The following is a 57671-nucleotide window of genomic DNA, read 5'->3' as shown; positions in this document are numbered from 1 at the left end:
AGCGCAGGCACGCGACCTTGGCGCGGACGAACGCCCGGTAGGCCACGTAGTGGTGGCGCAGCGACGGAGGGGCCGGGTCGTCGGCGTATTCGGCGTACCAGGAGACGAAGTGCTCGGCGAGGTGCGGGGAGTCCAGGCGTTCCAGGTCCATGGCCAAGAAAGCGGCGTCGTCGAGCCCGTCGAGTCGTCGTAGCCGGTCGTCGAAGTCCAGGCAGTCCAGCACGCGGGGCCCGTCGTCGAGGCAGAAGATGTCATCGGCCATCAGGTCGCCGTGCCCGTCGACAATGCGTCCTTCGTGGATCCGCGCGGTGAAGAGCGGTTCACGCGACTCCAGGAAGCGCAACGTCAGTCGCTCCACCTCGCCGGCGTCGGAGGCATCGATAGCGCGCCCGTGAAATGGCCGGACCTGGTCGAAGCTCGCGATCCACCGCTCACGCAGGGCGTCCCGGGTTCCCGGGGCGGAGATCTCGGCGCTGCGTGGCGAGGCGGCGTGGACGCGGGCGAGCAGTCGGGCGATCGCCCGCAACGCGTCGTCGACCGGGGCGTGCGCCCGTACCAGATCGGAAAGGCGGCGTTCGGCGGGCATCCGGCGCATGACGACGAGGTGGTCGCAGGGCGTTCCCGGGGGCATGACCACGTCGGCGACGCCCAGGTAGACGTCGGGGGCGAACCGCCGGTTGAGCTCGACCTCGCGGTGACAGGCTCGTTCCCGGCGCTCACGGGTGGAGAAGTCCAGGAAGCCGAGATCCACCGGCTTCTTCAGCTTGTAGGCCCGATCTCCGGCGAAGAAGACCACCCCGGCATGGGTCTCGGCGACGTCCGCCGCCCACGTCTCCATGACCCCACCTCCCGCACTGGCAGCCTGGCGTGGGGAACGCGGCCGTACCAGGGGCGTCGGACGTCCTTCTGCGGCGCGCTGAGTCACACCTCGGTACGCGCTCACGACGGCCGTTGTCATCACGTCTCTGACGAAACGTCGCCTGAGGCTCATCCGGCACCTCCCATGTCGGTCGCGGCCTTGGCTCAGCAGGGAATATCGCCTTCTGGGCCGATGCGTTCGCGGGTCACGCCACCCGGATGAAGGGGAAGCCGACGGCCGGTGGTCTGGTCTGGGCGCAGCCGCACGAAACAGGACGCGGGCATGGGCGACCACGGAGCCAGTGGCGAGTGTTCGAGGCGGTCGACCACCGCGCTGTCGGCGACGACCTGCGCGGTGCCGCTGACCAGGACGCTCCATCCGGTTCGAAGACCCGGTTCCACATCGTCAGCCTCGAACGAGAAGAGACGCCCTTCTCGTGCAGCGGACAGCTTGCCACCCTCCGAGGTGCGGAAGGCGATGTCATCGCCGTCCGTAATGAAATTGACCGGCAGGACGACGACGCGGCCGTCGTCGTCGGCCCACGCGACACGGCCGATCACCACGCTCCGCAGCAGCCTCAAGCAGGTGTCACGGTCAAGGGGCTGAGCTGCGCCGGCATCGTGCGTCATGGGTGTGGCCGCCTATCCAGACGCCGATCTGTCGGCTCGGCGAATGCGGCGTCCAGTGATTCGGCTGGGGACGATACGAAGGAAGAGCTCGCGCTCGCCACCGGGCCAGGGTTCAACACCCGCCTGCGCCAGCGACGCGCGCTCGGCTTCGGAGTCCACGTGGTGGGCGGAGCCTTGGATGAGGACGCTCCAGCCTTCCCGGGCCGCCATGTCGATCTCATCGATCTCGAAGGCCACCAGGTACTCGGCCTCGGAGATCCCGGTTCTCAGATCCTCGTCCATCGGACTGCCGGGTGCCGTGCGGAAGACGATGGCTCCGTCATGGAGCTTGTAGTTGACCGGAAGTACCACCGGCCCGAACCTGCCGGTGTAGGCGATTCGGCCGACGCCGCCCTCTGAGATCAGCCGCAGGCACTCGGTCCCACCCAGTTCCTCGACGGTCCTGGTCTGCGTTTCACGCTCGGGGTCAGGAATTTCGTGTGCTCCGCCGTGCGCGTGATCAGTCATGGGTGATCCCGCCAGTGGTGGGTTCGAGCAAGGTACGGGTCACGACCGGATCGTCCCCGTCACCCGGCGGTGCTAATCGCCAGCGATCAGCGGTTCGAGTCGAAGGTCTGCTTTTCCGTGGGAGAACGCCGCTGAACGGATCAAGGGTCGACGGTGGCTGCTGTAAGAGGGCGTCGCGTGCGTGTACGGCAGTCGCCGGATCCGCGAGAGCCGTGACGATTCACGACCTGACTGCCCGGGTAGCGGCTGGAGCATGACGCCTGGCACCAAGTGCCCATGGGGGACAGGCGATCGGAAACAAGAAATTCGCGGCCGGTCTGTCCTCGGCCGAGGCGGCCGCGCGGCTCGGGCGTGATGGGCCGAATCTGTTGCCCCAGACGCCCCCGACCCGGCTGTGGCGCAGGGTCGCCGCCCAGCTGCGCGATCCGCTGATCGTGGTGTTGCTGGTCGCGGCGGTGTTGACGGCTGCCACCGGCGACTGGACGGACATGGCCGTCATCGTCCTGGTGATCGTGGTGAACACCTCGGTGGGCGTGGGTCAGGAGGTGCGTGCCGACCGGGCGATCACCGCGCTCGCGGAGCTCACCGCGCCGACGGCCCGTGTGGTCCGGGACGGAACACAGCGGTCGGTCCCCGCGGCCGAGGTCGTGGTGGGGGACCTGCTGGTCCTGGCAGAAGGCGACATCGTTCCGGCCGATGCCCGGCTGGTGGAAGCGGTGGCGCTGCTCGTCGATGAGTCCTCACTGACGGGCGAGGCCGTGCCCGTGGACAAAGGGATGGGCGGCGACGGGGTCGTGTCGGCGGGAACGGTCGTGGTGAAGGGCCGCGGCCGGGCGCTCGTCACCGCCATCGGAGCGGCGAGCGCCACCGGGCGGATCGCGTCGATGATGGGCAGAGGTGGTGGCCTGACGCCGTTGCAGCGTCGCCTCGTCGGTATCGGCCGGATGCTGGCGGGTGTCACGGTCGTGCTGTGTCTGGTCGTCCTGGCCCTGGGACTGGCACGGGGGCAGCAGGTGGAGCTGATGGTGGTGACCGCGATCAGCCTGGTCGTGGCCGCGGTCCCCGAATCACTGCCCGCCGTCGTGACGTTGAGCCTGGCTCTGGGTGCCCGCCGGATGGCCGCCCGCAATGCCCTCATCCGCCGGCTTCCGGCCGTCGAGACGCTCGGGTCGGTCACTGTACTGGGCACCGACAAGACCGGGACCCTGACCGAAGGCCGGATGACCGCGCGCCGCGTCTGGACACCCACTGCGGAAGCCGTTATCACCGGTTCCGGGTATGCGCCCGACGGCGATGTTCTGCAGGATGATCGGCGGCTGTGTCCGACCGGCGGCGACGCGGTCACCGATCTGCTGTCCGCGGTGGTGCTCTGCAACGATGCCAGGCTGTCACCGCCGGAGACCGCCGATGGGGAGTGGACGGCGCTGGGCGATCCGACTGAGGCCGCCCTTCTGGTCGCCGCCGCCAAGCTGGGTCTGGACCGCGAGGAACTGCAGGCGCGGCTGTCCCGGTCCGGTGAACGCCCCTTCGACAGCGACCGCAAACGTATGACCACGGTTCACCGACTCCCCGACGGCGGCTTCCGCGTGATCTGTAAGGGAGCGCCCGAGTCGCTTCTGCGACCGCCTGTCCTGGCCGATGACCCGGCGCTCCTCGCCGAGGCCGCCGACCGCGCCGAGGCTTTCGCCCAAGCCGGCTTCCGAGTGCTGGCCGTCGCGCAGGCCGAGCGCGACCCGGCGCCCCGCGCAGATGAGGAGCTGGAACGCGGATTGCGCCTGGTCGGCCTGGTCGCCATCGTGGACCCGCCGCGCCCGGCGGCACCCGCGACCATCGTGGCCTGCCGTCGCGCCGGAATTAAGCCGATTCTCATCACTGGTGACCATCCCGGCACCGCGCGCGCCATCGCCACCGAACTGGGCATCATGGGCGCCGGCGACCGGCTGCTCGACTGCCGGCCCCTCGGCGAATCCGGACCGGCCGCGGGGGATCTGAGCGAGATCACGGTCTTCGCACGGGCCACCCCGCAACACAAGCTCCACATCATCCAGACACTTCGCGAACGTGGTGAGATCGTCGCGATGACCGGTGACGGCGTCAACCACGGCCTGCCGGGAGTCGCTCTGGGCGGCGAGCCCGCGCAGAGCGGCGTCATGACCCGCCCGCCCCGGCCGCCGGCCCAGAGCATCCTCGGAGGTGGCCTGTGGCAGCGCGTGATCCGGATCGCCATCGTCCTGGCGGCCGTCACCTTGGGGGTGGCCGTCTGGGCACATCAGAGCGGTCGGCCCTGGCAGAGCATGGCGTTCTTCGCGCTGGGCGCCACCCAGCTCGGCGTCGCGCTCGGCTCCCGCTCCCGGCTCCGCTCCTGGGCCAATCCCATGCTGCTTGCCGCCGTCGCGTCCGCCTTCGTCCTACAACTGGCGGGCCTGTACCTGCCGCCGCTGCGTGAGATGCTCGGCACCCAGCCGCTCAACGGCCCCGACCTGCTGGTCGTCATCGTCCTTTCCATCCTCGGGTTCGTCGCGGTCCGCCTCGACCGGAAACTGCATCCCGGCGCGCCTGCGGGCGACGCCGACAGTTCAGGAACAGCGAGGGTCATTTCGCCGACCTGTTGACCGCGCGGCTCGGCGGCAGGGAGCGGAGGAATCGCACCTCAGCCGGGCGAGGGGCCGCGAGTACGCATGGTCGCGTCTCGGGGACCTTCGGCCTCTGGCACCCGGCGGCGTCGACCGGTGCGATGAACTCGGGAGGTGTTAACGATGTTGGTCCGCGAGGTGATGACGACGCCTGTGGTGACGGTGCCACGGGAGTGGACGGTGAAGCAGGCGGTCCGTTTGCTGTACGAGCAGGACATCACCGCCGCTCCCGTCGTCGACGAAGCGGGGCAGATGGTCGGGATCGTCAGCGAGATGGATCTCCTGCGCGGGGAGTTCGAGGCGGATCCGCGCGCTTATCTTCGCCCGGCGGCGGAACCGGAGTCGGCGCCGCCGACGGCAGTGGAGGAGGTCATGACCCCGCATGTGCGGACGGTCCGGGAGACCGACGACGTCCTACAACTCGTCGACCTGATGATGACGACCGGGGTGAAGAGCGTTCCCGTCATCCGTGACGACGGCCTCGCCGGCATCGTCAGCCGACGTGACCTGATGGGAATCCTGGCCCACGGAGACGAGCGGATCCGCGACGACGTGCTGACGGCTCTCAAAGAACTGTCCGCCGAGACGGCGGCCGCCCGGGTGGCCGTCCACGATGGCATCGTCGAGCTGGGCGGCGACGGCGACGACAGGACGGCGCGGATCGCCGACGTGATCGCGCGTACCGTTCCCGGCGTCGTGCGTGTCGTCCACCACCAGTGATCGGTCGGCCGGTTCTGTAAGCCGGATTGAAAGAGACGTTGTGACCGATGTGCGACGTGCGGCGCCTTCGGCTACCTGATCCAGGACGGCAGACGCCGCGTCGTCTGGGCACCGGAGTTCTGGGAGTTCCCGGTGTGGGCGGACCGCGCTCACCTGATTGTCCGCCGACGCCGCGGGATGGCGGCGGCCGATCCGGTTCACCGGTGGCGTCGGCGGCCACGCACCGGTCATCGAGACGGCCCAGCAGGCTGCGCGCGGCCGCTGAGGGACCAGACCGCCCCGCGGCTCGGGCCGCGGGGAATCGTGTGGTCCAGGTGGTCCATGAGCGCACCGTGGGTGACCCGTACGAACGGTCACCACGGGGCGGATTCGGCCATGTCGGCGGTGGCGAGTTGCACGAGCCGGCTGCCCAGGTCGATGAGGGCCCGGCCCGCCGCGAGTTCGTCGCCGATCTCCGGGACGGCCCGGTCGCGTGGGTGGCGCCGGGCCTGGCCGTGGCCCTCCAGGACCGTGCCGTTCATCGTCGTCAGTACGGCGCGCACGTGGGTCTCCTTGCCGCTCTCACTGATGTCGATCCGCACACTCCACTGCTTGGTCTCCATGGCGTTCGGCTCCCGTCTCCGTGTGTTGCGGTTCATGCCCCGGGGGAGGGTTGGGGGAGCGGGGCGAGATGATCGATGAACCACTCTCGCGCGAGTTCCGCGACCGTTTCGAGGGCTCCGGGTTCTTCGAACAGGTGCGTTGCGTCAGGGACGACGGCGAGCCGGTTCTCGCAGCGCAACAAGGCCTGGGCCTGGCGGTTGAGTTCGAGAACGACCTCGTCCCGCCCACCGACGATGAGCAGGGTGGGTGCGGACACGTGAGCCAGCCGGGGGCCCGCCAGGTCGGGCCGGCCGCCACGGGAGACGACGGCGGTGACATCCGCGTCCGGTTCGGCGGCGGCCCGCAGCGCGGCGGCGGCCCCGGTGCCGGCACCGAAGTAGCCGACCCCGAGCCCGTCGGCCTCAGGGAGGTCGCGTAGCCAGGCGGCGGTGTCGACCAGGCGGCGGGCCAGCAGTTCGATGTCGAACACATTGGCCCGGTCGACCTCCTCCTTGACGGTGAGCAGGTCGAAAAGCAGGGTGCCGAGCCCGGTCTGGTTCAGCACGGTGGCCACATATCGGTTGCGCGGACTGTGGCGGCTGCTGCCGCTGCCGTGGGCGAACATGACGAACCCACAGGGATCCTCGGGCATGGTCAGGCGGCCGGCCAGCCGCACCGGCCCGGCCTGTATCTCGACCTCCTCAGCCCGCTGCAGATCGGCGTTCGGCGATGCGTGCACGCCCGGAGCGGGCGCGGGGTCGCCCGCCTGCCGCAAACAGGCCGCGACCTGCTCATCGCTGGTCTGGGAGAAGTCGGCGTACCACTGCCCGATCGCCGCGAACCCCGCGGGCGTCTCCAGGCAGATCAGCTCGTCGGCCTCATCCACTAGCACGGCGGTCCAGCCAGGAGGTGCGACCGGGACGGCGAGGACGACGCGTACCGCCCCCTGGGCGCGCGCCACCTGACAGGCGACCCGTGCCGTCGATCCGGTGGCGATGCCGTCATCGACCACGATCACCGCCCGCCCCTCCAGCGGCACCCGAGCCCGGCCTCCGCGATACCGACGCCCGCGCCGTTCCAACTCGGCGCGTTCACGCGCCTCCACCGCGGCCAGTTCATTGGGAGACACATGCGCCGTTCGGACGATGTCCTCGTTGATGATCCGCACGCCGTCCTGGCCGATCGCCCCCATGCCCAGCTCCGGCTGGAACGGCACCCCCAGCTTGCGGACCACGATGACATCCAATGGGGCATCCAACGCGCGGGCCACCTCCGCGGCGACGGGCACGCCTCCTCGTGGAAGACCGACGACCACGAGGTCCCGGCCTCTCAGATGGCGAAGCCGCGCCGCCAGACGTCGACCCGCGTCGATTCGATCGATGAAGACCATGGCTCTGCCCCCTTACGCCCAGACTGCGTAGGGCCAGCCGATGCGTCCAGGGGCGATGGTCCCGTGCCGCCGGGCCGTTCAGACCGGGGTGACGCCGGTGTCAGGCGAGCGCCGGACGCACCCGCACGGAGGTACCCGTAAGACCGGCTCCCGCCCTGGGAACACGCCCCCGGTCATCACCCGTCGCTTCCGACGTCACCGCTGGACCGCCGTACGACGGCCAGCGGTCCCTCGGTGTGGTGCAGGACCGCGTGGCTGACCGAGCCGAGGCGCAGGCCAGGGAACCCACCGCGCCCTCTGGCGCCGACCACGAGGAGTTCGGCCGTGTGCGAGGCCTCGGTGAGGACCGCCGCCGGGCTGCCCTCGATCACCTGTTGGATCACCGATACATCGGGGTACTTGGCGGTCCACCCGGCCAGGGACTCCGAAAGGACTCTGGCACCCTCCTCCTCGATCGTGAACGCGTTGTAGGAGGCCGGCCGCATCTCCACCGGATAGTCGGGGCGGTTCCACGCGTGGATCGCGCGTAGACCGATCGCGCGCATGGCCGCCTCCTCCAACGCGAAGGCGACGGCGTCGACAGAGGCTTCGGAGCCGTCGATCCCGACGACGATCTCCGGCCGCCGGGGCCTGTGATCGGTGTCCGCGGGCACGATGACGACCGGGAAGGGGGCGTGTTCGGCCGCTTGGCGGCTCACCGAGCCGAGCAGCAGCCGGGCGAAGGAACCGGTACCGCGCTGTCCCAGCACGAGCAGCGCGCCGCCGGCCGACTCCTGAAGGAGCGTGCCGGGAACGGGACCGACGCCGAGCCGTCGTTCGATCTCGAGGGACGCGAACGTTCGGGCGCGTTCTTCGGCCACGTCCAGGACTCTCAGCCCAGGGCTCTCCGTGCGTGGGGCCATCGATCCACGGCCGCGATCTGCCGGGATGTCCCCGCGCTCCCATTCGGTCGTGATGTGCACGATGCGCAGCGGTAGCCGTCTGCGCCCGGCCTCGGCCGCGGCCCAGTCCACGGCGTTCAGGGCCTGGCGTGATCCGTCGACGCCGACCACGATGGGTTTCCGCATGACGCCCGCCTTTCCGCCTCGGCCACCGAGCGCCGGTAACGCCTTCTCCGGATCGCCGGATGGCCTTTCTGGCATCGTGCGTTCTCGGCGACCGGCCCGATAGGGGCGATGGTCCCGTCGACTGTCCGACCACCCCGCCCAACGACTCGGTCGCGGGCAGGGTGGATGGTCCATGGAATCACTGGCCGATCTTGACTCCGGGCTGGCCGTACCGGTATTCCAGCGGCCGGCTCATCCTGCGGCCCGGGATGTCGGCCGCGGCGCGGTACTTACCCAGCGGCATGATCGTCCGCCCGAAGCAGGCCTCGAGCAGCATCGCGCCCGCGGTGTACAAGGCCGCCGCCGCGGAGATCACGAACAGCCAACCGGCGATGCGCACCGGCCAGGACGAACCGGCGAAGAAGCCGGCCGCAGTGAACGCCGAACCCACGGCCAACAGGGCGAGCATCACCGTCATGCCGATGTTCTCGGCGATCGCGGCCATCGCACACAGCCCGGTGATCACGCACAGCGCGATGAACCAGAACGCGAACGCCGGGTTGACGGCCCCGATCCTCGGCGCCAACAGGACCGGGAAAGCCCCTGCGGCGACCATCATGAAGATCAGGCCGAAGGCGAGCCAGAACGACCCCCACATCCCGTGTACGGCGGTCGCCAGGCCGTCGCGAGCCCGGTAGGACCACATGCCGGCCAGGAACTGCGCGAGACCGCCCGCGGTCAACACGAACGGGAAGAGAACCAGCGGGGTGAACGCCGTGCCGTACCAACCCGCCATCCACGCGCCGACCATCATCGTCGCCGTCGCGAGCCCGAACAGGCCGAGGATCGACGGCGCGGCGATCGGCTGCAGGAACACACGGCTTCTGTCCTGCCAGAACTCGCGTTCGGCCGCCATCTCGCCCGTCGCCGGGCCGGGCGTCCTGCCGGCCTCCTGCCCTCTGGATTCCGGTCCGGACGGTCTTTCGTAGGCGCCAGGGCCTCTTGATTCCGTCATGACATCCTTCCCCCCGTTCACGGATGCACGATCTCCCCATACCGCAATCGTGCTGGTCGAAACGGCGCTAGATACAGCAAGTGGTGGCAATGCGCCTCAAAAATCCCAATGGCCCCTTCTGTTGCGTCGCGAATATTGCGCGGGTGGCAAGATTTGAGAGCGCGCCCCCTAATGCGAAAAGTTGGGTTCTAAAAATGACAAAGATGGCGGCTGTGTTATCGGGGTCAATCTGCTGATCCCACTTCTTGGGGTGGGTTCCCCGCCCTCCCGGAACCGGTCTGCCGGTCGGCGCAACCGGCCCAGGAGCTGCGGCTCCGGCCGACTGCGCGGTCCCGGCTGCGGTAAATACGTTGCGAGGTTCCTGGTACGGCGGGCATCCTGGGTTGACCGAGCGGCGGCGAGCGCTGCCTGGACCTAAGGAGGGCTGACGGATGGCCATCACTGTGCTGCGGCATGTCCGCGTCAGTCCCACCTCACCGTTCAGGAGCACCTCCGTTGTCTTCCGAGTACGAACTCTCTGATGCCTACTCCGCCCTCGACTCCCGCTGGGCCGATTTCACCGGCGACGAGTCCCAACCAGATCCGGCCGACGCGTACACCTTCCAGTTCCACTCGATCGACGAGGAGCTGGGGCCGGATCAGCGGTGGACCACCTGGCTGGACGTCGAGCGCGGCTCTCGCGGCCCGGAACCACGCCCCTCGTGGGTTGTGACGGAACAGGCTGCGATCGATACCGAGCTCGGCGTCCTCAAAACCGGTAAGGAAGCGGACGTCTTCCTGCTCGAACGGGCCGTCGAAGCCATCGGCGACAACCCGGCGAAGTCCTCGCTGCTGGCCGCGAAGCGGTACCGCACCGAGGAACACCGGTCCTTCCACCGCAGTACGGCGTACGTCGAAGGCCGCCGTACCCGCAACAGCCGGGACAGCCGGGCGATGGCGAAGAAGACCGCGCACGGGCGCAGTGTCGCGGCCGGCCAGTGGGCGTACGCCGAATGGGATGCCCTCAACCGACTCTGGAAGGCCGGCGTTCCGGTGCCGTACCCCGTGCAGGTGGACGGCACCGAGCTGCTGATGGAGTTCATCGACGACGGCGAGGGCGGTGCCGCGCCACGGCTCGCCCAGGTCCGGCCGCCGAAGGAACTGCTCGGTCAGTACTTCGAGCAGCTCCGCGGCGGGATGCGTGAGCTGGCCCGCGTCGGGCTGGCGCACGGCGACCTGTCGCCGTACAACGTCCTCGCCCAGGGAGAGCGGATCGTGATGATCGACCTCCCGCAGGTGGTCGACATCGTCGGCAACCCCAAGGGTATGGACTTCCTGATGCGCGACTGCCACAACATGGCCACCTGGTTCACCAACCGCGGCCTGGAGGTCGACGAGCAGGAACTGTTCGCTGATCTGCTCTCGATGGTGTTCTAGTACTCCAGCCGCATTTGGTGCTCGATGATGCGTTGCCGGCGTTGGTAGTGGCAGCGTCGGGCGGGTTTGGTGGCGGCGCCGCCAGTGTGACCAGTGGATCCGGTGGACGGCGGGGTGCTGGGGCTGGTGGAGGTGGGCGTGCGGGCGGCGGATCTCGTTGACGGTGAGTGGGAGCAACTCGCCGGGTTCGTCGCCGTTCGCGGCCTCAGGTGCTTATCGTCCGGTTGTTTCGGGCCCCAGGTCCTGAGCTCCGTGACGTACACCGTGGTGGGCGGACGAGCCGTGCCGCTGTGCGGATGAGGTTTCGGCAGCGCGGCGGTCTTGCGGCCGATGCCCCACAAGGTGTCGGTGGGCCGGTCGCCGAGGACGTCGTACCAGTTCTCGCCGGTCAGCCGGAAGACACCGGCCGGCTTGCCCAGGCCGGTCGCCACCTTCGCCTGCAGCTTGTTGCGCCCAATCCCGACGGTGCACTCCAGCCCGGTCGCCTCGCGGACGCGCGCGCGGAACGGCAGCCCGGAGTGCACACCGTAGGAACGGGCCTCGTATGAGGCGGTGGCGACCACGCCGCGTCTGGTCGGATCGCCATCACCCCCGACGACGACCGGCCGCCCGCGAAGCTCCGGCCGACGCAGCATCTCCACCGCAGCCAGGAACTGATCAAGATCAACGTGTAGCACCCAGGGAGCCACACCCCATCTTCTCTCCGGTCCTTCATCGGCCGTACGATCGGTGCCGCGCTGCCCTAAGGCTCGGCAGACCGAACAAGACGACATTCCTGGTTCCCACCACGATGGGCGGTGGAGGAGAGGGTCTCACCAGCCGTGTCCGGAGCCGTCGGGCGGCTGCCCTCCTTGGTCGGAAGCGGACGACGCTGCGGGTGAGCGGCCGCTCAGAAAGCCGGACGGCCGGTGCACAGGTGCTGCCACGGCGCGCCGGCCCCCAGCAGGACAGCGTTGCACCCATGACACGCCCACACGCCGTCGGGCAAGACGAGGTTCTGGGTCGCCATGTCGTCACGCGCGCAGGCGATGCGGTAGGCGCGGACGGATCGGCGCACCAGTGATCTGCAGAACCCGGCCATGCGTGACACGTGAGACTCCCGCCCCGGGACGACGTCGAATTGGGGGACCGCGTCGAGCATAGCGAACGGAAAACCGGCCACGACCAGGGACTTCGTCTGTCGGGAGGAGCGCGGGTGCCGCCGCGGCGCTGCCGGCTGCTTCCGGAGCGGCCGGCGATGTCATGGCGGTGGTCTCGACGGGTGGTCTGCAGCCGTCGATTCCCACCACGATCGAATGCCGTGGCACGGCGAATTCCTCCCCCGGTGTGATCGGCCGGATGCCGCGCGGACGGACTGGCACGGCATCGGCCATGATTCGTCTCTTCGACCTCATCGTCGGTCCGCCGGCCGGTATGCCATCAGGGACCTTCGCCTCTCATGCGGAAGGTCGGCTTTTTATGCTGCGCCGGACTGTTCGGCCCTGGCCCGCATGTCGGGATAAGCATGCATTCAAGATGATATTCGGAAGGTTTCGCCCTGACTGAACGAGAGCAGGATTCGAGTAAGGGGACTAAGGGGGGGTCGATCATGACGACCGCGCGTGAGGTCATGCACCACGGCTGCGAGTGTCTGGGGATGAACGAGAATCTGACTGAGGCGGCCCGACGGATGGCTGAGCTGGACGTGGGCGCGATGCCGGTATGCGGCGAGGACGGCCGGTTGAAGGGGATCATCACCGACCGCGACATCGTGGTGAAGGCCATCGCGCAAGGCAGGAACCCGTCCGAGGTCCGGGCGGGAGACCTCATCCACGGCGAGATCTGGTACACCGACGCCAACTCGGACATCGAGGACGTCTTGCATCAGATGGCCGAACACCACATCCGCCGCCTGCCGGTGCTGGAAAGGGAAGAACTGGTCGGCATCATCAGCCAGGCCGATCTAGCGGCGAAGCTGCCCCAGGACAAGGTCGGCGAACTGGTAGGGGCCATCTCCAGCACCTCACACTGACGACGTCTCAGGCAGCTGTGGAGTGGCTCCGAGCGTCGCCGTCCCAGGCCGGCGTCAGGCGTCTGCGGGCGCGATGAGCCCGGGGTGGCCGTCGTAGCGGTGGTAGATCAGGTTGCTGCGGCCGGTCGCTTCGTCAACGAAGAACAGGAACGGCTGCTCGAACGCTTCCAGACGCGTCGTGGCCTGAGTGAGCGCAATTCCATGTCGGCGACGGCTTTATGCGGGGTCTGACGTCTGAGGGCATGGGAGTTGTGCCGGATCACCGTGCGCTCCTCGGGCGTACGCCGGTCGGTGGGCGTGGGGGCTCTGGTGCCGCCACGCGTGCGGGACGACCGCCGGTTCCCGGCCGCGGATCGCTTCCCAGTTACGTGTTCGGGCCGGACGCGAAGCCGGTCGTGCATGAGATCGATCGCCGTTTCCGCGCCAAATGCCCCTGGCGTTGGTTGTCAGCCCAAGGGACACGTCGGGCAGATTGGTCGGGGCATCTAGCTGCAGAGTCCTAGCTCGTTCCCGTGGGTCAGGCCTTGGCACGCTGCTGCTTGAGGCGGAGCTCCTCTTGGCGGACCTTGGTCTGGATGGCCTGCTCGCGTTCTAGCCAGTCGGGGTTTTCGGCCTTCAAGGTTTCGATCTCGGCGGTGGTGAGGGGGCCCGCGATTCCGGCGCGGGCTAGGCCCGAGGCGGAGACGCGGAGCTTGGCGGCGACGACCTGGCGGGGGTGGGGGCCCACGCGGCGCAGGTCGGCGAGCCAAGAGGGCGGATCGGCCTGGAGCGCGTTCAGCTCGTCCCGGGAGACGACGCCCTCCTGGAATTCGGCGGGCGCTGCCGACAGCAGAATCCCCAGCTTCTTGGCCGCGGTCGCCGGCTTCATGGTCTGCGGGGTCTTCGCCTTGGGCGTGCTCATGACGTCAAGGGTAGCCAGCGGGAGGGAGCCGTCTGGACGCGGCTAGGCTGAGCGGGTGACCAAGGGTGAGTTCCGGCTGGCCTACGCGCCGGGGGTGACGCCCGGGAAATGGGCCGGGGTGTGGGCCGAGCGGGTGCGTGAGGTGCCGCTTCGGCTGATCCAGATGCCTGCCGCCGAGACTGTCCCCCTGCTGCGGGACGGCGGCGTGGACGCGGCGTTCGTGCGCCTGCCCGTCGACCGCGAGGCCCTCCACGTGATCCCGCTGTACCTGGAGACGACCGTGGTGGTGGTGCCGAGGGATCACGCGGTGGCCGCGGTCGAGGAGGTGGAGCTTGCCGATCTCGCCGACGAGGATGTGTTCGAGCCGCTCGACGAGGTCTTGGCCTGGGTTGACCGCCCCGGGCAGCCCGCCTTCACCCGTCCCGAGAGCACGGCGGACGCGATCGAGCTGGTGGCGTCGGGGGCCGGAGTCCTACTGCTCCCTCAGTCTCTGGCCCGCCTCCACCACCGCAAAGACCTCACCTACCGCACCGTGACCGACGCCCCCCAGTCCCAAATCGGCCTTGCCTGGCTCGAGGCCGCGACGACCGACCTCATGGAGGAACTGATCGGCATCGTCCGCGGCCGCACCCCCAACAGCTCCCGTGGCCGCACCCCCCAACAACAACCCACCCGTAAGAAGCCCCCGCAAAAGCACTCCACTCCCAAGCCTCGCCGCCGGACGCGCCGCCGGACGTGAAAAGGGGTCATGCTTACCGACGTCGCTTAGGGCCTGTCTCGAAGTCGGGTTTGGGTGGTCTACGGCGGCCGGGCGGCGTGGCGGGTGTTCATCCGCAGCCGGGTGAGGATCCGCCAGTTCTTCAAGTCGGCGAAGCCGCGTTCGACGGGGGCGCGTTGACTGCCGAGAAGTTGGTTGGCCTGCTTCTGGGCGGTGGCCAGGGAGGTGCCCTTGAAGAACCAGACCCCGAGCTTTCACCTGCTGTAGTAAGTCACGCGCCGAGGGCGTGGACGATGAGCTCGGCGACCGCGTCGGGATCGACGTGCTGGCCGGTGAGGTGCTGGAGGCCCTCCTGGTAGAGCAGGACCGTGGCGAACGTGGCGGCGGCGGCCTCGAGGCGTGCGGCGTCGCCGCGGCTGCCGGGCAGGGTGAGTTCGAGGGCGCTGCGGGCGCGGCGTACGACCTCGGCGTTGACCCGCCTGAGGCGCTCACGGGCCGAGCCGTGCGTGTCGGCCTCGCGGAAGAGGATGCGGCGCATGGCCGGCGAGGCCCGCAGCGGAAACCTCCGCGCGAGCCCGGACAACGCATCGGCCGGGTCACCGTGCACGGTCTCGGCGTCGGAGACCTCCTCGACGAACGTTCGCTCGTGGATCAGTGTGGTCAGGACGTCGATCTTCTGCGGGAAGTAGTGGAAGACCAGCCCCTTGGGGACCTTGGCCCGCTTGGCGATCCCCGCGGTGGAGGTGCCGTTGTAACCGGCCTCCGCGAAGAGCTCCTCGGCGGCGTCGAGAATCCGGGTGCGTGTATCGGCGGATACGTCATGTGACCGTCTCATACGCCCTTCCGGTGTTCTTTCGTGGAACCGCCGAAAATGAGTCGCGGCCCCTGGGCGGGTGCGCCCAGGGGCCGTCTCGGGGCCTTGGGTTACGTCGCCGCTGACGTGCTCCGAACCTGGATCGCGTCCCACACGCCGACGATAGTCGCGACACCGCCGGCGATCCATGCCGTCCAGGCCGCGGCGTCCGAACCGGTGAATCCGAAGGCCCACGGCGAGACGAAGATCAGCGCTGCGAAGGCTGTTGTCGTCCACGGCAGCGGGCCCGCCGCCGACAGGAGCGCGTACAGACCCGAGAGCGTGAGCAGGGCGCCGAGCACCATGAGGGGCTGCTTGCCCGCGTCGTCCGCCCACAGGTCGGGGGCGAGAAGTGCGGCGAGTCCGGCCAGAAACGCGACCGCGTTCTGCCAAGTGATTTTACCCATTGGGCCGCCTCCGGGAGATCCGATGTGGAGGTTTTGTCCCTTCAAGGATTCCCTGACTGACCGCCCGGTCAATCGAAACCGGGTGGATATATTATAGAGGTGGGAAAGATAGCTTTGTATGGCTAAATAGTGCTAAGAAACGGTCGGCAGCCGGACCGTGACCGACGGGCAGTCGCTCCAGGGCCGGACCGTGCCTGTGGGTGCCGAATACTGCGTCACCTCACGCGACCTGGGCGTATCCGTGAAGGGGGCCGCCGAGCCTGGATCGATCTGCGGCAACTCGACACCTGGCTCGACCGCGCCGTCATTGCCACATCCATCGCCGACCTGTTCGACTGATTACCCTGGCCTGGCGTGCGAGCGGGGAAATGCGGCCCTGGCGCTGCGACGTCCTATCGTGATTCCTGAGACTTGATCTTGGTGGGTCCGGCAGTTTTAAGGGCGCCGTCGCAGTACTAATAGGTCTTGTAATAGAGCAGCTCGCCGGATTCTCCCGGCGCCGCGCCTTCGCTCGGGACGAACAGCGTGACGAGCATGGCGCGTTGACCGCTTGGTGTCTTCAGCGCCGTCAGCGTGGGATTCGCGAACGCCGTGCTGCCGCCGTCGGTTTGGATGGTGGTGCGGTCGGCGTTGCCGGTCTGGTAGTCGTACAGGAAGACCCGCCAGGAGCCGAAGTCTCCCTTGGTGTACTGACCTTCGATCAGCCCGAAGCTGTAGCCGAGGAAGACGGTCTGGTCGCGGTCGCCGATGTTCCCGCCCACGCCCCAGTAAAGCAGGGCGTTGTCGAAGTTCGGTTGTGCCGAGGTCGTCCAGGAGCCGAAGTTCGTGAGCGTTCCCCGCTGCTGACGGTCCCGGTCGCAGTTCCACCAGTAATGCCCGCCGACGTCGATGGTCGAGTGGTCGATGTCCGGTGACAGCTTGATCGAGTAGAGGTTCGGCGTACCTTCCGCGCAGGACGACAGCTGCCGCGGCGCGTCGTACGAGCGGGAGACCTTGCCGGCGAGCAGGTCGGTGCGACTGGCGAAATAACGGAAGGCGAGATGGTTGTTGCCGCCGCCCGGATTCTCTTGCTCCCAGGCGAGGACGAAACCGCCGTTGGAGGCCTGCGCGATGGTCGGCTGCGAGGCCGGGCCGGTGTTACTACCGGCGAGCTCGCGTACCCAGTGCCAGGTCAGCAGGTCGCTCGACGTCGCGAGGTTGACCCGGAAATGGCCGTCGGTGAACATGAAGTGCGAGACGGCCAGATAACCACCGGTGTTGTCCTGGATGACCTTGACTGTGTCCATTGTGTGGCCGGCGTCGTCGTGCAGCGCATAGCGCTTTCCGTCCGCCTGGGTGACGTTCTCCACGATCGTACGAAGCTGCGCGCGGGTCGGGTCGGACGGCGCTCCGGACGCCTGGGCCGGAGCGGGCAGCAACGCGGCGACTAGGACCAGGCCAGCGGCGAGTTTGGCGAGCACGGCGACCCTCCTCATGAAAACCACAGCCGAAGCACGGTATCCCGTTTCGCGCTGACGCGGTTGGCCTAATTAGGCCGGGTGTAGCTCCTTGAGGCTTTTTCGTCCTGGGTCTATTCGAGGCAGTTGCTGGTCCTCAGCTGAGGCGCATCTTCGACTCGAGTCGTGCGTCGGCTTCCGATGTCGCGACCGGCTGCCCGGGATCTTTGAGGACCATGACCTCGTCGGTCCGGAAGACGAGGCGCTTCAGGAGATGGCCCGCTCGATGCGGCAGAACGGCACTCGTGGCCGTCGGGGCTCGTGCAGCCTCACAGCCGGGATCTCAGCACGTCGACCTCGCAGCCTGGCGAGGACGGGTCGAAGCCGTGCTCGACCAGCCAGCGGACCGCCAGCAGGCTTCGCAGCGACCACCATGCGCGGATCACGTCGAGGTCGACGTCGGTGCCGTAGCCGGCGACGACGTCGCCAAGGTGCTCCTCGTGTCCGAGCGTCAAGGTGGCGAGGTCGAACAGGGCATCGCCCTGGCTCGCCTCGGACCAGTCGATCACGCCGGTGATCTCGTCAACGTCGACGAACATGTGGGTGATCTGCAGGTCGCCGTGCGTGAACACCGGTGTCCACGGCCGGAGCGCTGCCTCGGCAACCTGGCGGTTGCGCGTGACCAGGTCGGCGGGAAGGATGCCGTTCGTGACGAGCCACTCGCATTCGCCGTCGAGGTGCGATGCGATCTCGTCGAGGCTCCGACCGGGCCATGGCGGCAGCGGCGCGTCGTGCAGCATCCGTGCGGCGGCACCCGCCGCGGCCCACGCCGCCGACGACGCGGTCGACGGCTCGCCGAGGCGGCCGAGTGCCGTCCCGGGGAGGGCGGCGAGCGCGAGCACGGGCGGCTTCCGCCACAGGACCTCCGGAGTCGGGATCGGCGCCATGGCCATCGCCTCGACTTCGACGTCGGTGCGCGTCTGATCAGCGTCGATCTTCAGGAACACGTCACCGACGCGCAGGGTCGCGCGCTCGTGATGGGCAACGACGACCTCGACCTCTTCCACGTCGGCGATTATCGCGGGGATGACCATCGACGTCACCGGGTTTATCGCGTGCGACTACGCGGCTGACCGTGTCCCGCTGCCCGGCGGCCTCGTGCACGCCACCGGCCGCTGACGGATCGAGCGCTGAACGACCAGATCATCTTCCTGCATCCGTGTAGTGGTGTGGCCGTACCGCCGGTGCCGAGTAAGCCGCTGCGGATCGTTACGCCGACCGAGTTCGCACCGATCGTTGCGGCGTTGCCGGACGAGCAGTGGCGAGTGAGCGGATTAAGAGGGGGATCACCAGCGGTTGTGGTGGATCGCGGCCTCCAGGGGGCGGCGGTGGCGCCAGCCGTGCCGTTCGAGATCCGGCACGGTTTCCAGATGGGTGACCGGCCCTACACACAGCCAGGCGACGGGCCGGATCCCGGTCGGAATACCGAGCAACTGACGCAGGTGCGGTTCGCGGTAGAAGGACACCCAGCCGACGCCCAGGTTCTCGGCGGTGGCGGACAGCCATAGGTTCTGGATGGCCAGGCAGACCGAGTACAGTCCCGCGTCGGCAATGGCGTGTCGGCCCAAGACCGCGGGGCTGCCCCGGTCGGGATCGTAGGTGACCACGATCGACAGGCTGCTCTCCAGTACACCGTCGATCTTTATCCGGGCGAAACGGTCGGCGGCGGCCGTGGTGAGGGTGGCGGCGAACGTGGTGCGTTCGTGCTGGACGTGGTCATGGAAGGCGCGCCGGACGGCCGGGTCCTCCACGATGATGAAGTCCCAGGGTTGGGAGAGCCCGACACTGGGCGCGGCGTGCGCAGCCGCCAAGATCCGGTGGAGGACGTCTTCTGGTATCGGCGCGCCGGTGAACTGGGCGCGCACGTCACGGCGACGGTAGACCACGTCGTAGATGCCGGCGTTCATGGGCAGGCTCCCGCTGCGTCAGGCCACCTTGGCGGTGGCCGGTGGAGCGAGGCCGGTCTTCGGACTTCCGGATCGATGCCTGACCATCCGCCTTCCCGGCCTGGCGGCCAGTGGCTGCGCGTGCGCGCGTGGACGGCGGCTCCCCGGTTACCGCGGCGGGCCCGTGCCGGAATTTCACCGGCTTCCCGATTCTCCCCTCGTAGGGGCACCTCGCGTCATTCCATGCCGGCCGCGAGCGTATCAATCCCCGCCGACCCCGACACTCGCGGCCATCGCACTCACGATGAACCGGACCTACACCCGGCGTGGATGGCGTGTCGCCATCCGCCGGACCGTACAACCACAACGTGGGTACCTCATGACCCAGGGTTGCGCCGGCTCGCGGCCGGAGATTCGTGTGCCGATGCGCGAGGTGCGTCTCACTACCTGAACGGGCAGGTCGGCCAACGGGTAGGCGAGGCGGGGCCCCTCAAAGCCGGCGTCGGCCACCACCCAGATATCAGGGTCACCCGGGCACCAGTGACCGGCCGCGATGAGATGCTCGGCGACCGCGTCACGGTCGACCCACCGGACGGCGGTACCCCACCACCGCGATCAGCGACGCCCGCGGCAACACCACCGAAGTCCGCCAATACATGGCCGACCATCCCTCCGGTGACTACGACGCGACCGCCTACTCGCAGGAATGACCGCGACCATCACCGACGCCGCACCCACAGGGCGTCGACGTGTCGGTCCTCAGCCTGAACCCACCAGGCGTCCAGCTCTGGTCCGACGCCGCCACGGCGACGTCGCCAGCACGAGAGACGAACGATGCGCTCGCCGACATCATGGCCGGGCAACCTGGCACGATTCGCCGCACTCGCTGCCGTCGCGCCCCGGAATCCCGAGGCGGCGGCCGAGGAAACTCGCCGCAACACCGATCCGCGGACTGTGTTGACCGCCGCGCTGGCGGCGCCGAGCAGCGCGAAGCCGCCGGGCGTACTCGGACAAGGTCGGTCGTATTCGCCCAAAAACGGAACCGTCCGTTGGTGAACCCGAGCACGGTGGGATTCGTATGCCTTACCGAGGGGTCGGCCTACCGCCGATACCGCCTGCGTACGGGGCGAGGGGTCGACCTTGGACCGCCGCGCCGTCGCGTGGAGGAGGTGCACCGACGACCGGCCATCTCTCTCGCCGCGACCGAATCCGTCACCGGAGGTAGATCGTGACCCGCCGGATGATGCCGGACCGGGGACCGACCGGGCCGGAGCCCTGGACAACGCCGACCGAGCCACGCTGGAGCATCTCGACGAAGCGTTGCGCCGGCATGTGCCCTCAGGGGGAGGGACGGCCGGCAGCACCTGGCCGGCGCGCCGCTGGACGCGGCGCCGCCCGCGATCGATTTCAGACTTAAGGAGAGCGATCTTGTCTTCGCAGTCAGGACCCGGCGAACGCGTGGAGTCGCTCGGTATCCGCCGGCCGGTGGAGCTGCCCAAGGCGGACATCGAGGAGGCCGGAGACCTGGCGCCGGCCGCCGGCGCCGAGCCGGCCCATGAGGGCGACCGGTCCGCCACCGAGGAGAAGAAGGCCGGCGAGACCCAAGAGCGGCCGAAGGACACACCGTCGGCGGCGAAGGAGCAGGAGGACGCCGCCCCGGACACGGACGTCGCGGTGGCGACCGCCCCGCAGATCGGTGCGGTGAGCGCCGACGAGATGCCGCCGGACCGGCCGAAGAAACCCGTGCTGGCCGCGGTCGCGATCGGCGGGGCCGTCCTGCTCGCGGTCCCGATCCTGCTGATCGGCACGGGCTCGCGCCACGCCAAGAAACACCCCGCCTCGGCGGCGGCCGACAGGGTGCTGTCCGGCAACGGCCAGCAACCTCCGCCGGGTGCGTACACCTCCACGGCCCCGTCGGCCACCCCGACCTCGACACCCTCCGCACACGCGACGCACAAACCGGCGGCCATCAAGAGCGCCGAGCCCAAGGCCTCCGCCAAACCTTCACCTCGCGCCCATGCGGCCCATAAGGGCGGTCCCTCGAGTAAAGCGGCCCGCAAGGGCGTTCCGGCGAGTGAGAAGCCGATGTCGGGCGGGAATCCGTGGGCACTCGAAGTGCATGCGTCATACGACCTCAACCCGGGTAAGACCCTGCGCACGAACCGCCTCGCGTTGACCATGCAGACGGGCGGCGACCTCGTGCTGCGCGACACGAGCGGCGAGATCATCTGGTCCACCGGGACGCATCACGCCGGTGCGTACGCCGAGTTTCAGACCGACGGCAATCTGGTCGTCTACGTCAACGGCAGACAGGCGGTCTGGGCGTCGGGAACGTCCGGCCACGATGGCGCCACGCTGGTGCTCCAGGCCGACGACAACATGGTGATCTACAACGGCCACAATGCGACATGGGCGACCAATACCAACAGGTGACTCCGCGACCGAGCGATGCCGTTCGCGGAAACCTCGTGCCGCTCGGAAACCCGGTTTCGCGTCGTGACCTGGGTTTTTGCTGCGGGATCAGTGTTGTGGCTGGCACCATCTCGAGGTGCTGTTGTCGCTGGTCTACCCGTGGTCAGGTCTCTGCTCGGCTTGTTGAGGATGCCGGTCCGTTCCGATGTGTCCAAAGACGTCGAGCTGCTGGTGTTCCGCCATGAGAACCGGGTGCTGCGTCGGCAGTTGGGCGGCCGGCCGCGGTGGGACCACGCCGACCGGCTCTGGCTTGCGGCGTTGTCGCGGCTGGCGAACCGCTGCCGGTGGTCGGACGTCTTTCCGGTCATCCCGGCCACGATCCTGCGCTGGCACCGTAACCTGGTCTCCCGCAAATGGACCTACACCGACCGGCGCCGACCAGGACGACCGGCCACCGGCGCGCCGATCAAACGCTGATCTGCCGGATGGCGCGGGAGAACCCGGTGTGGGGGCACCGGAGGATCCAAGGTGAGCCGGCCCGCCTGGGGCACACGATCGCCGCATCCACGGTGTGGGAGATCCTGCGGGCGGCCGGTGCAGATCGCGCTGATCTCCTGATCGGGGTGAAGGTAGCCACTGGTGGCGTGCGCGGTTTTAGTGCGGATCCTCGAGAACTCGCTTGAGCCTTGTGAGATCGGCGGCCACGAGGCCCTCGTCGCGCGCGAATTCTTGATCGCTCATACCCGGAAGTCGACGCAGCGTGAAAACCACCTCACAACCGTCTCCGTCCGGTATCACCCGCATCGGGTTGTAGACGATCTCCCCAGAGGGCCACGTCACCTCATGGTCGAGGACACCGTACTCATTGCGCGGAGCGAAGGACAGACCGACCCGGCCCTCCGAGGTCTCGACGAACCACCGTCCATCGACCTTCTCGACGGCGCTTCCGAGGCCAGGGGCCCATACCGGCAGGTTGATCGGATCCGAGGCGTAGTCGTAAACCTCATCCGCAGGCCGGGCGATCGACTCGCTGATGTGCCTAGATGCTGAAGCCATAACGCGACCATGCCAGGTGCCACCGACATCCTGATCGCGGCAACCGGCGACCGTGCTCCACTAGGTGATCATCTACACAGAGGTGGGGCCAATTCTCACTCGCCGAGTTCCCCTCCAAGATCGCTAAGTGGGGCCAACTCAAGCTCGTATCCGGGGCCAGGTGTCGTTAGTTGAATCAGTCGGTGGTTTTGCCGGTGAAGGAGCCGGTGGTGAGCTGCCCGGCGAAGGGCCAGGTCGAGTTCTTGGCGACGTTGTTTCGGCACGCACAGCGTCAGCCAGGTCACGGCGATGATGGTCGCGCTGGAGCCTTCGTCTGGTTCATGTCGCCGATCGTCTCCCACAGCCGCAGCGCCCGCCCGCGGTGCTGGCGCGCCAGGTCGTAGACGCCGGCGGCGGCATCCAGGTCGCCGATCAGTTGCCAGCACGCGGCCTCGTCCTGACGGTCGCCGTGCCGGTGGAACAGGTCCGCCGCGCGCTCCAACGCCCGGCTCGCCCGGTCCCGGTCGTGCTGACCGGCGTACACGCGGCCGACTTCCAGCAGCGTGTACGCGACGCACCGCTCGTCGGCCAGTTTCTCGAAGGTGGCCAACGCCTGCCACAGGCAGCGCAGCGCCTCGTCCGGATCACCGCGCCGATCGTGCAGCCGGCTGAACCGCCGCAGCACGACCGCCACCCGATGCCCGTCGTCGAGCGCCCTGGCCTGGCGCAAGGCCTCGCCGAACCAGGACTCCGCCTCGTCGAGTTCGCCCTGCATGAGCCGCATCACGGCCATCGAACAGGACAGCTGCGCTTCGAGGTGCCGGTCGCCCTCACCGACCGCGATGGCCAGCGCCTGCTCGACACGCTCGACGGCTTCGTCGTCACGGCCCTGTACCCGGCTGACCGTGCCCAGCATCGCCACCGACAACGCCTCGCCGCGCTTGTCCCCGCCGTCCTGGCACAGCCCGACGGAGGACTCCAGGGCACGGGTCGCCCCGTCGAACTCGTCTCGGTAGATGTGCAGCTGGCCAAGACCGCGCAGCAGCACCGATGCGCCGCGCACGTTGCCAGCGGCCTCGGCCGCGTCCAACGCGAGCCGGTGCCCGTGCTCCCAGTCCTGATACAGGCACCGGTGGTCGTAGTAGGTCACCGGGCCGGCCGCCAGCTCCCAGGCCAACTCGTCCAGTCCCCAGTCCACGGCCAGTTTCACCGCGCCGAGCAGGGTGTCGCGTTCCGCGTCGAACCAGCCGACGGGGTCGGCCATCAGCCGGTCCACGACCGCGTTGGGCAGCGACAGGCGCGGCGCCGAACCGGGCTCGCCGACCAGCAGCCCGGCCGGCAGCCGATCGGTGCCGCGCCCGGCCAGATCGAGCCAGGCTGACAGCACCCGGACAATCGCGTCCCGCTTGTCCGTCGTCGGCAGCTGGGCGGCGATCTCCACTGCACAGGTCCTGATCAGGTCGTGCAGCCGGTAGCGCGGCTGGCCGATGGCGTCGGTGGCGGTGAGCCGCACCAGGCTGGCGTCGACGAGGGTGTCCAGCACCTCCTCGGCGTCCGAGCGGTCCAGCAGCGGGCCGACCACCCAGCCGGGCAAGGTGTAGGCGCCGAGCAGACCCAGCAGGCTCAGCGCGCGCACCGCGTCGGCCGGCAGCAGCCGCAAGCTCAGTTCGACGCTGGCTCGCACGCTGAGATCCCCGATCCTCAGCTCGGCCAGCCGCCGGGACTCATCCTCGATCCGTTCGCGCAGCACCCGCAGCGACCAGGCCGGGCGCCCGGTGAGTTTGGCGCCGGCGATCCGGATCGCCAGCGGCAGGTTGCCGCAGCAGTCGAGGATCGCGTCGGCCTCCGCCGGTTCCCGCTCGACCCGCCGCCGCCCGACGATGCCGGTGAACAACTCCCGCGCCTCTGCCGGGCTCAGCACGTCCAGGTCGATGTGCCGGGCGCCGGGAAGTTGCGTCAGCAGAGTGCGGCTGGTGATCAACACGGCACAGCCGTCGGCCCCGGGCAGCAACGGCAGCACTTGATCGGCGTGACCGGCATCGTCCAGCACCACGAGCATCCGGCGGTCCACCAGCAACGAACGGTAGAGCGCGGCCCGTTCAGACAGGCCGTCCGGGATCGCGCTGCCGGCGATCGAAAGTGCACGCAGCGCCTCGGCCAGCATCAGCGCCGGGTCTCGCGGCTCGTCCGATGTCGCGGCGAGGTTGAGGTAGAGCTGGCCGTCGGGGAAGGTGGCGCTCGCCAGCCGCGCGGCGTGCGTCACCAGACAGGACTTGCCGACACCGGGACCGCCCACGATGACGGCCACCGGGGCCCGGTTCGGCGCCGACCCGTCGAGCAATCGGGCGACCTCGGCCAGCGCGTCGGCTCGACCCACGAAGTCAGGTACATCGAGCGGCAGTTGGCGCACCGGCATCGCCATAACCGGTTCGGTGGCCGCCGTGCCAGGACTTTCCGGTCGTGTGTCCGAGGGACCGCTCACTGGGACAGGGACCGCCAGGGCGGGATCGGCGGCCAGGATGCGCAGATGCAACGCCTGGATCGGCGGGGTGGGGTCGACGCCGAGTTCGCCGGCCAGTGTCCGGCGCAGCCGCTCGTACACCTGCAGCGCCTCGCCTTGTCGCCGGGACCGGTAGAGGGCGACCATCAAGTGTTCTGCGACTTGCTCGTCGTAGGGGTGCTCGCGTAACAGGGCGGTCAGTTCCTCGATGACCTCACGATGACGCCCCAGGTCGAGTTCGATGCTCAGGCACAGTTTGTGCGTGGCCGCGCGCTTCTCGTTCAGCCGTGCCGCATCGAGCTCCAGGACCCGGCTGGAGATGTCGACCAGGGCGTTACCGCGCCAGCAGGTCAGCGCGCGCCGCAGCGCGACAGCTGTCTCGAACGGGGCCTTGTGCCGTTCGGCGAGGTGCCGCTCGTGGTCGAACTCCAGCAGGTCGAGCTGATCCGGGGTCAGATGGATCTGGTAGCCGCCGCGCCGCGTGCTGATCAAGGAGCGGGGTGCTCCGCACGCGGCGAGGTTGCGGCGCAGCCCGGAGAGAGCGTCCTGGACCTGACGGACCGCGGTGGCGGGTGCTTTCCCGTCCCACATCACGGCGACGAGCCGTTCGGTGGCGACGAGGTTGTTGGCGTCGACCAGAAGCGCGGCCAGCATCTTGGCCTGCCGCGGTCCGTCGAGCCGGACCTCGCGCCCGGTGATCTGGGCGTGTAACGGCCCCAGCACGCCGAATCTCATAGTCCCCCCGGCACTTGACGATCAGCGCCGATCCCCCGGCCGACCTCGCACAAGGACGAATCTAGGACGGCCGACGGACCCGTGTCCATAGCGTCACCGTAGCGGGGCTCACCCAAGACCAGTGGGCAGGCAATGCGTGCGGAGCGTGCCTTCGGATTCCGCGCTTGAGGCGACCAGGGGGAGGTGGCCAGACCCAAGTGATGAGCATGCCAAGCGAACGGGAGTGACCGCCGCGTGGATCCAGGTGTTTCGGTACCGCCGACCTCAAGCCGGGCCCGCGAACGCACGGTTACCGGTCACTACGGTGCGGTCTACAAAACAGACGCCAGATTCGCGTCGGCCTCTATTCCTCTCCAACCCTTTACTGGATTCAGATGAAACCCAGCACAGCTTCCAACGTAAGTGCGACCCCCGCCAGCTCGTTCGCAAGCCCCGCCTGGATGGCGGAAGTTCAAGAAGAAGCTCTCCATGGTGCTTGCGGCCGCGGCTCTGGTCACCGGAGTAGGGGTGCTGGGCGCGGCGCCGGCGCAGGCTGCGTCTTGCGGCTCCGACCGGGCAATGGCCAGCGTCCCACCATGCTCGACAGTTCCAGTCGCCACTGAATACATCCCCTGAATTGAGGTTCCTTATGCTCTTCCGCCGACTCACTGCCGCCGCAGCCGCTTCCTGCGCCGCGGCCGCCGCGCTCGCCGTCATCGGTCCCGCTCTCCCAGCCAAGGCCGCAGCATGCTCCAATCCCGTCCCGCTTGGGCCCGCAACTCCCATCAACCTCCATAACGGGTCCGGCACCTGGACCTACGGATACCTCTACGTCGGCTGGTACGCAAACTGCCAAAGCGCCTATGCCGAAGTCGACTGGCGATCCGGCTGGCAGAACGCGGTCACTGGAAGCGTCTACCTGAACTGGAACGCTCCCGGCCACAACAGTGCGGAGGGCGAGGTGCCCTACCCCAACGGCGGCATCATTTCCTGGAAGTCCGCCAACCTCTACCAAGGTCCCGGCAACCCCTACTCCGCTGGTCGCTCCTTCACCGCCGCCATCAAGGTCACTTTTCACGGCGATCCAAACGGGTGGAGTTGCGGACCGATCGTCCTTACCGGCAACACGCACGACTTCTCCAATGGTGGTAACAGCGGTGTCGGAGACGGCACCTGCAATGCCTCGGGTATCTAGCGCCTCGCCCTAAACAGGGTGTCGGAAAGAGCGGTGCCATGGACTACAGACGTCGCCTGATGTACGGGATAACAGACGGTTATCCCGTACATCGTGACCGGGGGTCTCCGCGTGTGACCTTCCCATGTGTGTGGCTGTGCGGACGGCGACTTCGCCTATAGGATCTCGTCTTCTTGTCCAGGCGGATGTCGTTGACCTGCTGATGTGTGCGGTTTCTCAGCGGTTTGGCCATCCGGGACCGGTCCCGGATGGCCTTACCTATCGTCGCGGTGTGCTACGCGCGGGCGAACAACTCGGCCGACAGTGCCCGAAGCTGCGGCGGCGGGGACACGGAAGCTGGTACTACGCCCTGGACATCCCCGCCGGGCTGAGTACCGGCCGTCGCCGGCATCAACGTCAACAGGTGTTCAGCCTCTCCCCGGCACTGAAAATCATCCACTCGCAGGGCGGCGATCCGGCGGCCCGACCTCGTTCGGAAGGACTGAGACTCCATGGCATTGTCTTCGCTCCGCGGCGGTACGACGCTTGCGCGTGCCGTCACGCTCTGCGGCATCGCCGCGGCCGCGACCGGCCTCCTGGCCACCAGTGCCTCCGCAGACACCGTCTGCGCCTTCTTCACCTCGTCCCAATCTGATTGGTACGCCTGGAACAACACCACCTGGGGATCTTGGGTCCTGAGTAAGGGGCCCAGTTACAACAGCATTTACATCAAGTTCCAGTCCGACGGAAACCTGGTGGTGTATCGGCAACGTGACAACGCGGTGATGTGGGCGTCGGGCACCTGGGGCCGCAACGTCACCGACCTGGACTGGTCGGTGAGCGCCGGCGGAATCCTGCTCAAGCGCGCTGACGGGTCGGTGGTCTGCCAGATCGGCGAGGGCGCCTCCACCGGCCGTGCCCAGGTCCAGGAGGACGGCAACTTCGTCTTCTACAACGACGTCAGCGAGGCCACCTGGTCGATCTGGGGGACGCCCTACACCACCAACTACTGCAACGTCAGCCACTAGTAAAGGCAGACGTGCGCTCGGGGCGTCTGAGGGGCCGAACAAGAGAACGCCCCGTACTCCCAATGCAGGTCGACGCCTCCCCTTCGTAGCAGATGACCGGCAACCGGTGGCCACATCCCGAGACCGCCCATGCGCGGCCTGGCTTCACCGTCGCCTCATAACTTCATGAAGGGAAGATCTATGTTCACCCTCCCGCGTTCCACATCCGCGATGAAAGCCGCGCTCGCCGCCACCATCGTGGCCGGAACCCTGCTCGTCACCGGTGGCGTGGCGAACGCTGCCACCTACTTCGGGCCGGCTCAAGCATGCCGCGGCGCTACGCCCCCCGGCCTCTACCCCGAGGACGTCCAACTCGACCCGTGCTTCGACTCCACCGAGGAGCACGGCCGCTGGTTCTTCACCGGGGCCGGGTTCTCTTCCCCGTACACCGACATCGACGTCTACACCCAGGTCGGCTGGAAGCCACGCGGCGCGGACGGCAATCCCGTCCCCGGCGAACCCTACTGGGGCGGAAGGGTCGTCTTCTGGGGCGATGTCACGGGCATCCACACCCCCATCTACGACGTCAACGAGAACGACGGCATAGGCATTAGCCCAGGCTACTGCTTCTACAACAAGATCTGGTTCACCGATAACGGAAAAAGCTACGGCCCCGCCGAATCCCCCGGTGACTGCTTCTAAGCCGCGCCCCGGCGAACGCCGGCACTGCCGATACAACGGGGAGACCGCAGAGTACATCACGCCCACCAGCCCCTGTTAGCACGACTCAACCTCGGGATTTTAGCCGCGAATCAGAATTCGACCGTGAGAAGGAGAAGCTGAATGAAGCACAAACTCCAGACGGCGGCCGTGGCGGTCCTCGCCGCTGCGGTAGCAGTCGCGGCACCATCAGCGGCGAAGGCCGACATCATCATCACTCAAGACTGCCGTGGCTGGTACCCCACCGGGCATGCGGGAGTGCTTCTGAACCCATGCGTGGAGGCCGACGCCAACGACCTCGGGCAGGGCTGGTACTTGAAGCCGTATGCGTACGTGACCTCGCCTTCGACAGACGTGCGCGTCTACATCCAGACGGGCACGTCCGCCAACCGGACTTCACCGATCACCTGGGAATCCGCGACCACCCAGTCAGCGGTGTTCGGGCCCAACGAATACAACCAGAAGTGGGAGGCCAACGAGCAGATCTACGACTACTTCCAGGGCTGCAATTGGACCCGGGTCTGGGCGACCGACGGCAGCGCCACCTTTGCTTGGGACATCGAGAGCCCGCCTGCCTGCTACGGCGTCTGACCAAGTACCCATAGCATCGTCACCGCCCGCCTCATGGCCGCCGCCGGAGAGCCCACCACCCAGGCCCGCGACGACATCATCGACTTCTCGCTTGAGCGGCTCACCGAAACCAGCAGAGGCCTACCAGCAACCAGCCGCCACCTGATACCGGCCTCAACGCAGAGCCGGCGTGTCAGCGGGGGCCGGCCCGGTCGGACGGGGCGACTGAGGCGACCGCGTAGTCGACGCTCCCTGTCGGTGGCACCCACAAGATCCATATCCGCAACGTCCCCCCGGCCCCATTCAGCGACTCCACGGTCTTGGCACGCCACACCCTCGACCGGACCAGCGGTTACGAACCCCACTGGGTCACCGACCAGGGCGCCCCACGCAGCTGAACACTCGCCGGCACCACCACGCCGGCTCGAACCGGCCGGACGCCACCAACTCCGCGACCACAAACCCGCAGCACATCTGACCGGAACGGAACCGCAATGAACTCTCGCCTCCGACTCCAACTCGCCGCTACCGTCATCGCCACGACCGCCGCCGGCCTCGCCGTGGTGACCACGTCGGCGGCCAACGCCGAAACCGGCTGCAAGTCCGGATCGGTCGTCTCCGGCCCGGCACACGGCTGGTACCTGCAGATCTGCAAGACCCCCTACAACGGAACCACCGACAAGTTCTCCTGGACTGCCCGCAACACCGACTCCGGCGCGGCAGCCGCGACCGTCTCCTACACAGTCCAGTGCACAGGTGGCACCTCGGGCTTCGCAGCCGTCGCCCCGCCCGGCCCGGCGAGCTGGGGCGGCTGGTACTCGCCTGCCTGCGCCTTCCACGCCGAGCTGAACGTGGGCGGCGCACCCGGCCCCGGCGGAGCCCCCATCATCCTCAACCTGTCCGCCGACTAAGCGCAGCATGAGTGCCGGATGGGTGTAGCTCTTCTGCAGTGACCGGTTGAACTGGGCGTTTGCCGTTGCGGCTGTTCGCATGATCAACATCGTGAGGATCCCAGCAAACGGACCCACCGAAGCCGGGGCGGGACTGTCCGGATCTGTGTGAGCGGGCCGGTGATCGCCTTTAGTGGAGGGTATTCAGGAGCGGTCCGCACTGTCGAGTACCGCGCACAATCGCTCGAGCGCGCCCGCGAAGGCGTGCTCGGGCGGTGTGCCGTAGCCGACGACCAGCGCCGGACCCGCGCCGCTGCCGAACAACGCCATCCCGGCCAGCGCCAGCCCCTGTCGTTCCGCGCGAGCAACCAACTCGTCCTCGCCCGGCCCGTCCGCAGGCAGTTCCAGGACCGCGTGCAGCCCGGCGGCGATTCCGGACACCCGCACGCGCGGGGCACACCGGGCCACCGCCGCGACCAGCCGGTCCCGGCGCCGCCGGTAGTGCACGCGCATCCGCCGCACATGCCGGTCGTACGCACCCGAGACGATCAGCTGGGCAAGGGTCAACTGGTCTAGGACGGGGGAGTAGCGATCGGCGAGCCGCTTCTCACGTACGACCGGTTCCAGCAGGTGGGGCGGTAGCACCAGCCAGCCCAGCCGCAGCCCCGGCGCCAGGCTCTTGCTCGTCGTTCCCGCATAGACGACGTGCCTCGGGGCAAGGCCCTGTACAGCGCCCACCGGGTGCCGGTCGTAGCGAAACTCACCGTCGTAGTCGTCCTCCACGATCACCGCGCCGCGCTCGCGGGCCCACGCCACGGCAACCGTCCGCCGCGCGGGCGGCAGTGTCACACCGGTCGGGAACTGGTGCGACGGCGTGCACAGCAGTGCGTCCTCGTCCGTCAGGCGGTCGACACGAACGCCGTCGGCGTCGAGCGGCAGCCGTACGGTCTCCAGCCCGGCGTTGCGCAGAATCGTCCGGGTGTCCGGGAAACCGAGCGTCTCCATCGCGATCCGTCGCCCGCCGATCCCGCACAGCGCTCGCCCCAGCAGACCGGTGGCCTGGACGAATCCCGAGCACACCATGATCAGCCCCGGTTCGGTGCGCACCCCGCGTACCCGCGCCAGGTAGCCGGCCAGTGCCTCGCGCAGCTCGGGCCGGCCGCGTGGATCGGTGTGGCCGAGGGCGTCGTGAGGCGCGGCGGCCAGCGCATCGCGGCTCGCGGCAAGCCAAGCGTCACGCGGGAACGACGACAGATCCGGCAAGCCGGGCCGAAGATCGTACGGGTGGCTCTGGCCGTACTCCGACTCCGCGAACCCCGCCGACGCAGTGACCACGGGAGCGGCCGCGGCGGGCGTCGGCTCGGCGAACGTTTCCCGCGCCACCCGGGTCCCCGACCCCTGACGTGCCGTCAACCAGCCTTCGGCGACCAGCTGCCCGTACGCGTCGGCGACCGTGTTCCGCGCGACCCCCAGATCCTGTGCGAGCGCCCGCGACGACGGCAGCCGGGTTCCCGGCGCCAGCCGCCCGTCCCGTACCGCCCGGCGCAGCGCCTCTTCCAGACCGGCTCGTACACCCACACCCGAACCAAAATCCAGATGCAGGTCCATTCCATGATTGGCCCACTGAGTCACCCTCCCAGTGGACCACACATTGGAGCCACTTACTGCCTAGGCTCGACACCAGGACGGCTGAGACCAGGAACGATGCCCTGCCGGCGTCCTGCAGTCGACGCTGCTCCAGGTTTTGGATTCCGGCCCGTGCCTCTTGATCGGCCGGATCGAGCGAAAGGGATTGACCATGAAGGCATGCGGAGTGTCCGGCGCCGATGGGGAGGTCGTCCTGTTGGAGTTGCCCGAGCCGCCGTCTCCGGGTCCCGGTCAGATCCTGCTGGGGGTCGAGGCGGCCGGGGTCGGACCGTGGGATCAGCTGCTGAACGGTGCCGGCTGGGATGTGGGGCTGCGCCCTCCGGCGGCGCTGGGAGTGGAGGGTGTGGGCCGGGTGCTGGCCGTCGGCGCCGATGTCCATGAGTTCGCCGTCGGCGACCGGGTGCTCGCGCACGAGGCTCCGCTGCCCGGTGGAAGCGGCTTTTGGGCCGAACGTGTCCTGATCACCACCGCTCACGCAGCGGCTTGCCCGCCCGAACTGGATCCTGTGCTGGCGGGGGCACTGCCGGTCATTGGCCTCACCGCGTTGCAGGCCCTGGAGATGCTGGGGCTTGGTCGAGGGCAGCGGCTCTTGGTCACCAACGGAGGCGGAGCCACCGGTTCCCTGGCCATTCAACTCGCCGCGGCCATGGGCGTCGAGGTGACCGCGACCGCATCCGCTTCCGCTGCCGACCGCCTGCGCGGCCTCGGAGCGGCGGAGGTCATCGACTACCACGCCCCGAACTGGTCGGCTCAGGTACGCGGCGGGTTCGACGGCGCGCTGATCGCCGCCATCGGCACGGCAGAAGCCGCCCTGCCCCTGGTGCGAGACGGTGGGCGACTGTGCTCCCTGACCTCGGACGCACCTGCGGAGGAGCGGGGCATCACCAGCACGGACCTGTACGTCCGCGCCGACGCCGCACAGCTCGCCCAGCTGGTCAAGCAGGTCAGCGAAGGGACCTTGCAGCTGACGCCGGAGGTTCACCCGCTGCGGGAGGGACCGGCCGTGTTCACCCGCGTGGCCACCGGACGGGCCGGCGGCAGGAAGCTCCTGCTCATCCCCTGAACAGGCTGGCACGGCCACCGCCGGACGCCGCCACATCCGGCCCAGACGCCGGTTCACCGGCACGCTGGACACGGGCACGGTCACGTACAAGGGCCGTGCCCACCAGGGCCGGGACGCTGAGGTGATCGCGCTGATTCCAGCGGCACCGCACACCTCACGCCGCGTATTGGACAGACTTGCCAGGGAGTGATGCTGTGGAGACGCAGACAAGTAGGTTGCAGGCCGGCACCAAGCACGGACTACAGAGTTCGGACGTGTCGCCGTCCGTCTCCGAGACCTCGGCCGGGATCGAACTCGGACGTTCACGGCGCGGCTGGCGCGGCCGGACCCGCGAGTGGAGGCTTGTGGAGGGTCTGCTGCGGGCGGCGCAGAGCGGCCGTGGCGGAGTGTTGCTGGTCGAGGGACGGTCGGGTATTGGCAAAAGCCGGTTGCTCGCCGAGGCGATCGACGCCGCGGCGGCGCGGGGGTTCACGATCGCCCGGGGCGCGGCGGACGAGTCGGCCCAGCTCGCGCCGCTGAAGCCGCTCATATCGGCGTTCGGCGAGTCCGCTCGCACGCTGCTGGCGTCCCGGGAGCTGCTGTTCTCGGACTCGCGGCTGTGGCTGGTGGACGAGTTGCAGGACCGCCTGGAGGCGTGGGCCGCACGTGGTCCGTGCCTGGTCGCGTTCGATGATCTGCAGTGGGCCGATCCGACGACCTTGTTCGCGCTGCGCTCGCTGGTGCCAGAGCTCGCCTCATATCCGCTCGTATGGATCCTGGTCCGAACCGCCGGCGCCGCCGAGTCGGGCGCCGACCGGCTCTATGAGGTCCTGGAACGCGACGGCGCCACGCTGATCGAGCTGGGTCCACTGGGCGACGATGCCGTCGCCGAGATCGTCACCGACGAGTTCGGTGCGGCGCCCGACCCCGAGTTGCTCGCGCTGGCGGCCGGCGCGGCGGGCAACCCGTTCCTGCTCGTCGAGTGGCTCAAGGGGCTCCGCGACGAAGCAGCGGTCGAGATCACTGACGGACACCTGGATCTGGTCTCGCGACAGCTGCCGCGCCGCGTACAGGAGATCGCGCGCAGCCGCCTGGGCAGATTGTCCCCACCCACCCGCCATCTTCTGCAGGTCGCGGCCGTCCTGGGGCACTCTTTCTCCGCGGACGATCTGGCGGACGTGCTCGGCGAGCAGCCCAGCCGCCTGCTGTCGGCGCTCGAGGAGGCCCAAGCCGCGGGAGCCGTGGTGCCGTGCGAGGACCGGTTGGCCTTTCGGCATGATCTGCTGTGGCGGGCCGTGGCCGAGACGATCACCGTGTCGGTGCGCCAGGCACTGCACCGTCAGGTCGGGGAAATACTGCTGAAGCGTGGCGGATCGGCCATTCCCGCCGTCACCCACCTGCTGTGTAGCGCCCAACCGGAGGACACGGCAGCGCTCGCCGGCCTCGACCGAGCGGCACACGAGCTGCTGCCGACCTCCGCCCAGAGCGCGGCCGACGTGGCCATCCGGGCGCTTGAGCTCACGGCGCTCACCGCCCCCGAGCGATTCGACCGTACGGGGACCGCCCTCTACTCCCTCGCCACCGCCGGACGCCTGGCCGAGGCGACGAAGCTGGCCCGTACCGCACTGGGCCGGACCTGGCCGCCGGAGCAGGTCGCCCACCTTTACTACGAGTTGGCCTATCTGCTGATGCTGGCCGGCCGGCCCGGGGAGGCGGTGGCCGAGGCGGAGAGGGCACTCGCCCAAGCGGGTCTGCCCGCCGAGCTGCGCGGCCTCGCCGAGCAGGTGTCATTCCAGGGGATGTTCGCCGCCCGCGCGTTCCGGCGAGGGCGAGATCGGGCGCAGGCCGTGGTGACCGCCGAGGAGCGCCACACCCCTCCCGCCATCGTCGGGGCCCACATTCTGCTCGCCGGGGTCGATTGGACGGCGGGACGGGCCGCAGACGCGATCGGCCACCTCCGCACAGCGATTCGTGTCGCCGGGGACGGGCCGATCCAGGCTCGGCACGCCCACCCGCGCCTGATCCTGGTCAACGCGCTCTCCAGCATGCGGCGGCTCGAAGAGGCCGAAGCGGCCCTGGAAAGCGCCGCGGAGGAGATCACAGCGCTCGGCCACACCGCATACGCCGCCGTCCCCGCGATCTTCCGTGCCAAGCAACGGATCGCCGAGGGCCGGCTCGACGACGCCGCGACCGAGGCCCAGGCCGGGCTGGCAATCGCCGACCAACTGGGCATGCACGCATTCGATCTGGTGGGGATCGCCGTGCTCGCCATCGTCGCAGCCCGCCGCGGCGACATCGACACCGCCGTCAAGTACGCCGAGCAGTACAGGTCGCTACGTCAGGAAGGCCACTGGAGCGACTGGGCCATGGCACTGGTCGCCGAGGCCCAAGGCGGCCCCGAGAAGGCGATCGAGCTGTACAACGCCCCGTACACCGATCCGGCCGAACGGACCTGGCTGCTCATGTTCGAACCCGCCGCCGCGGCCTGGCTCACCCGGACCGCGCTCGCCGTGGGCAGCCGCTCCGACGCCGAGACCATTGTGGCCGCGGCCGGACATCTCGCCGATGGCAACCCCGAGTTCCCCACCCTCGCCGCCTCGGAAGCTCATGCACGCGGCATCCTTCACCGCGACCCGGCCGCCCTGGCCCACGCGGTCGCCACCCACGTGGGATCGTGGGAACGCGCCTCCGCCGCCGAAGACCTCGGCGCCCTGCGCGCTCATGAGCACGGCGGCTCCGACCAAGATGCGATCTCCTCCCTGGACCAGGCACTCGAGGGCTACCAGCGAACCGGCGCACTCCGCGACGCCGCCCGCGTGCGCGCCCGGCTACGCGACCTCGGCGTCAGACGCCGACACTGGACCCAGGCCGAACGCCCGCTCTCCGGATGGGAGAGCCTCACCGAGACCGAAGGTACGGTCGCCGCCCTCGTCGCCCAAGGACTCACCAACCCCCAGGTCGCCCGCCAGATGTTCATCTCGCCGCAAACCGTCAAGTTCCACCTTCGCCAGGTCTTCCGCAAACTCGGCATCGCCTCCCGCGTCGAACTCGCCCGCCTCACCGCCGAGCGCACCCCCGACGCGTAACGGGCTCGCCCACGCCGACGGGGCAACAGAATTGCCGGAGGCGCGCATACCCGGCGAGGGTGAGGGTACCGGCGCGAAGTTTGAGAACGGCACGAGGAGTTCGGCGGTACGGGAGGCCTCAGTGAGAACTGCCGCGGGCGAGCCCTCGAAAACTTGCTCGATGATCGGAACGTCGGGGTACTCGGCCGTCCATCCAGCCAGGGATTCCGACAGGAGCCCGGCGCCTTCCTCCTCGATCGTCAGCGTGTTGTAGCAGACCGGTCGCATCTCCGTCGGGTAGTCGGGCCGGTTCCAGACGTGGACGGCGCGCAGACCCACCGCGCGCAGGGCTGCCTCCTCCATCGCGAAGCCCACGGCGTCGACGGCGGCTTCGGAACCGTCGATCCCGACGATGATTTCCGGCCTGCGGGGCCGGGTGTCGCCGTCCGCAGGCATGATGACGACGGGGCAGGGGCATGTTCGGTCGCTTGGCGGCTCACCGAGCCGAGCAGAAGGCGGGTGAAGGCGCCGGTGCCGCGCCGGCCCAGCATGAGTAGCGTGGCGTCGGCCGCCTCTTGGAGGAGAGCGCCGGGAATGGGGCCGACGCCGAGTCGGCGTTCGAGCTCGACGGAGGCGAACGTACGGGCGCGTTCCTCGGCGACATCGAGGACGCGCAGCCCGGGGCTCTCCAGCTTCGGCGTCTGCGATCCGGGGCGGGTGAACGCCGGGATATCGCCGCGCTCCCAGCCGGTCGTGATGTGGACGATACGCAGGGGGAGCCGTCTGCGCCCGGCTTCAGCGGCCGCCCAGTCCACGGCGTCAAGGGCCTGGGATGATCCGTCGACGCCGACCACGATGGGTTTTCTCATAGTGCCCCCTTCCTCCGCGCGCCCGATCTCTTATGGGAGCCGGGCCTTGCGGGCTCGCCCCTTCTGGCACCGTGTGTTCCTGCTTACGAGCGAGATAGAGGCGATGGTCCCTGCCGGCGGAAACGTCGCTCCGCAGGTCCCTTACCGTCCGGATCCCGCCTCGACGGACCGGAGCATCATCGGCGAGCGCCGGAGATTTTCGCCGGCCGCTGCCGGGCATCACCGCTATGGGCCGTACGGCTTCGTCCACCCCGGGCCGGGCTGGATGCTCGCCCGTCCGGGCGAACGCGAACGTAGGTGACGTGACCGCAGACTCTTCTCCCGATGATCTCCTCCGGGCCGTCCGGGCGGCGGGCATCCGCGATGAGCGCGTCATCGAGGCCGTGCGTGTGACGCCCCGAGCGGACTTCGTGCCCGCCGATCACGCGGCGGCGGCCTACTTCGACATGCCCATCGGGATCGGGCACGGGCAGGTGACCACGCAGCCCTCCCTGTCGGCGCGGATGATCGAGGGCCTTGGCCTGGAAGGCGATGAGTACGTGATGGAGATCGGCACCGGCTTCGGTTTCCAGACCGCGCTGCTGGCCCGCCTGGCCGCCGACGTCGTGAGCATCGAGCGGTGGCCGGACCTGGCTCGGCAGGCCCGACAGAACCTCGCCCGGCAAGGCATCAACAACGTCGACGTGCTCGTTGGGGACGGCAGCGGCGGCGTGCCCGATCGCGCTCCCTACGATGCCATCGTCGTGTCGGCCGCATTCCCCGAAGTCCCCGCGCCGCTGGTCGAACAGCTCCGGCTCGACGGACGGCTGGTGCAACCCATCGGCCCCGGCGGGCAGGAGAATGTCGTGTTGTTCCAGCGCGTCGCGACCGGTTTGGATCCCCAGAGAGTTCTGACGCCGGCCAGCTTCGTCCGTCTTCACGGCCGGTACGGCTTTCCCGCCTGACCGACGGCACATCGTGGGGCATCTGATCACCCACGCAATAGATGTCCTTCTGCGATAGGACCATCGGCCCTGGCCGCACCGGGTTCCGTCGACAGAACCTAAGGCTTGAGGGGCAGAGCCATGGTGTCCGTTGAACGTATCGAGGCGGGACGGCAGGTGGCCGTCATGACCGTGATCCCCTTCTGCCATGCCCGCCGAGAAAGCCGTCCAGGGCCTGAAAGCCATGAGCGAACGGCATGGCACCGAACACGACCGTACCCGCCGCTGAAGCAGGCTCGAATGAAGCAGGTGAACATGATGGAGACCAAGCAGTGGAGTGTGCAGATCGGTATCACCGAGAGTGGCAAGGACACCCGTGTCCGCGCCGTGCTCACCACGATGAACGGCACGACCCTCGAGGGGCTCGGCCACGCCCGGCGCCACCCGCGTGACCGGGTCGTGCCGGAGATCGGTGACGAACTGGCCGCGGGCCGGGCGCTCATCGACCTGGGCAGCAGGCTCGTCCAGCTTGCCACCGCCGACATCGCCGAATCTGTCACCCAGTGAGCGATCACAGAGGTCCTCTAATGCGATCCAGGGGAACTCGCGTGGCAGCGAGCACGACGAGCGGGCCGTTCACGGACCTTGGTCCTGGACGTTGCGCTTGCCGAAAACCTCATCCGCCCGGGTGGGAGCAGCTGATGCGGATCGCGACAGCGGCTGCAGGAGTTGGTTCCTGCCCGACGGTCGCGCCCACCACGGCATGATGATCGGCTGTGCTGCTTCGACTGGCCTATCTCGGTGTGACGAACGCGTTCGCGTTACTGCGACTTCTTCGAGACCATCACCATTACCGGCGCTCGCATGTACGTGCTGGCGGTCATCGAGCACGCCAACCGGCGAATCCTGATCTTGGGCGCCACCGCCCACCCACCACCTGTTGGGTAGCTCAAGTCGCGAAGAACCTCGTGCTCCACGCTCTACGCGAGTTCGAGGCGTTCTACAACTCACACCGCCCTCACCAAGGACTCGCCAACACCCGGCCACTGCACGCGCTGCCCTCACCGATCCGCGAGCCGGACGCCACCACCCACCTCGACATACACCGACGCGACCGCCTCGGCGGCATCCTCCACGAGTACCAACACGCCGCCTGACCTGTGCGGATGAGATTTTCGGCAAGCACAGCGTCGCTCCGCGAGCCCGCGCGGGCTGCCGGCTTTGAGGTCGTCCCGGCGGTCGAGGTCTTCACGACCGTCCGGCCTGACTGGCAGAAGGTGCCGGACATCGTCGTCGTGCCACGTGACGTCGCCGAGACGAAGCCCCGGGCATACGAAGCCGAAGACGTCGCCCTCGTCGTCGAGGTCGCCGACACTCGGCAGGCTCGGACGCGTGACGCGGGGGAGAAGCGCGAGGCGCGAAGCCTTCGGCCTCGTCGATGCCCCCGCTTCCCCGGGCGAGGCATTGACGTCGGCGAGGTTCCTGGACATACTGAACTAGTCGTTCAGTTTAGTTTGGAGAGCAAGACATGCCTGCATTGACCACCGCAGCATCTGGATCGTTCACGATCGGTGCCGACCTGACGGTGAACCGTCTGGGGTTCGGCTCGATGCGCCTGACCGGCAAGGGTGTATGGGGCGAGCCGAAGGACCCGGACGAGGCGCTGCGCGTGCTGCGCCGTTGAGTTGGGAGTGAACTTCATCGACACGGCCGACAGCTACGGACCGTTCGTGGCCGAGCAGCTCATCAAGAAGGCGCTGCACCCGTACCGGGACGACCTCGTCATCGCCACGAAGGCCGGACTGACCCGGCAGGGCCCGGACCTCTGGACCCCGTCGGAGGCGCTTGCGGCTGCGGTCTGAAGCCGTACTGCCCCCATTCCTCTTCATCACTGTGGAAGGGACCTTCACCGTGTGGTCCACCAAAGAACCCGGGGCGGGAGGGGACGGCATCCTCTCCCACCCCACCGGGCCCCGCAGCGACCGCATCCATGCCCAGGTACTCGCCGCCACCCAGGAACTCCTCGACGAGGGCGGTCTGCCGGCGGCGACCGTCGACGCGATCGCGCAGCGCTCCGGGGTGAGCAAGGCCACGATCTACAAACACTGGCCGTCCCGAACCGCGGTGGCCGCCAAGGCATTCGGTCACATGATGGCCGAAGAGTTGCCACTTCCAGACACCGGCAACAGCCGGGACGACCTGACCGAGCAGGTCCGGCGCGTCTCCACGTTCTACGCTAGTCCGCGCGGAGAGGTCTTCGCGCAGCTTCTCGCCGCCTGCGTCGACGATCCGGCCGCCGCTCCCTACTTCCGCGTGTACTTCCTCGCCGGACGGCGGGAGGCCGTCACGACCCTGTGGCAACGCGCCGTCGACCGCGGTGACGCCTCGCCCGACACCGACGTGGACGACGTCATCGACATCCTCTTCGGGCCACTCATCTTCCGCAGGCTCACCGGCCACTACGACCTCACGGACGAGCACGCCGAGAAGCTCGCGCGCACTGCGCTCGACGGGCTTATGCGCTCCACCGTCTGACACTTCCGATTCCAACGGAGAGACACATGTCCCGCACGTTTCTCATCACCGGCGTGAGCAGCGGCCTCGGCCGCGCCTTCGCCACCGCCGCCCTCGAGGCCGGCCATACCGTCATCGGCACCGTTCGGAACCCGGACCAGGTCGCCGCCTTCGAGCAGTTCGCTCCGGGCCGCGCTCACGCCCGCGTGCTAGACGTCACCGACACCGACGCCATCGCGCCGACCGTCGCAGCGGTCGAGGGCAAGGTGGGCCCCATCGACGTACTCGTCAACAACGCTGGCTACGGCGTCGAGGGCACCTTCGAGGAAACCCCGCCCGACACCTTCCGCCACCAGTTCGACGTCAACGTCTTCGGCGTCATCGCGGTCACCCAAGCCGTTCTGCCCCGCATGCGCGAGCGCCGTGCCGGGCACATCCTGTTCGTGACCTCCATGGGCGGTCTGCGCGCGTTCCCCGGCCTGGCCGCCTATCACGGCTCCAAGTTCGCCGTCGAGGGCATTGCGGCCACGCTCGCCCAAGAGGTCGCACCATTCGGCGTTCACGTCACGGCGATCGAGCCCGGCTCCTTCCGCACCGACTGGGCCGGCCGCTCCATGCACCGCGTAGAAAGCACCATCGCCGACTACGACCCGATCTTCGTTCCGATCCGCGAACGCCGCCTCGACATGCGCGGTCAGCAGCTCGGCGATCCCGCCCAAGCCGGCCGCGCCCTGCTCGCCATCGTGGAGGCCGAAAAGCCGCCGACCCACCTCATCCTCGGCAGCGACGCCCTCCGCCTCGTCGCCGACGCCCGCTCCGCCTTCGACGCGGAGACAGCCGCCTGGAACGAACTGTCGAAGTCCACCGACTACCTCGACGGGGAACAGATCGCGTGAGAGCCGCTGGGCGACTCTGACGCGTAGCCGACAGTCCAACACAGATTCCCAACAAATCACGTCGAGGATTCCGCGAACCTGCGCGCTTTCGGCTGCTGCACCACGCGCACCTGGTCGTGACCAAAGGCCGCACACCGCATCCTGCCTGCCCATTGCAGGACCCGGACTGCCTGGGTTTCCACCTATATGTCGTCTGATCCGTTTATCGTCGACTGGCATGAGCCGTTGCTGTACCAATACCGTGCCTCGGCCCGTGTCGAGCGCCCTGCCGAGCAGTACGACGCCACCCTGGTCACCCGGGCGGCGTCGCTGCTCACCTCGGCAGGCTGGCAGGTCACCGACGAGGTGACGGATGCGCGCAGTGACACGGAGCTGATCACCGTTATCGCGGGGAGGATGCCCCAGCAGTGGCGTCGGCCGGCACGAAACCGGACTCCGGGAGGTGGGCGCAGTCACCGGCGAGAACGGTCGATCTTCACCCGGTCATCCTGGCCGATGGCGAGCCAGGCGGGAAGGACAACCCGTTCCTCGGCCGACGGCCTCACAGCCACTCGTTGATGCCCGCGATGAGGATCGTCGCCCCGTAGCGGACGGCGAGCTTGTCGTACCGGGTGGCTACCGCTCGGTGGCGCTTGAGGCGATTGATGCCGCACTCGACCGCATGGCGCTCGCGGTGGTCGGCCTTGTCGAACTTCGGCGGCCGACCGCCGCGGGAGCCGAGCTTCCTGCGGTTGGCCAGCTGGTCCACCTTGTTTGGGATGGTGCAGCGGATCCCGCGTTTACGCAGGTAGGCGCGGTTCTTGCGGGAGGCGTACGCCTTATCGGAACGGACCCGCTGTGGCCGGGTGCGCGGCCGGCCCGCCCCGGGCGGGGCACGCGGATACGGCGTCCCGCTGCCAGCGGCGGAACAGGTCGTACGACCGGCCCCAGGGCCCGTACTAGTCGGGCATGTCCCGCCAGGGGATGCCGGTACGGACCCGGAAGCGTATGCCGTCGATCAGCTGCCGCCGAGTCCATATCGGCGACCGTCCCGGCTTCTTACCCTTGGGCAACAGCGGCTCCAGTACCGCCCATTGCTCGTCCGTCAGATCTCCACGCGACACGAATCAAGATCACCCACTATCGATGTACGCCCTGGCTAGGCGAAACGTGAGCTGGGCACCGGCCCGGGAGAGCGGACCTGGTCGCGCGGGCCGGTCAACCAGGTGTCGCGGGCTCGGGTGGCGAACGCAGCCAGCACCTCGTCCGGGTCGGCCGGCGTGCCGCCGTCGCCCGCGTCCGGGCCTCCGGCGGCGGTGCAGATCGCGTCGGCGAGCTCGGCGGCGGGCCGCTCGTCCGCCGGCAGCCGCTCCGGCTCGTGTGCCTGGGTCACCCGCATGCGAGCCGCCCACGGGGCGACGACGCTCCGCACCAGCAGCGTGGAGACGTCGGCGGTGACGGCAGGCGGGTTGGTCCAGCAGGTCGCGTGCTCGTAGAGCACCTCACCCGGTGCCCGGTCGCGGAGCCTGCGGCGCAGCTCTGGGTCAGTGCCGTCCAGGTCGTAGGCGACGACCAACACGTCGGGCGTGCCCGGGCGGTACGGCTGCGTGGGCACGCCCAGCACCTGCGCTGCGGCCAGGCCGAGGATCCGGCTGTCGCGGTCGGGAAGCAGGGCGACCGAGCTCGGACGACGTCCAGTTGCGGTCAGGGCGACGCGCAGCCGCTCCAGGCCGTGGCGGCAGGAGTCGAAGGTGTCCTGCAGATAGGCCCAGCGTCCGGTCATGCCCTGCTGGAACCCGTACGACGACAGGGTGGTGAGCAGACCACCGGTCAACGTGTAGTGCCAGCCGCGCAGGTCGCCGCGGTCGACCGGCGGCACCGCCGCGGCGCGCGCGAGGATCCGGCGGATCCGGTCGGCCGTCGGCGCCCACGACTCGTCGGGGTCGGACAGGCCGGCGAAGACCTCCCGGGCCTGCTCCAACCGGCCCGCGAACAGGGCGTTATAGACCAGCAGATAGCGGTCCGGCCAGTCGACCGTGAGCCCGTCGTGCTCCTGGAGCAGCTCCACGGCCTCGGCGTGCCGCCCCTGGTCCTCCAGCGCGACGGCCAGCTCCACCAGCACCCGCCGCCCGGGCTGGTGGACCATCGCCCGGCACAGCGCCGGCACCGCCAGCGCGGACACCCCGCGCTCGACACATGCATAGCCGAAGTCGTAGAGCTGCCGCGCCCCTTCGGGATCGGCGACCAGCGCGGCCGCCGCCTGTGCCAGGTCGTCGAAGCCGGACGCGGAGGCCAACTCGCGGACCAGCGGCGCAAGCTCGGCAGGCGGCAGGGCGTCGGCGGCGCGCCGCAGGATGCGCAGCGCACCCTGGACGTCGCCGGCCCGGTAGAGCTCCCAAGCGTGGGGGAGCGGGGACGGTTCGATGGTCATGGGTCCTCCCGAGGACGGACGGCGGTCAGCCACGACCCGCCGAAGGGATGCCGGACGGCGGCGGGGCTGTGCGACGCCTGAGGACCCGTGCTCGATTGGCCGCTTCGCGGCAGCCGGCAGCGCGTTCACCGGACGGGGCGGAGGCCGCCCTTCCGGTCGTGGTCTCGGTCGTACATGCGTGTGATCATGACGGATCGTCACTCCGCTCGGCAATCGACTTTCCGCCCGCCTGTAGGTGCCGGAAACTCGGCCGCCAGTCGTGACTTGGTATTTCCTGTTCGGTGGGCGGGCGGTGTTCGCGACGAGCAGGATCGAGGCTTGTGGCGTTACGACTCCTCTATCTGATCTTCGTCCGTGTACTCGGCCGGCTTGCGCTGCTGGCGCGGTCGGATGCTTCCAAAGAGGCGGAGATCCACGTGCCGCGGCACCAACTGGCGGTGTTGCGTCGTCAGGTCGCACGTCTTCGGCCGTCCTGGGCCGATCGGGCGGTGATCGCCGCGCTGGCACGACTGCTATCCAGGTCCCGGCGGATCGGCTTGTTCGTCACACCTGGGTGCCCTACGGCTTCACGGGAACTGGCTCGCCGATCCCAGGGATTGAGGCTCTGCGGGTAACGTCGGCGGCGAAGAGGTCAGGCCGGCTGGACGCCGGGGCGGCGGTCCTCCACTACGAAGCTCGCCCGGGTCGAGACGGGGGCCCCCGGCGTGGTGACGTACGGGAGCACCTGGAAGTCGCTGTGCCAGCGCTCGCGGTTGACGTTCACCCGGACGTAGCCGCGCTGCGCGTTGTAGAACTTCATGTGCGGGTTGGCCGCCAGGAAGGTCCGCCCGGTGTCGTCGATGTCGGTCCCGTTGCCGCCACTGGTCACCGAGGTGCCGACGAACTCGCTGGCGACCGTCGGCGAGTCCGGCTCGTCGAAGTTCCGCTTGAGGTCCGCGGCGTAGTTCTGGTGCCGGTCGCCGGTGATAACGACCAGGTTGCGGACATCGCGCTCCTGGACGGCTGCCAGGATCGTGTTGCGGTCGGCCACGTAGCCGTCCCACGGGTCGACCCACACGTCCTTGCCCGGTCCCGGGTCCCAGTCGGTCTCCAGCATCGGCACCTGGTTGCCGAGGATCTGCCAGCGGGCGCGGGAGGAGCTGAAGCCGTCGAGCAGCCACTTCTTCTGGTCGGCGCCGAGGATGGTGCGGCCTGTGTCGAAGCGCTCCGGGCAGTCCGCGGTCCGGCCGGTCCCGTTGCCGTACGAGCAGGCCTGGATGTCGCGGGAGTTCCGCGTGTCGATCATGGTGAACTCGGCCAGCCGCCCGAAGGCCAGCCTGCGGTGCAGGCGGATGTTCGGACCGGAGGGCAGCTGGGTGCGCCGGAGCGGGAGGTTCTCGTAGAACGACTGGAACGCCGCCGCCTTGCGCGCGGCGAACCAGGCCGGGTCGGGGTTGGGGTTGCGTCCCATGAGGACCGTGTCCCCGGCCCAGTCGTTGCACACCTCGTGGTCGTCGAGGGTGTGGATGAAGGGGAAGCGGGCGTGCGCCTTCTGAAGCGGCTCCTCGAGCTTGTAGAAGGAGTACTGGAGCCTATAGCGGGTCAGGTCGATGGCCTCGGTGCGGACCTGCTCAGGTACGGTCACGCCGCGCTTGTTGTTGGTCAGCTCGTACTCGTAGATGTAGTCGCCGAGGTGCACGACCAGGTCGAGGTCGTCGGCCGCGATGTGGTCGTACGCCGTGAAGTAACCGTCCTGCCAGGCCTGGCAGGAGGCGAAGGCGAAGTCGAGCCGGCGTGGGTTCGACCCGGCCGCGGGGAACGTCTTGGTCCTGCCGACCGGCGAGATCTCCCCGCCCGCGCGGAACCGATAGAAGTACTCCCGGCCCGGGTCCAACCCGTGGATCTCGGGGTGCACCGAGTGTGCGAGCTCCGGCGTGGCCACCGCCGCACCGCGCCGCACGATGTGGCGGAAACGCTCGTCGGTGGCCACCTCGTACTCGACCTTCACCCGCTTGTCCGGCATCCCCCCCTTGCCGTCGGCCGCCAGCGGATCCGGCGCGAGCCGCGTCCACAGCACGAAGCCGTCCGGCGCGGGATCGCCCGAGGCCACTCCGAGCGTGAAGGGATTCCCCTCCTTGACCGTGAACGCGTTCGCGCTCTCCCCACCGAGAACCCCCGTACCCAGCACGACCGCCGCAGCCCCGGCACCGCCCAGCCCCAGGAATCGGCGTCGTGACACCGAACCGACATGCGAAGACATCTGTCCTCCCGCCTCGTAGCAAATGGCGACAGCAAACCGCATGTACGGGGCGTGAGTCCATAATCACCGAGTGAAGGTAACGGATCACAGGGTGAAGATCACAGGCACGAGGGTTAAATCGAGCTCTATCGCTGTTAGAAAATGTTTCGATCACATGAAGTTCACATAAAGTGAGCGGGTCAAGCCTGTTGGTGCCGGAAACTCGGTCGCCGGCCGTGGCCTGGGGTTTCCTGTTCGGTGGGCGGGCGATGCTCGAGACGAGCAGGATCGATGCTCGTCGCGCTGCGACTGCGCTATCTCATTTTCGTCCGTCTACTCGGCTGGCTTGCCCTGCTGGCGCGGTCGGATGCCGCTAAACAGGCGGAGATCTTGGTGTTGCGGATGGCTGCGGAGAACCCCGGGTGGGGCTACCCGAGGCTCGCCGGGGAACTGGCCCATCTTGGCCGACGGATCGCACCCTCGACGGCGTGGGCGATCTTGAAGAAGGCCGGGATCGACCCGGCACCTTGCAGGTCGGGGTCGGCCTGGGGAGAGTTCCTGCGCGCCCAGCCTGAAGGAATTCTCGCGTGTGATTTCTTTCATGCCGAGACGGTCACGCTCACCCGGCTGTATTGCTTGGCGGTCGTTGAGCACGCCACCCGCCGGGTGCACGTCCTGGGCGTCACCGCGAATCCGACGGCCGGCTGGGTTGCCCAGCAGGCCAGGAACTTGATGATGGATCTGGGGGAGCGGGCCGGTTCATTCAAGTTCCTGATCCGTGACCGGGATAGCAAGTTCACCGCGCTGTTGATGAGGTCATCTTTGGCCGTTTGTGATCGGGCGAGTAGCGTGATCCAGCCGAATAGCCGTAAGACGATCGAGTACAGCAGCCGCAGAGCCATCCTGCGATCCTGCCGGAGCCGAGCCACAAACCGCGGCGAAACTCCAGATCAAGCCCTGTGGCACAATATTCGGCACCCACGGGCTGACCAGCAGGTCTTCTTCGGACCTCTGCAGTGACCGACGTGGCTCGCCGACTATGTCTGTGTAGTGGTCCATGCTGCGACCTGCGCTCGGTTATGCACGTCGAGCCGTACGAAAATCTGTGCCAGGTGGTTTTCCACGGTCCGCTGTGAAATGTTCAACTCTTTGGCGATCTGTCTGTTACTGAGGCCTTGGGCGATAAGTTGTGCAATTTGCTGTTGACGCCTAGTGAGTGCGTCGAGCGTGACGGGGGCACCGGGGAGGTGATCGCTCTGACAGCCTGGCGGCCGGTTGATGTCCGAGAGTGCCAGCGTGTAGATTTCCGCGGCTCGCAGCTTGTTCCCCTCGTGCAGGGCTCCGGTGCATGCCTCGCCGCCGAGAGTTGCTCGTATGCGCGATACCGAGTGTTCGCGTTCCCGTTGGAAGGGGCCAGGGCCTCTGATCACGACGCCGGTGCTCTGCTGGATCCCCGCCACCGCACCGAGGAGTTTGGCCGCGGGAAGGGCGTGGCCCTGCGCGGCCCATTCCCATGCGATGGCTTCCACGCACATGTTGGCGCCCATAGGCTGGTCGCCCATGTCGATCATCAGCTGGAGAGCCTGTTGGAGCAGGGGGATGGCGAGGTCGGGATCGGCGTGTGATGCCCGCCCTTGAGCCCACAGCGCCCAGCTGATCGACCAGGCTCCACCGTGGGCCTGTGCATCGTTCAGGCACTCGGCGGCGGCCTGATCGGCGATGTGGCCGGGGGCGAGGAAGCCCGCCGCGACCGCCAGCCAGATCCGGGCCCGGAATGCCGCGGCCCGCGCGTTCTTGGCGTCGAACGCGTCACAGGCCTGTGTCAGTGGTGCCAGGCAGCCGGAGTCGCTGTGCGCCAGAAACAGGTGCATGCCCTCCATGAACGAGACGATCGGCAGGTCGTCGGCGGTGGCCTCCAGCCGCCGGGCCTGGTCGAGGCACTCCTGCCGATGTGTGTCGGCCCGGTCCTGGTCGCCCTGCCACAGGCGCATCAGGGTGAGCATGGCCAGCGCGTCGACCCGGTCCGGTGAGGGTGCCGGTGTCATGCGGGTGAGAAAGATCTCGAGCCAGGCGCACATCTCGTCCAGGAACGCGGCGAAGAACGAGAAGCCGAGCTGGGTGATGTCGGCGGCGATACGCAGTCCGGTTCCGGCCCGCTCTGGGGAATCACAAAAGGACAGCGCCGACCGGATATTGGGGATCTCTCGCCGTACCTGGTGAAATGTGGTCAGCCCTGACGGGCCGTAAGGCCGCTCGACGGCTTCGGCGGCCAGCCGGGCCATGAGCGCGCAGTGCCGCTCGCGTGTCATTTCCTCCTCGCCGAAGGCTTGGAGTTGGCGCAACCCGTATTCGCGCATCGGCGGCAACTGCCGGAAGCGGCCAGCTGAGTCCGCGATGAGCACCGATTGCCGTACCAGTCCGGTGAGCAGGTCCACCACCAAGGGGGTCGCCACTATCCCGTCCGGGTCACCGCAGACCTGTTCGGCCATCGCGAGATCGAATCCGCCGGAGAACACGCTCAATCGGGCCCACAACCGCTGCTCGCCCGCAGAGCACACCCGGTAGGACCACTCAAGTACATCCCAGAGCGCCCTGTGCCGCGGTGACACCCCGCGGCCCACGCCTTTCAACAGCCGGCCGCCGTCCAGCCGCTGCATGATCGTGTCCGGAGACAGTCCCCCGCCCAGCCGGGCCGCGATGAGTTCCAACACCAGCGGCAGGCCACCGGACCAGCGAACAAGGTCCAGGACGGTGTCACAATAATGATCATCGGCGATCGGGCGGCCGGCCGCGCGTGCGCGATCCAGCAGTAGGACCACGGCGTCCGAGAGCGCTGCCTGCTCCCGGTCGGCGCCAGGCGGCGGTATCGCCAGCGGCGCCACCCGAAGCACGTGCTCGCCGGCGATCTCGAGCGGGCGCCTGCTGGTCGCGATGACCGTCAGCTCTGGCGCGTCGGCCAGCAAGGCGGACACCACATCTCCGGCGGCCTCCCACACATGCTCGCAGTTGTCCAATACCAGCAACACTCGCTTGTCACGCAGATATTCGATCAACCGGTCGTGAGCGAGCTGGCCCGGATGAGCGCCGAGGTCGAGCGTGCTGACCAGCCAGTGCTCCACCGCTTCGGCGCCGCTGTGCTCGGCGAGGTCCGCGATGGCGACCGCGTCGTAGTCGGCCTCGACACGACGGACCAGTTCCAACGCCATCCGGGTCTTACCGACCCCGCCAGGCCCGACCACGGTAGTCAAGCGGGCGACCTTTAGTAACCGCCACGCCTCGTCCATTGACTCGCCGCGCCCAACAAAGCTGGTTAGTGCGGCAAGAATCACCGGCCGTATCGGACTCACGACTTTCCCCAGCGCAGGCGAGCCACATCAAGTATCCACTGTCGCACCAGGCTCATCCTGGCCCAGAGTACAACATGAGTGTACCTAGGTACAGACACACACGAACCCTGCGGGGAACCCTCATATGCATCCACCGATGATTGCGCAATCGTAAGGGACCTGACGCCATCACGGCGCCGGAAGATGGAGCGATTCTTCGAACAAGTGGGACGGGAAGATTTCGTCGAGGACGCACGCCCGCATGGTCAGGTGTTTTCGTGAGATGGCCAACCAGCCGGCATCGCATTTCATCTGGTGTGGAGCCGACATGGAGCTGGAGTGGACGGCACCGCGAGGGTCCTGGCGGCGCCGAGAAGACCTGTCCGAAATGTTCGTTCGATACCTTTTGCTTCGTCGGTAATCAGCAATCAGCGCGGACTTGAAGGAGTAGTTCAGTGTCCTCTGGAAACACGGCGAGAAAGCTTGTTCTCCGCGGCTTCATTGCGGCCGGTTCGGCGGCAATGGCCGTGACCGCGATGAGCGGCCCGGCGCACGCCACCAGCTGGCAGAAGGTCAACAACGGTCAGTTGGTGTACCTGAAGGACGGTAAGTGCAAGACCGCGGGTATGATCCACAATATCTACCCCACCGCGGCGACCGCCTACTCGCAGCTGCAAAAAGGCAAGTGCTGGCACTGGGTGAAGTTGTGGGTCGTCCAGCCCAAGACCGGCACGTGGAAGGAGCTCTTCTGGCAGGGATCGGGAAGGACCAATTTCGTGTCAAAGCCGCCCGCCTACGGCCCGATCCGGAACAACAAGGGATGGTACGGCTACCGAGCCGAGCTCGGTTTGTGCGGTTCCAAGGGCCACTGTGTCACGAAGCACATTCAGGTGCCGCATTGGGGCAAATGACCCGATGACCACCCGATGGCCACCCGGCGAGCCCGGCCGCGCCTGCTGCGCCACTGGCTGGTCGCCATTGCTCGTCGGCGTGCAGCAAACGGATCGCGGCAGGGAGGACTTCCCGGCTCCGTTGGAGTCCTTCGGGCCTTGGCCGGCGACAGTGACCAGACCCTGGCTGATCATCGGTAGGGGGTGGGTGGACAGGCGGGAGGTGTTGACCGCCTGGACGCCCACCAGCACGCGGTCGCCGACGATGTCGAACGGTGCGGGATCGTGACGCCGGGCACCTTGTCGGCCTGGCACCGTCGGCTGGTCACCAAGCACTGGACTCACCCGAACCCGGCCGGGCGTCCGCCGATCCCGGACGAACCGCGGAACCTGGTGGTCCGGCTGGCCCGCGAGAACCCGCGATGGAGGCACCGGCGCATCCGAGGTGAACTGCTCGGCCTCGGCCATCGGATCGGCGAAGGCACCATCCACCGGATCCTGGCCGCCGCCTGCCTGGGCGCAGCGCCGCGCCGGGCCTCACCGACTTGGCGGCAGTTCTTGATCGCCCAAGCCGCCGGCATCTCGGCGTGCGACTTCATGCACGTTGACACTGTGCTCCTCAAGAGCCTGTACGTCTTGTTCGTCATGGAGATCCAGACCCGTCGCATCCACATCTCGGGTCTAACTTCCAACCCGACCGGTCCGTGGACCACACAGCAGGCCCGGAACCTACTGATGGACCTGGGCGAACGCGCCAACACCTTCAGGTTTCTCATCCGGAACCGCGACGGAAAGTTCTCCCGCCCGTTCGATGAGGTGTTCGCCGCCAGGCCCGTTCTCTCCGCCCGCCGTCGCACGATCCCAGCGAAGTCATCGACATGACCGCCCGGATCCACCGCCGAAAGACCGTCACCGGGCTGATCAGCGAGTACCGAAGAGCTGCCTGATCGCCCGGCGAACGCCCAGCTCAGCACCAGCATTCACGGTTTTGGCACCGCACAGGCCCCGGCAAGGTGCTTCCGCCTGGCTTGCGCGGCATGCACCTGGCATCATAACTTTTCGATATATCGACTCGATATATCGAGCTGGCGGGTCGCCACATGATCTGCCGCCGAGACGGAGGCAGTCTGATGTCCAGCGCACAGTTGTACGACACCATCGGCGCTACCTACACCGTGACGCGGCGCACCGAACCGCGGATCGCCGAGCAGATCTGGACCGCGCTCGGCGATGCGCAGACCGTGCTGAACGTCGGGGCCGGCACCGGCTCCTACGAACCTCCCCGCCTCGACGTGACTGCGGTAGAGCCGTCGGCGGTCATGCGGGCGCAGCGCCCCGCAGACGCGGCGCCGTGCGTCGATGCCACCGCGGAGAGCCTCCCGTTCGAGGACCAGTCCTTCGACGCCGCGATGGCTTTCGCGACCATCGAACACTGGCAGGACCCGATCGCGGGCCTGCGCGAAATGCAGCGCGTCGCCCGCCGCGTGGTCGTGTTCGCCTACGACGCCAGTGGCCCTGATCCCTTCTGGCTGAATCGTGATTACCTGCCCGAGTTCGCCAGCCTCTGGGCTGGCCGGCCTTCGCTGCCCGAGCTGGCCGGCGCGATCGGAGCTCGGACCGAGCCGGTGCTCGTTCCGTGGGACTGCGCTGACGGCTTCTACCACGCCTTTTGGCGCCGGCCCGAGGCATACCTGGACGAGCATGTCCGCCGCGGCATGTCGATCTGGGTCAGGGTCGGCCCGGACGCCGAGCAGCGGGCAGTGCACAGCCTCCGGGATGACCTCGGATCCGGCCGGTGGGCCAGGCGCAACCGCGACCTCGCCGGCCTCGACGCGGCAGAGCTCGGCCTGCGCCTGCTCATCGCCTGATCCCGCCACAGTGCCGGGTCGCGGACATGTGATCCCCTCACCGCCGCAGCCGACAGGAAGCAGCTCCCGATCATGCGCATCGAGTCACCGAGAAGCCAGCCCGATGGCAGTTGGACGGTCGCGATCCACGGCGCTGCTGCGTCAGTGCTGGTGAAGGCGTTCGACCCCGACCCACACCTGAAGGAAACGGCGGTGTTGTGGAGCCCAACAAGCACCGACCTCCACGAAGCTTGAGGAGGCAGGCCCTCCGTCGCGGACGCGCCCGAGCCGCTCCGACCTGCCCCGACACGGACTCTGTCTGCCCGGAGGCCAGATAGGTCGTTCTCGACGGTGTCCTTGGATTGCTCGGTCTGCTGCCGGGGGAGGGCGGCTCGACCCACAGGTAGCGGTCGCCCGGGCGACGGTCGAGCCCCCGAGATGCAGTCCCAGAAGGCTTCCTCAGGCCGAAACCAGCAACCCGTCCCCGCGGCCGGACTCACGCCGAACACGCCCCAACTCGCCTGAACGCCCTTGCCGCGATTCCCGGGGCGACGCCGGTCCGCGAAACGGCGGCACCCAGCAACCGGGCGGCCTAGGCAGAACGTAGGCACAGGGCGGGCGCAGGCATCTGCCAATCGATCGCCTATGAAGTGCCCAAGCCGATGTGGCCCCCGGTCGGCCACGGCCGACGATCCCGTCCCGAAGAAGCCGCGCATACGCTTCACCAAGCGTCTGGCCTGCAGCTTTCCAAATGTCTCTATTTGTACGCGCGCCGCCACCTGCAGCTTCAAAGCTGCGGATTAAAAGTCCACAGAGCTGCCCAGATGGCTATACCGCACCATGTTCCGCACTGCCGGTACGTGCCGTTTGGTCCGCGTTCGCGTCCCAACTCCGGCGGATCAGCCCGATGCCGTATCGGGTGCTACCGGACTGTGCCGCGACATACGAGCAAACGACGAGCAAACAGCAGGACCGTGCCAGCGTGATCGGCAGCGATGGCGACACCCTAATCCCTGCCTACGCGAGCGCACCTTCGCGCGAGCGCGCTTCTCTCGTACATAGTCCCCTGGACGCGACCGATGACAGTCAGCCTGCGCTGGACCCACCTGCGCACGACCGACCCGAGAGTCGACCTTCGCCACGGTCGGCACAGCATCAAGATCACCTAGGGTCCCTCCTCATGGGCAGCCGGCCTGCCACGGCGTTCAAGCTCGTCGCGTCCGCGAATCACCTATCCTTCAGCTACCGATCGACCTCCACACCTCGCCGACCCGGCGAGCACGGCGAATGATGCAGTCAGTCCGAGCGCTTCCCTAGTATTCGCCGGAGCAGGGCCAACGGGCCTTCGTCGGGAACAGCTTCCGCCTCGTCTTCCGAAGCCGCGCCGCCAGTAGCGATGGACAGGACCTTCGGGACGTCATCCTTGTTCACCTTGTCGAGAGCTTGGCGGGCCAAGCGATACCGAAGCACCTCGCGCAACCCATAGGCGCCAAGGCCGCCCAACCCAACCATGAGCAGAGCCCACCACGGAGCGCCTGCATATACGGCCGGGACGGAAAGGGCTCCGTACCTACCCCAACGCACAGGACATCACCCGCCGATCAGGCCGACCGGGCCAGCGAGTGATCTTGCTAGGCATCGGGTACCCTCCCAAACATGTAGGGCCGACTAACACGCGTCTCTGTTTATTTACCTGCTGAGAGACCCAGGGTTGCCGCCAGACCGCAGCACTCTGGAGTTCCCAGGGCGCCTCAGCGCCTCCAACCTCTGGAGACCGGAGCGCATCCCAACTTTTCTCGAGCATGAAAAAGACGGTACCAGGGAGAGCTAACACGTGTCATGTTTTTTCGCCGAAGGCGCGACATGTCTGGCAAGCCGCTGGTCTGCTAGACAGATCCGTGCAGGTGACAGCCGAACTTCCCACCGACACCGCAAGGAGGCCTGATGGTCGGCCGCACAGGACTGCTCGCCGGCTTGAGGGAACAGGTGGCCACACTGGAAGCCGATCTCCGGGCCCAGGCCACGTTGGACGAGGGTCGTGAGCAGCAGGCACGCGCGTGGTGGACCGTCGCCAGGTCGTCCCTGCGAACTGAAGCCCCCTATGGGGCCTGGCTGGATGAACAAGTTACGCAGGCCGCCGTTGCCTGGGTGCTAGGAACGGTGTTCCTGCGGTTCTCCGAAGACAACGGACTGCTTCCGCAACCCTTCATCGCTGGCCCTGGGAAACGACTGATACGTGCACAGGAGCGTCAGGCGAGCTTCTTCAAGGGGAATCCTTGGGCAAGCGAGCGTGACTGGATCCTCCAGGGATTCGCCGAGTTGTCCAGGCCTACCCTTGCGGCCGATCTATTGGGTTCCCAGAACCCGATCCACTCATTCACACCATCGCGGGAAGCTGCAGCGAACCTTATCGACTTTTGGCGTCGGTCAGGCGACGGACAGGACGTCGCTTACGACTTCACCGATCCAAGCTGGGACACATCTTTCCTCGAAGACCTCTATCACGGCCTATCGGAGCCTTCCAGGAAGACCTACGCCCTCCTGCAGACACCAACCTTTATAACCGAGTTCATCCTCGACCACACACTCAACTCAGCGATCGATGAGTTCGGTCTCGACGGGTTGCGATTCATCGATCCGGTGTGCGGTTCAGGAACGTTCGTTCTCGGAGCGTTCCACCGTCTGCTTGAACACTGGCGACAACGGGAACCAGATGGCGATCCATGGGAGTTGATCAGCAATGTGCTGAGCTCGGTACATGGCGTTGATAAGAACCCATATGCGGTCGCGATCACCCGGTTCCGCCTTATCGTCGCGGCGGTGCGCGCCTCAGGACAATACCGGCTGGTTGACGCTCCGGACGTACGACCGATTATCGCAACCGGCGACTCCCTGCTGCGCGGCCGTGACGCGCCGGGGGACCAGAGTCTGCGGCTTGAAGCCAGAGGGCAGGGTCATGTCCCTGGAGAAGATATCGATGCCTTTGCGCTAGGCGACGTAGATCTTCTCGGCTCTGGCAGCTACCACGTCGTTGTCGGAAACCCACCCTACCTTGCGGTCAAGGATAGGGCCGAGGATCGTGCTTACCGTGCTGCCTATCCCGTCTGTGTTGGGTCCTATGCGCTAACCATTCCCTTCATAGTCCGCTTCTTTGATCTGGCGATCCGTCAGAGTGAGCACGCGGCTGGGTTCGTCGGCTTGTTGTCATCTAATAGCTTTATGAAGCGAGAGTTCGGCCGGAAGCTAATTGAAGAGTTCCTGCCAGCGTTCGATCTCACACACCTAGTTGATACATCCGGTGCCTACATCCCTGGTCACGGCACCCCAACCGTGATTCTGCTCGGCAGGGGAAGGCGCCCGAAGCCGGGCGATTGTGTCCGCGCGATCGTGGGTCTTCGCGGCGAGCCAGAGATCCCGGACAACCCTGCACAGGGGCGGGTATGGCAGTCGATCCTAACTCGGTTCGGCAGAACCGCTTCATACGAGGATGACTGGACTCAGGAGGCTTACTTCGAGCGCGCAAGTTTGTCTTCCTTTCCATGGAACCTCAGCGACGATTCAACAAGAGCAATACTGCGTCGTATGGAGCGAGGTGAGCGGCTCGGTAGCGGGGTGGCTCGCATCGGATACTTCGCCAACACGGGATCGGACGACCTCTTCACTGCTCCGGCAGCCTCGTTCCGCCGAATCCGAGCTGAGGCCGACTCGCTCATCCCGGTGATCACTGGCTCTGCGGTCCGTGACTGGACGGCAACCGCTGAGGCAGAAGGTTTCTTCATCCCCGGGGCCGGCAAGGAGGGCTGGCGCCCCATAGAAGATTTCCCGCACCAGTTGAAGCGCCTGTGGCCCTACCGGACAACCCTTGGGAACCGACCGAACTATTCTCGGCGCTCATTTTTTCAGGACCAGCGTGCATGGTATGAATGGCATCACGTCACCGAGAGCCCCCACGCTCATCCGTGGTCTATCGTTTTCTCCTGGGTGAGTACTCATAACCACTTTGCCGTACTCCGGGAACACGCAGCACCGTTGCACTCGGCACCGGTTATCCGTTTGCCGAAGACCGCCTCAGACACGGACGTGCTACAGCTGACGGCCCTGCTCAACAGCTCAACTGTTTGCTTCTGGCTCAAGCAGTACAGCAATAGCAAGGGACAGCCGAGGGCTGATCAGACCGGGAGTGGCGAGCCCTGGACCGAGTTCTATGAATTCACCGGAGGTCGGCTCACTGACTTGCCACTGCCTCCCGGACGATGGTCAGGCGACCGGTGGTCCGTCTACGCCGAGAGGCTTGATCGGCTTGCACAAGAAGTGGTTTCGGCTGCCCCGAAATCACTCTTGGCTGGACCTGAAGCACTATCCGCAATCGACTTTGGAAGCGCCGAATCACGTTGGGAGGCATTGCGTGGTCGGTTGGTCGCTCTCCAGGAGGAGCTTGATTGGGAGGTGTACGGACGTTACGGCCTGCTCGATCAACCCGACGAGGTTCTTGCATCCGCTGACATGATTCCCGAGATTAGGGTGGGCGAACGGGCATTTGAGATTGTCCTCGCACGGCGCATCGCCCGGCGACTGACCAACAGCACCTGGTTCGAGCGACACCACGCGATACCCTCGGTGGAGGTACCGGCGCACTGGCCAGGGGCGTACAAACAAGTCGTCGAGAAGAGAATTGAGCTTATCGAAAAGCAGCAGACCATAGCACTAATCGAGCAGCCTAAGTACAAGCGCCGCTGGGCGGACGTTGGCTGGCATCAACACCTCCATAGTGCACTTCGCGAGTGGCTGCTGGATCGATGCGAGACGGCAGAACTCTGGTACTCCGAAGAGGACGGAAAGCCACGCCCGTTGACCATTAGCGCACTGGCTGACCGACTGGTCCTTGACGAGGACTTCGTTTCCGCGGCGGCTACCTATGCTCCGGGCAAAGATCTAACCGAAATGCTGCATGAACTTCTCGCAGGCGAACATGTGCCCTACCTAGCCGCCATGAGATTCAAGGCATCTGGGATCCGCAAGAGGTCGGCGTGGGAGGAGGTCTGGCGCCTCCAACGGATGGAAGATGAACTCCGCCGCAGGAACCAAGGTTCACACGCGGACAGCATCCGCGACACCATCCCCACACCACCGAACTACTCTTCTGCGGATTTCCTGAGGCCAAGCTTCTGGCGCAACCGAGGCAAACATGACATACCCAACGAGCGCTTCGTGTCCTACCCGGATGCCACCGATAACAGGAGACTGCTCATCGGATGGGCTGGCTGGAGCCCCGTTGAGCGAGCGTATGCCCTGATCCCACTGATCGAAGGCCTGCCAGTCACGGGACGCCTCGAACGGGCGATCCCGCTACTGGCTGGACTGCAGGAACTCCTCCCTTGGATTCGACAATGGCATGTCGACATGCCTCCTGCGCACGCGGAAACTCCAGCCGACCTGTTCGAGGTCTTCTTGGCGAGCAAGCTAGCGGCATACGGTCTTTCGCCTGACGACCTCAAGGCTTGGCGGCCACCCCAGCCAAAGAGAGGACGCCCCCGTAAGCATCCGTAGTCCTACCCTCGGAGAAGATCCGGATGGCCCGAACAAAAGAGCTGCTGGGAATCAGGCCTGGTCGTGCGCTGGCCGGCAGAGGATCTTCAGCCAGACGCATCCGAGGCTACCTGCGCTGCCGCCGGATCGGGTTATGTGATCGCTGAACGCGACGGCCAGGGCACGACCACCGCTGCAAGGCTCACGTGATGGCTGGCTTGCACCCTGGACGCGGTTTTCACGAACGCTGCTACATCAAGCTCAAGCAGTGCCGCGCCATCTGGACCGCCCCGGCGAAGTTGGAGGCCGGATTGCTCGGTTCTCACCCGGCCAGGGGTGTAGCCCCGCGTGACCGGTGGAACGCTTCCTCGTACTCGCGCGGGGGAATGTTCCCGCAGTAAGAATGT

At 67.6% G+C, this 57671-nt stretch carries 50 protein-coding genes, 4 pseudogenes and 1 riboswitch (1 of these 55 running past the window's edge); of the genes and pseudogenes, 28 read left to right on the top strand and 26 right to left on the bottom strand.

Going from position 1 to position 57671, the window contains the following annotated elements; genetic code table 11:
* The 3 genes from ABEA24_RS24600 to ABEA24_RS24590 all read right to left on the bottom strand — a co-directional run.
* Positions 1 to 838, bottom strand: the 5' portion of a protein-coding gene (locus ABEA24_RS24600; protein ID WP_345433392.1) for a bifunctional aminoglycoside phosphotransferase/ATP-binding protein. The gene continues 650 nt to the left of window position 1, outside the view; only the first 838 of its 1488 coding nucleotides appear in the window; it begins with the start codon at positions 836 to 838; its stop codon lies off the left edge, out of view.
* A gap of 185 nt (positions 839 to 1023) precedes the next feature.
* Positions 1024 to 1488 (bottom strand): pyridoxamine 5'-phosphate oxidase family protein, encoded by a 465-nt coding sequence (locus tag ABEA24_RS24595; protein ID WP_345433391.1) that lies wholly within the window; start codon positions 1486 to 1488, stop codon positions 1024 to 1026.
* 12 nt (positions 1489 to 1500) lie between these two features.
* The gene (locus ABEA24_RS24590; protein WP_345433390.1) at positions 1501 to 1995 is read right to left on the bottom strand and encodes a pyridoxamine 5'-phosphate oxidase family protein; all 495 of its coding nucleotides are present in this window, start codon (positions 1993 to 1995) and stop codon (positions 1501 to 1503) included.
* A gap of 260 nt (positions 1996 to 2255) precedes the next feature.
* Here ABEA24_RS24590 and ABEA24_RS24585 point away from each other — a divergent pair, with 260 nt between their 5' ends.
* The gene (locus ABEA24_RS24585; RefSeq protein ID WP_345433767.1) at positions 2256 to 4607 is read left to right on the top strand and encodes a cation-translocating P-type ATPase; all 2352 of its coding nucleotides are present in this window, start codon (positions 2256 to 2258) and stop codon (positions 4605 to 4607) included.
* Positions 4608 to 4751: 144 nt separating this feature from the next.
* A complete protein-coding gene (locus tag ABEA24_RS24580) occupies positions 4752 to 5348 on the top strand; it encodes a CBS domain-containing protein (RefSeq protein WP_345433389.1) in 597 nt (198 codons plus the stop codon).
* A gap of 353 nt (positions 5349 to 5701) precedes the next feature.
* Here the strand turns inward: ABEA24_RS24580 and ABEA24_RS24575 are convergent, their stop codons facing one another.
* The 4 genes from ABEA24_RS24575 to ABEA24_RS24560 all read right to left on the bottom strand — a co-directional run bounded on the left by ABEA24_RS24575 (position 5702) and on the right by ABEA24_RS24560 (position 9471).
* A complete protein-coding gene (locus ABEA24_RS24575) occupies positions 5702 to 5986 on the bottom strand; it encodes a DUF1876 domain-containing protein (RefSeq protein ID WP_345433388.1) in 285 nt (94 codons plus the stop codon).
* Positions 5983 to 7320 (bottom strand): phosphoribosyltransferase family protein, encoded by a 1338-nt coding sequence (locus ABEA24_RS24570; RefSeq protein ID WP_345433387.1) that lies wholly within the window; start codon positions 7318 to 7320, stop codon positions 5983 to 5985. Before ABEA24_RS24570 ends, ABEA24_RS24575 begins: the two co-directional genes overlap by 4 nt.
* A gap of 176 nt (positions 7321 to 7496) precedes the next feature.
* Positions 7497 to 8387, bottom strand: a complete 891-nt coding sequence (locus tag ABEA24_RS24565) for a universal stress protein (RefSeq protein ID WP_345433386.1) — start codon at positions 8385 to 8387, stop codon at positions 7497 to 7499.
* Positions 8388 to 8565: 178 nt separating this feature from the next.
* A complete protein-coding gene (locus tag ABEA24_RS24560; RefSeq protein WP_345433385.1) occupies positions 8566 to 9471 on the bottom strand; it encodes an acetate uptake transporter family protein in 906 nt (301 codons plus the stop codon).
* 405 nt (positions 9472 to 9876) lie between these two features.
* Here ABEA24_RS24560 and ABEA24_RS24555 point away from each other — a divergent pair, with 405 nt between their 5' ends.
* A complete protein-coding gene (locus tag ABEA24_RS24555; RefSeq protein WP_345433384.1) occupies positions 9877 to 10797 on the top strand; it encodes a serine protein kinase RIO in 921 nt (306 codons plus the stop codon).
* On the opposite strand, the gene ABEA24_RS24550 is transcribed toward ABEA24_RS24555, so the two are convergent.
* A complete protein-coding gene (locus ABEA24_RS24550) occupies positions 10794 to 11432 on the bottom strand; it encodes a Y-family DNA polymerase (protein WP_345433766.1) in 639 nt (212 codons plus the stop codon). The genes ABEA24_RS24555 and ABEA24_RS24550 overlap by 4 nt on opposite strands.
* A gap of 254 nt (positions 11433 to 11686) precedes the next feature.
* The gene (locus ABEA24_RS24545; RefSeq protein WP_345433383.1) at positions 11687 to 11887 is read right to left on the bottom strand and encodes a hypothetical protein; all 201 of its coding nucleotides are present in this window, start codon (positions 11885 to 11887) and stop codon (positions 11687 to 11689) included.
* 498 nt (positions 11888 to 12385) lie between these two features.
* Here ABEA24_RS24545 and ABEA24_RS24540 point away from each other — a divergent pair, with 498 nt between their 5' ends.
* Positions 12386 to 12808 (top strand): CBS domain-containing protein, encoded by a 423-nt coding sequence (locus tag ABEA24_RS24540; RefSeq protein ID WP_345433382.1) that lies wholly within the window; start codon positions 12386 to 12388, stop codon positions 12806 to 12808.
* Between the two features lie 54 nt (positions 12809 to 12862).
* Here ABEA24_RS24540 and ABEA24_RS53675 read toward each other — a convergent pair whose 3' ends face one another.
* A complete protein-coding gene (locus ABEA24_RS53675) occupies positions 12863 to 12955 on the bottom strand; it encodes a hypothetical protein (RefSeq protein WP_425551237.1) in 93 nt (30 codons plus the stop codon).
* Between the two features lie 370 nt (positions 12956 to 13325).
* Complete coding sequence (locus ABEA24_RS24530) at positions 13326 to 13709, bottom strand: DUF5997 family protein (protein WP_345433380.1); 384 nt, start codon at positions 13707 to 13709, stop codon at positions 13326 to 13328.
* 55 nt (positions 13710 to 13764) lie between these two features.
* On the opposite strand from ABEA24_RS24530, the gene ABEA24_RS24525 reads away from it, so the two are divergent.
* Positions 13765 to 14448: a LysR family substrate-binding domain-containing protein gene (locus ABEA24_RS24525; protein WP_345433379.1), complete on the top strand. Its 684-nt coding sequence runs from the start codon at positions 13765 to 13767 to the stop codon at positions 14446 to 14448.
* A 59-nt stretch (positions 14449 to 14507) separates the two neighbouring features.
* Here ABEA24_RS24525 and ABEA24_RS53670 read toward each other — a convergent pair whose 3' ends face one another.
* The 6 genes from ABEA24_RS53670 to bluB form a co-directional block, all read right to left on the bottom strand.
* Positions 14508 to 14648 (bottom strand): hypothetical protein, encoded by a 141-nt coding sequence (locus tag ABEA24_RS53670; RefSeq protein WP_425551236.1) that lies wholly within the window; start codon positions 14646 to 14648, stop codon positions 14508 to 14510.
* Positions 14649 to 14698: 50 nt separating this feature from the next.
* The gene (locus ABEA24_RS24520; protein ID WP_345433378.1) at positions 14699 to 15262 is read right to left on the bottom strand and encodes a TetR/AcrR family transcriptional regulator; all 564 of its coding nucleotides are present in this window, start codon (positions 15260 to 15262) and stop codon (positions 14699 to 14701) included.
* An 89-nt stretch (positions 15263 to 15351) separates the two neighbouring features.
* Positions 15352 to 15687, bottom strand: a complete 336-nt coding sequence (locus ABEA24_RS24515; protein ID WP_345433377.1) for an SPW repeat protein — start codon at positions 15685 to 15687, stop codon at positions 15352 to 15354.
* Between the two features lie 455 nt (positions 15688 to 16142).
* Positions 16143 to 17147 (bottom strand): hypothetical protein, encoded by a 1005-nt coding sequence (locus ABEA24_RS24510; protein ID WP_345433376.1) that lies wholly within the window; start codon positions 17145 to 17147, stop codon positions 16143 to 16145.
* A gap of 305 nt (positions 17148 to 17452) precedes the next feature.
* The gene (locus tag ABEA24_RS24505) at positions 17453 to 18190 is read right to left on the bottom strand and encodes a phosphotransferase family protein (protein ID WP_345433375.1); all 738 of its coding nucleotides are present in this window, start codon (positions 18188 to 18190) and stop codon (positions 17453 to 17455) included.
* A gap of 279 nt (positions 18191 to 18469) precedes the next feature.
* The gene (gene bluB, locus ABEA24_RS24500; protein WP_345433374.1) at positions 18470 to 19090 is read right to left on the bottom strand and encodes a 5,6-dimethylbenzimidazole synthase; all 621 of its coding nucleotides are present in this window, start codon (positions 19088 to 19090) and stop codon (positions 18470 to 18472) included.
* Between the two features lie 33 nt (positions 19091 to 19123).
* A riboswitch (cobalamin riboswitch) is annotated at positions 19124 to 19318 on the bottom strand.
* A 1179-nt stretch (positions 19319 to 20497) separates the two neighbouring features.
* Between bluB and ABEA24_RS24495 the strand changes: the two genes are divergently transcribed.
* Entirely contained in the window at positions 20498 to 21502 is a 1005-nt protein-coding gene (locus ABEA24_RS24495) for a hypothetical protein (RefSeq protein ID WP_345433373.1), read from the top strand.
* A gap of 186 nt (positions 21503 to 21688) precedes the next feature.
* Positions 21689 to 21958, top strand: coding sequence for a hypothetical protein (locus ABEA24_RS24490; RefSeq protein WP_345433372.1), 270 nt, complete (start codon positions 21689 to 21691; stop codon positions 21956 to 21958).
* 177 nt (positions 21959 to 22135) lie between these two features.
* Here the strand turns inward: ABEA24_RS24490 and ABEA24_RS24485 are convergent, their stop codons facing one another.
* A complete protein-coding gene (locus tag ABEA24_RS24485) occupies positions 22136 to 22537 on the bottom strand; it encodes an SRPBCC family protein (RefSeq protein ID WP_345433371.1) in 402 nt (133 codons plus the stop codon).
* A 280-nt stretch (positions 22538 to 22817) separates the two neighbouring features.
* Entirely contained in the window at positions 22818 to 25739 is a 2922-nt protein-coding gene (locus ABEA24_RS24480; protein ID WP_345433370.1) for an AfsR/SARP family transcriptional regulator, read from the bottom strand.
* Between the two features lie 640 nt (positions 25740 to 26379).
* Here ABEA24_RS24480 and ABEA24_RS24475 point away from each other — a divergent pair.
* The 5 genes from ABEA24_RS24475 (at position 26380) to ABEA24_RS24455 (ending at position 30112) form a co-directional block, all read left to right on the top strand.
* Complete coding sequence (locus ABEA24_RS24475) at positions 26380 to 26925, top strand: hypothetical protein (protein WP_345433369.1); 546 nt, start codon at positions 26380 to 26382, stop codon at positions 26923 to 26925.
* Positions 26926 to 27416: 491 nt separating this feature from the next.
* On the top strand, positions 27417 to 27932 hold the full coding sequence (locus ABEA24_RS24470) for a hypothetical protein (RefSeq protein WP_345433368.1): 516 nt from the start codon (positions 27417 to 27419) through the stop codon (positions 27930 to 27932).
* Between the two features lie 165 nt (positions 27933 to 28097).
* Complete coding sequence (locus ABEA24_RS24465; RefSeq protein ID WP_345433367.1) at positions 28098 to 28613, top strand: hypothetical protein; 516 nt, start codon at positions 28098 to 28100, stop codon at positions 28611 to 28613.
* 141 nt (positions 28614 to 28754) lie between these two features.
* Complete coding sequence (locus ABEA24_RS24460; RefSeq protein WP_345433366.1) at positions 28755 to 29222, top strand: hypothetical protein; 468 nt, start codon at positions 28755 to 28757, stop codon at positions 29220 to 29222.
* Between the two features lie 473 nt (positions 29223 to 29695).
* The gene (locus ABEA24_RS24455; RefSeq protein ID WP_345433365.1) at positions 29696 to 30112 is read left to right on the top strand and encodes a hypothetical protein; all 417 of its coding nucleotides are present in this window, start codon (positions 29696 to 29698) and stop codon (positions 30110 to 30112) included.
* Positions 30113 to 30295: 183 nt separating this feature from the next.
* On the opposite strand, the gene pdxR is transcribed toward ABEA24_RS24455, so the two are convergent.
* Positions 30296 to 31669: a MocR-like pyridoxine biosynthesis transcription factor PdxR gene (pdxR, locus tag ABEA24_RS24450; protein ID WP_345433364.1), complete on the bottom strand. Its 1374-nt coding sequence runs from the start codon at positions 31667 to 31669 to the stop codon at positions 30296 to 30298.
* Between the two features lie 220 nt (positions 31670 to 31889).
* On the opposite strand from pdxR, the gene ABEA24_RS24445 reads away from it, so the two are divergent.
* The gene (locus tag ABEA24_RS24445) at positions 31890 to 32801 is read left to right on the top strand and encodes an NADP-dependent oxidoreductase (RefSeq protein ID WP_345433363.1); all 912 of its coding nucleotides are present in this window, start codon (positions 31890 to 31892) and stop codon (positions 32799 to 32801) included.
* A gap of 194 nt (positions 32802 to 32995) precedes the next feature.
* Positions 32996 to 35866 carry an ATP-binding protein gene (locus ABEA24_RS24440; protein ID WP_345433362.1) on the top strand — a complete coding sequence of 957 codons (2871 nt, stop codon included), beginning with the start codon at positions 32996 to 32998 and terminating at the stop codon, positions 35864 to 35866.
* A 102-nt stretch (positions 35867 to 35968) separates the two neighbouring features.
* Here the strand turns inward: ABEA24_RS24440 and ABEA24_RS53665 are convergent.
* Both ABEA24_RS53665 and ABEA24_RS53660 read right to left on the bottom strand, forming a co-directional pair.
* Positions 35969 to 36301: pseudogene (locus ABEA24_RS53665) on the bottom strand (universal stress protein); the annotation flags it as partial.
* Between the two features lie 20 nt (positions 36302 to 36321).
* Positions 36322 to 36714: pseudogene (locus ABEA24_RS53660) on the bottom strand (universal stress protein); the annotation flags it as partial.
* Between the two features lie 302 nt (positions 36715 to 37016).
* Between ABEA24_RS53660 and ABEA24_RS24435 the strand changes: the two are divergent.
* The 8 genes and pseudogenes from ABEA24_RS24435 (at position 37017) to ABEA24_RS24405 (ending at position 41605) form a co-directional block, all read left to right on the top strand.
* Positions 37017 to 37658 (top strand): protein-L-isoaspartate(D-aspartate) O-methyltransferase, encoded by a 642-nt coding sequence (locus ABEA24_RS24435; protein WP_345433764.1) that lies wholly within the window; start codon positions 37017 to 37019, stop codon positions 37656 to 37658.
* A gap of 279 nt (positions 37659 to 37937) precedes the next feature.
* Complete coding sequence (locus ABEA24_RS24430) at positions 37938 to 38204, top strand: DUF1876 domain-containing protein (RefSeq protein ID WP_345433361.1); 267 nt, start codon at positions 37938 to 37940, stop codon at positions 38202 to 38204.
* A 401-nt stretch (positions 38205 to 38605) separates the two neighbouring features.
* Positions 38606 to 38794: a hypothetical protein gene (locus ABEA24_RS53655; protein ID WP_425551228.1), complete on the top strand. Its 189-nt coding sequence runs from the start codon at positions 38606 to 38608 to the stop codon at positions 38792 to 38794.
* Positions 38795 to 38803: 9 nt separating this feature from the next.
* Entirely contained in the window at positions 38804 to 39178 is a 375-nt protein-coding gene (locus ABEA24_RS53650; RefSeq protein WP_425551235.1) for a Uma2 family endonuclease, read from the top strand.
* Positions 39166 to 39466, top strand: a pseudogene (locus ABEA24_RS24420) (aldo/keto reductase); the annotation flags it as partial. The gene ABEA24_RS53650 and the pseudogene ABEA24_RS24420, both read left to right, overlap by 13 nt.
* An 82-nt stretch (positions 39467 to 39548) precedes the next feature.
* Complete coding sequence (locus tag ABEA24_RS24415; protein ID WP_345433359.1) at positions 39549 to 40172, top strand: TetR/AcrR family transcriptional regulator; 624 nt, start codon at positions 39549 to 39551, stop codon at positions 40170 to 40172.
* A 26-nt stretch (positions 40173 to 40198) separates the two neighbouring features.
* Entirely contained in the window at positions 40199 to 41047 is an 849-nt protein-coding gene (locus ABEA24_RS24410; RefSeq protein WP_345433358.1) for an oxidoreductase, read from the top strand.
* 186 nt (positions 41048 to 41233) lie between these two features.
* Entirely contained in the window at positions 41234 to 41605 is a 372-nt protein-coding gene (locus ABEA24_RS24405) for a hypothetical protein (protein WP_345433357.1), read from the top strand.
* Here the strand turns inward: ABEA24_RS24405 and ABEA24_RS24400 are convergent.
* From ABEA24_RS24400 to ABEA24_RS24390, 3 genes and pseudogenes are all read right to left on the bottom strand, one after another.
* Positions 41589 to 42150 (bottom strand): annotated as a pseudogene (locus ABEA24_RS24400) (transposase). The gene ABEA24_RS24405 and the pseudogene ABEA24_RS24400 sit on opposite strands and share 17 nt — an antisense overlap.
* A gap of 35 nt (positions 42151 to 42185) precedes the next feature.
* Positions 42186 to 43457 carry a hypothetical protein gene (locus ABEA24_RS24395; protein ID WP_345433355.1) on the bottom strand — a complete coding sequence of 424 codons (1272 nt, stop codon included), beginning with the start codon at positions 43455 to 43457 and terminating at the stop codon, positions 42186 to 42188.
* 631 nt (positions 43458 to 44088) lie between these two features.
* Positions 44089 to 45696 carry an alkaline phosphatase D family protein gene (locus tag ABEA24_RS24390; RefSeq protein WP_345433353.1) on the bottom strand — a complete coding sequence of 536 codons (1608 nt, stop codon included), beginning with the start codon at positions 45694 to 45696 and terminating at the stop codon, positions 44089 to 44091.
* 270 nt (positions 45697 to 45966) lie between these two features.
* Here ABEA24_RS24390 and ABEA24_RS24385 point away from each other — a divergent pair, with 270 nt between their 5' ends.
* Positions 45967 to 46695 (top strand): hypothetical protein, encoded by a 729-nt coding sequence (locus tag ABEA24_RS24385; protein WP_345433351.1) that lies wholly within the window; start codon positions 45967 to 45969, stop codon positions 46693 to 46695.
* A 17-nt stretch (positions 46696 to 46712) separates the two neighbouring features.
* Here the strand turns inward: ABEA24_RS24385 and ABEA24_RS24380 are convergent, their stop codons facing one another.
* The gene (locus tag ABEA24_RS24380) at positions 46713 to 48959 is read right to left on the bottom strand and encodes a helix-turn-helix transcriptional regulator (RefSeq protein WP_345433762.1); all 2247 of its coding nucleotides are present in this window, start codon (positions 48957 to 48959) and stop codon (positions 46713 to 46715) included.
* A gap of 497 nt (positions 48960 to 49456) precedes the next feature.
* On the opposite strand from ABEA24_RS24380, the gene ABEA24_RS24375 reads away from it, so the two are divergent.
* The 5 genes from ABEA24_RS24375 (at position 49457) to pglX (ending at position 57285) form a co-directional block, all read left to right on the top strand.
* Complete coding sequence (locus ABEA24_RS24375) at positions 49457 to 49912, top strand: hypothetical protein (RefSeq protein WP_345433350.1); 456 nt, start codon at positions 49457 to 49459, stop codon at positions 49910 to 49912.
* Positions 49913 to 50284: 372 nt separating this feature from the next.
* Positions 50285 to 50773, top strand: coding sequence for a hypothetical protein (locus ABEA24_RS24370; RefSeq protein WP_345433349.1), 489 nt, complete (start codon positions 50285 to 50287; stop codon positions 50771 to 50773).
* Between the two features lie 263 nt (positions 50774 to 51036).
* Complete coding sequence (locus tag ABEA24_RS24365; RefSeq protein WP_345433348.1) at positions 51037 to 51759, top strand: class I SAM-dependent methyltransferase; 723 nt, start codon at positions 51037 to 51039, stop codon at positions 51757 to 51759.
* A gap of 72 nt (positions 51760 to 51831) precedes the next feature.
* A complete protein-coding gene (locus ABEA24_RS24360; protein WP_345433347.1) occupies positions 51832 to 51993 on the top strand; it encodes a hypothetical protein in 162 nt (53 codons plus the stop codon).
* Positions 51994 to 53682: 1689 nt separating this feature from the next.
* On the top strand, positions 53683 to 57285 hold the full coding sequence (pglX, locus tag ABEA24_RS24355; protein WP_345433346.1) for a BREX-2 system adenine-specific DNA-methyltransferase PglX: 3603 nt from the start codon (positions 53683 to 53685) through the stop codon (positions 57283 to 57285).
* The last annotated feature ends 386 nt before the right edge of the window (positions 57286 to 57671 follow it).

It is taken from the genome of Actinoallomurus vinaceus (genome assembly GCF_039542055.1).
Classification (GTDB): Bacteria; Actinomycetota; Actinomycetes; order Streptosporangiales; family Streptosporangiaceae; genus Actinoallomurus; species Actinoallomurus vinaceus.
This window is presented reverse-complemented; position numbering and strand designations above follow the sequence as displayed.

What these genes read in the sequence shown, in the direction of transcription:
- ABEA24_RS24410 (WP_345433358.1), top strand. Translation starts at nt 40,199, where the DNA reads ATGTCCCGCACGTTTCTCATCACCGGCGTGAGCAGCGGCCTCGGCCGC.
- ABEA24_RS24385 (WP_345433351.1), top strand. Translation starts at nt 45,967, where the DNA reads ATGCTCGTCGCGCTGCGACTGCGCTATCTCATTTTCGTCCGTCTACTC.
- ABEA24_RS24540 (WP_345433382.1), top strand. Translation starts at nt 12,386, where the DNA reads ATGACGACCGCGCGTGAGGTCATGCACCACGGCTGCGAGTGTCTGGGG.
- ABEA24_RS24380 (WP_345433762.1), bottom strand. Translation starts at nt 48,959, where the DNA reads ATGGACGAGGCGTGGCGGTTACTAAAGGTCGCCCGCTTGACTACCGTG.
- ABEA24_RS24395 (WP_345433355.1), bottom strand. Translation starts at nt 43,457, where the DNA reads ATGACCATCGAACCGTCCCCGCTCCCCCACGCTTGGGAGCTCTACCGG.
- ABEA24_RS24445 (WP_345433363.1), top strand. Translation starts at nt 31,890, where the DNA reads ATGAAGGCATGCGGAGTGTCCGGCGCCGATGGGGAGGTCGTCCTGTTG.
- ABEA24_RS24485 (WP_345433371.1), bottom strand. Translation starts at nt 22,537, where the DNA reads ATGGCTTCAGCATCTAGGCACATCAGCGAGTCGATCGCCCGGCCTGCG.
- ABEA24_RS24595 (WP_345433391.1), bottom strand. Translation starts at nt 1,488, where the DNA reads ATGACGCACGATGCCGGCGCAGCTCAGCCCCTTGACCGTGACACCTGC.
- ABEA24_RS24475 (WP_345433369.1), top strand. Translation starts at nt 26,380, where the DNA reads ATGCTCTTCCGCCGACTCACTGCCGCCGCAGCCGCTTCCTGCGCCGCG.
- ABEA24_RS24550 (WP_345433766.1), bottom strand. Translation starts at nt 11,432, where the DNA reads ATGCTGCGTCGGCCGGAGCTTCGCGGGCGGCCGGTCGTCGTCGGGGGT.
- bluB (WP_345433374.1), bottom strand. Translation starts at nt 19,090, where the DNA reads ATGAACGCCGGCATCTACGACGTGGTCTACCGTCGCCGTGACGTGCGC.
- ABEA24_RS24390 (WP_345433353.1), bottom strand. Translation starts at nt 45,696, where the DNA reads ATGTCTTCGCATGTCGGTTCGGTGTCACGACGCCGATTCCTGGGGCTG.
- ABEA24_RS24580 (WP_345433389.1), top strand. Translation starts at nt 4,752, where the DNA reads ATGTTGGTCCGCGAGGTGATGACGACGCCTGTGGTGACGGTGCCACGG.
- ABEA24_RS24430 (WP_345433361.1), top strand. Translation starts at nt 37,938, where the DNA reads ATGAAGCAGGTGAACATGATGGAGACCAAGCAGTGGAGTGTGCAGATC.
- ABEA24_RS24515 (WP_345433377.1), bottom strand. Translation starts at nt 15,687, where the DNA reads ATGGGTAAAATCACTTGGCAGAACGCGGTCGCGTTTCTGGCCGGACTC.
- ABEA24_RS24360 (WP_345433347.1), top strand. Translation starts at nt 51,832, where the DNA reads ATGCGCATCGAGTCACCGAGAAGCCAGCCCGATGGCAGTTGGACGGTC.
- ABEA24_RS24465 (WP_345433367.1), top strand. Translation starts at nt 28,098, where the DNA reads ATGAAGGGAAGATCTATGTTCACCCTCCCGCGTTCCACATCCGCGATG.
- ABEA24_RS24520 (WP_345433378.1), bottom strand. Translation starts at nt 15,262, where the DNA reads ATGAGACGGTCACATGACGTATCCGCCGATACACGCACCCGGATTCTC.
- ABEA24_RS24590 (WP_345433390.1), bottom strand. Translation starts at nt 1,995, where the DNA reads ATGACTGATCACGCGCACGGCGGAGCACACGAAATTCCTGACCCCGAG.
- ABEA24_RS24575 (WP_345433388.1), bottom strand. Translation starts at nt 5,986, where the DNA reads ATGAACCGCAACACACGGAGACGGGAGCCGAACGCCATGGAGACCAAG.
- ABEA24_RS24470 (WP_345433368.1), top strand. Translation starts at nt 27,417, where the DNA reads ATGGCATTGTCTTCGCTCCGCGGCGGTACGACGCTTGCGCGTGCCGTC.
- ABEA24_RS53650 (WP_425551235.1), top strand. Translation starts at nt 38,804, where the DNA reads ATGAGATTTTCGGCAAGCACAGCGTCGCTCCGCGAGCCCGCGCGGGCT.
- ABEA24_RS24405 (WP_345433357.1), top strand. Translation starts at nt 41,234, where the DNA reads ATGTCGTCTGATCCGTTTATCGTCGACTGGCATGAGCCGTTGCTGTAC.
- ABEA24_RS24565 (WP_345433386.1), bottom strand. Translation starts at nt 8,387, where the DNA reads ATGCGGAAACCCATCGTGGTCGGCGTCGACGGATCACGCCAGGCCCTG.
- ABEA24_RS24530 (WP_345433380.1), bottom strand. Translation starts at nt 13,709, where the DNA reads ATGAGCACGCCCAAGGCGAAGACCCCGCAGACCATGAAGCCGGCGACC.
- pglX (WP_345433346.1), top strand. Translation starts at nt 53,683, where the DNA reads ATGGTCGGCCGCACAGGACTGCTCGCCGGCTTGAGGGAACAGGTGGCC.
- ABEA24_RS24455 (WP_345433365.1), top strand. Translation starts at nt 29,696, where the DNA reads ATGAACTCTCGCCTCCGACTCCAACTCGCCGCTACCGTCATCGCCACG.
- ABEA24_RS24570 (WP_345433387.1), bottom strand. Translation starts at nt 7,320, where the DNA reads ATGGTCTTCATCGATCGAATCGACGCGGGTCGACGTCTGGCGGCGCGG.
- ABEA24_RS24460 (WP_345433366.1), top strand. Translation starts at nt 28,755, where the DNA reads ATGAAGCACAAACTCCAGACGGCGGCCGTGGCGGTCCTCGCCGCTGCG.